The 55148-nt window shown below is 73.1% G+C and carries 51 protein-coding genes, 1 tRNA gene and 1 pseudogene (1 of these 53 running past the window's edge); 29 read left to right on the plus strand and 24 right to left on the minus strand.

Going from position 1 to position 55148, the window contains the following annotated elements:
• Nucleotides 1-393: pseudogene (locus tag BM419_RS21705) on the minus strand (porin family protein); the annotation flags it as partial.
• A 503-nt stretch (nucleotides 394-896) separates the two neighbouring features.
• On the opposite strand from BM419_RS21705, the gene BM419_RS21710 reads away from it, so the two are divergent.
• Together BM419_RS21710 and BM419_RS21715 are read left to right on the plus strand one after the other, a co-directional pair.
• Entirely contained in the window at nucleotides 897-2417 is a 1521-nt protein-coding gene (locus BM419_RS21710) for a glucosamine inositolphosphorylceramide transferase family protein (RefSeq protein ID WP_091927634.1), read from the plus strand.
• 84 nt (nucleotides 2418-2501) lie between these two features.
• A complete protein-coding gene (locus tag BM419_RS21715; RefSeq protein ID WP_020096541.1) occupies nucleotides 2502-2663 on the plus strand; it encodes a YqaE/Pmp3 family membrane protein in 162 nt (53 codons plus the stop codon).
• Between the two features lie 679 nt (nucleotides 2664-3342).
• On the opposite strand, the gene BM419_RS21720 is transcribed toward BM419_RS21715, so the two are convergent.
• On the minus strand, nucleotides 3343-3951 hold the full coding sequence (locus tag BM419_RS21720) for a glutathione S-transferase family protein (RefSeq protein WP_091927635.1): 609 nt from the start codon (nucleotides 3949-3951) through the stop codon (nucleotides 3343-3345).
• Between the two features lie 96 nt (nucleotides 3952-4047).
• On the opposite strand from BM419_RS21720, the gene BM419_RS21725 reads away from it, so the two are divergent.
• Nucleotides 4048-4767, plus strand: coding sequence for a helix-turn-helix transcriptional regulator (locus BM419_RS21725; RefSeq protein WP_091682662.1), 720 nt, complete (start codon nucleotides 4048-4050; stop codon nucleotides 4765-4767).
• A 30-nt stretch (nucleotides 4768-4797) separates the two neighbouring features.
• Here the strand turns inward: BM419_RS21725 and BM419_RS21730 are convergent.
• A tRNA-Arg gene (locus tag BM419_RS21730) sits at nucleotides 4798-4874 on the minus strand.
• A gap of 235 nt (nucleotides 4875-5109) precedes the next feature.
• Here BM419_RS21730 and BM419_RS21735 point away from each other — a divergent pair.
• On the plus strand, nucleotides 5110-7299 hold the full coding sequence (locus BM419_RS21735; protein ID WP_175556346.1) for an FUSC family protein: 2190 nt from the start codon (nucleotides 5110-5112) through the stop codon (nucleotides 7297-7299).
• A gap of 13 nt (nucleotides 7300-7312) precedes the next feature.
• On the opposite strand, the gene BM419_RS21740 is transcribed toward BM419_RS21735, so the two are convergent.
• On the minus strand, nucleotides 7313-7543 hold the full coding sequence (locus tag BM419_RS21740) for a hypothetical protein (protein WP_091927637.1): 231 nt from the start codon (nucleotides 7541-7543) through the stop codon (nucleotides 7313-7315).
• 295 nt (nucleotides 7544-7838) lie between these two features.
• Here BM419_RS21740 and pth point away from each other — a divergent pair, with 295 nt between their 5' ends.
• The 3 genes from pth to BM419_RS21755 all read left to right on the plus strand — a co-directional run bounded on the left by pth (nucleotide 7839) and on the right by BM419_RS21755 (nucleotide 10915).
• Nucleotides 7839-8447: an aminoacyl-tRNA hydrolase gene (pth, locus tag BM419_RS21745; RefSeq protein ID WP_091927682.1), complete on the plus strand. Its 609-nt coding sequence runs from the start codon at nucleotides 7839-7841 to the stop codon at nucleotides 8445-8447.
• 230 nt (nucleotides 8448-8677) lie between these two features.
• On the plus strand, nucleotides 8678-9775 hold the full coding sequence (ychF, locus tag BM419_RS21750) for a redox-regulated ATPase YchF (protein ID WP_091927638.1): 1098 nt from the start codon (nucleotides 8678-8680) through the stop codon (nucleotides 9773-9775).
• A 150-nt stretch (nucleotides 9776-9925) separates the two neighbouring features.
• Nucleotides 9926-10915, plus strand: coding sequence for a MaoC family dehydratase (locus BM419_RS21755; protein WP_091927639.1), 990 nt, complete (start codon nucleotides 9926-9928; stop codon nucleotides 10913-10915).
• 7 nt (nucleotides 10916-10922) lie between these two features.
• Here the strand turns inward: BM419_RS21755 and BM419_RS21760 are convergent, their stop codons facing one another.
• Together BM419_RS21760 and mtnA are read right to left on the minus strand one after the other, a co-directional pair.
• Entirely contained in the window at nucleotides 10923-11618 is a 696-nt protein-coding gene (locus tag BM419_RS21760; protein WP_091682754.1) for a class I SAM-dependent methyltransferase, read from the minus strand.
• 234 nt (nucleotides 11619-11852) lie between these two features.
• Entirely contained in the window at nucleotides 11853-12956 is a 1104-nt protein-coding gene (gene mtnA / locus BM419_RS21765; RefSeq protein WP_091927640.1) for an S-methyl-5-thioribose-1-phosphate isomerase, read from the minus strand.
• A gap of 167 nt (nucleotides 12957-13123) precedes the next feature.
• Between mtnA and BM419_RS21770 the strand changes: the two genes are divergently transcribed.
• The 6 genes from BM419_RS21770 (at nucleotide 13124) to BM419_RS21795 (ending at nucleotide 18694) form a co-directional block, all read left to right on the plus strand.
• Entirely contained in the window at nucleotides 13124-15778 is a 2655-nt protein-coding gene (locus BM419_RS21770; protein ID WP_091927641.1) for a DNA translocase FtsK, read from the plus strand.
• A 482-nt stretch (nucleotides 15779-16260) separates the two neighbouring features.
• On the plus strand, nucleotides 16261-16743 hold the full coding sequence (locus BM419_RS21775; RefSeq protein ID WP_020094268.1) for an Hsp20 family protein: 483 nt from the start codon (nucleotides 16261-16263) through the stop codon (nucleotides 16741-16743).
• 130 nt (nucleotides 16744-16873) lie between these two features.
• Nucleotides 16874-17392 (plus strand): Hsp20/alpha crystallin family protein, encoded by a 519-nt coding sequence (locus BM419_RS21780; protein ID WP_056533551.1) that lies wholly within the window; start codon nucleotides 16874-16876, stop codon nucleotides 17390-17392.
• 131 nt (nucleotides 17393-17523) lie between these two features.
• The gene (locus tag BM419_RS21785; protein WP_020094270.1) at nucleotides 17524-17952 is read left to right on the plus strand and encodes a hypothetical protein; all 429 of its coding nucleotides are present in this window, start codon (nucleotides 17524-17526) and stop codon (nucleotides 17950-17952) included.
• A gap of 16 nt (nucleotides 17953-17968) precedes the next feature.
• Entirely contained in the window at nucleotides 17969-18313 is a 345-nt protein-coding gene (locus BM419_RS21790; RefSeq protein WP_056533547.1) for a hypothetical protein, read from the plus strand.
• A 24-nt stretch (nucleotides 18314-18337) separates the two neighbouring features.
• A complete protein-coding gene (locus BM419_RS21795) occupies nucleotides 18338-18694 on the plus strand; it encodes a hypothetical protein (protein WP_244540825.1) in 357 nt (118 codons plus the stop codon).
• 25 nt (nucleotides 18695-18719) lie between these two features.
• On the opposite strand, the gene BM419_RS21800 is transcribed toward BM419_RS21795, so the two are convergent.
• From BM419_RS21800 to BM419_RS21810, 3 genes are all read right to left on the minus strand, one after another.
• Nucleotides 18720-19760 carry an aldose epimerase family protein gene (locus BM419_RS21800; protein WP_091927642.1) on the minus strand — a complete coding sequence of 347 codons (1041 nt, stop codon included), beginning with the start codon at nucleotides 19758-19760 and terminating at the stop codon, nucleotides 18720-18722.
• A gap of 4 nt (nucleotides 19761-19764) precedes the next feature.
• Entirely contained in the window at nucleotides 19765-21039 is a 1275-nt protein-coding gene (locus tag BM419_RS21805; RefSeq protein WP_091927643.1) for a thermonuclease family protein, read from the minus strand.
• Nucleotides 21040-21272: 233 nt separating this feature from the next.
• Complete coding sequence (locus tag BM419_RS21810) at nucleotides 21273-22118, minus strand: hypothetical protein (protein WP_026605104.1); 846 nt, start codon at nucleotides 22116-22118, stop codon at nucleotides 21273-21275.
• A gap of 302 nt (nucleotides 22119-22420) precedes the next feature.
• On the opposite strand from BM419_RS21810, the gene BM419_RS21815 reads away from it, so the two are divergent.
• The 3 genes from BM419_RS21815 to BM419_RS21825 are packed head-to-tail and all read left to right on the plus strand — an operon-like array spanning nucleotide 22421 to nucleotide 24942.
• Nucleotides 22421-23374 (plus strand): lipid kinase, encoded by a 954-nt coding sequence (locus BM419_RS21815; RefSeq protein ID WP_091927644.1) that lies wholly within the window; start codon nucleotides 22421-22423, stop codon nucleotides 23372-23374.
• A complete protein-coding gene (locus BM419_RS21820; protein ID WP_091927645.1) occupies nucleotides 23371-24141 on the plus strand; it encodes a TerC family protein in 771 nt (256 codons plus the stop codon). Before BM419_RS21815 ends, BM419_RS21820 begins: the two co-directional genes overlap by 4 nt.
• A 15-nt stretch (nucleotides 24142-24156) precedes the next feature.
• Nucleotides 24157-24942, plus strand: a complete 786-nt coding sequence (locus tag BM419_RS21825; RefSeq protein WP_091927646.1) for an ABC transporter substrate-binding protein — start codon at nucleotides 24157-24159, stop codon at nucleotides 24940-24942.
• Between the two features lie 370 nt (nucleotides 24943-25312).
• Here the strand turns inward: BM419_RS21825 and leuS are convergent, their stop codons facing one another.
• A complete protein-coding gene (gene leuS, locus BM419_RS21830; RefSeq protein ID WP_091927647.1) occupies nucleotides 25313-27898 on the minus strand; it encodes a leucine--tRNA ligase in 2586 nt (861 codons plus the stop codon).
• A gap of 268 nt (nucleotides 27899-28166) precedes the next feature.
• Here leuS and BM419_RS21835 point away from each other — a divergent pair, with 268 nt between their 5' ends.
• Nucleotides 28167-28874 (plus strand): YggS family pyridoxal phosphate-dependent enzyme, encoded by a 708-nt coding sequence (locus tag BM419_RS21835; RefSeq protein WP_170855234.1) that lies wholly within the window; start codon nucleotides 28167-28169, stop codon nucleotides 28872-28874.
• A gap of 33 nt (nucleotides 28875-28907) precedes the next feature.
• On the opposite strand, the gene BM419_RS21840 is transcribed toward BM419_RS21835, so the two are convergent.
• Nucleotides 28908-29465, minus strand: coding sequence for a L,D-transpeptidase family protein (locus BM419_RS21840; protein WP_020094281.1), 558 nt, complete (start codon nucleotides 29463-29465; stop codon nucleotides 28908-28910).
• 377 nt (nucleotides 29466-29842) lie between these two features.
• Between BM419_RS21840 and BM419_RS21845 the strand changes: the two genes are divergently transcribed.
• The 9 genes from BM419_RS21845 to holA all read left to right on the plus strand — a co-directional run bounded on the left by BM419_RS21845 (nucleotide 29843) and on the right by holA (nucleotide 39086).
• A complete protein-coding gene (locus BM419_RS21845; RefSeq protein WP_020094282.1) occupies nucleotides 29843-30529 on the plus strand; it encodes a response regulator transcription factor in 687 nt (228 codons plus the stop codon).
• 65 nt (nucleotides 30530-30594) lie between these two features.
• On the plus strand, nucleotides 30595-31086 hold the full coding sequence (locus tag BM419_RS21850; protein WP_091927648.1) for a cyclic nucleotide-binding domain-containing protein: 492 nt from the start codon (nucleotides 30595-30597) through the stop codon (nucleotides 31084-31086).
• Between the two features lie 51 nt (nucleotides 31087-31137).
• Nucleotides 31138-31983: a 2,3,4,5-tetrahydropyridine-2,6-dicarboxylate N-succinyltransferase gene (gene dapD / locus BM419_RS21855; RefSeq protein WP_091927683.1), complete on the plus strand. Its 846-nt coding sequence runs from the start codon at nucleotides 31138-31140 to the stop codon at nucleotides 31981-31983.
• Between the two features lie 26 nt (nucleotides 31984-32009).
• Entirely contained in the window at nucleotides 32010-32864 is an 855-nt protein-coding gene (locus tag BM419_RS21860) for an alpha/beta fold hydrolase (RefSeq protein WP_091927649.1), read from the plus strand.
• 149 nt (nucleotides 32865-33013) lie between these two features.
• Complete coding sequence (locus BM419_RS21865; protein WP_091927650.1) at nucleotides 33014-33901, plus strand: acid phosphatase; 888 nt, start codon at nucleotides 33014-33016, stop codon at nucleotides 33899-33901.
• A 130-nt stretch (nucleotides 33902-34031) separates the two neighbouring features.
• Nucleotides 34032-36260, plus strand: coding sequence for a TonB-dependent siderophore receptor (locus tag BM419_RS21870; protein ID WP_091927651.1), 2229 nt, complete (start codon nucleotides 34032-34034; stop codon nucleotides 36258-36260).
• Between the two features lie 107 nt (nucleotides 36261-36367).
• Nucleotides 36368-37327 (plus strand): AEC family transporter, encoded by a 960-nt coding sequence (locus BM419_RS21875; RefSeq protein ID WP_020094289.1) that lies wholly within the window; start codon nucleotides 36368-36370, stop codon nucleotides 37325-37327.
• 169 nt (nucleotides 37328-37496) lie between these two features.
• On the plus strand, nucleotides 37497-38042 hold the full coding sequence (gene lptE, locus BM419_RS21880; protein WP_056533523.1) for an LPS assembly lipoprotein LptE: 546 nt from the start codon (nucleotides 37497-37499) through the stop codon (nucleotides 38040-38042).
• Nucleotides 38043-38048: 6 nt separating this feature from the next.
• Nucleotides 38049-39086, plus strand: coding sequence for a DNA polymerase III subunit delta (gene holA, locus BM419_RS21885; protein WP_091927652.1), 1038 nt, complete (start codon nucleotides 38049-38051; stop codon nucleotides 39084-39086).
• A gap of 279 nt (nucleotides 39087-39365) precedes the next feature.
• Here holA and BM419_RS21890 read toward each other — a convergent pair whose 3' ends face one another.
• From BM419_RS21890 to mnmG, 4 genes are all read right to left on the minus strand, one after another.
• The gene (locus BM419_RS21890) at nucleotides 39366-40259 is read right to left on the minus strand and encodes a ParB/RepB/Spo0J family partition protein (RefSeq protein WP_026605106.1); all 894 of its coding nucleotides are present in this window, start codon (nucleotides 40257-40259) and stop codon (nucleotides 39366-39368) included.
• Nucleotides 40260-40320: 61 nt separating this feature from the next.
• Nucleotides 40321-41178, minus strand: a complete 858-nt coding sequence (locus BM419_RS21895) for a ParA family protein (protein ID WP_020094293.1) — start codon at nucleotides 41176-41178, stop codon at nucleotides 40321-40323.
• Nucleotides 41175-41810 carry a 16S rRNA (guanine(527)-N(7))-methyltransferase RsmG gene (gene rsmG / locus BM419_RS21900; RefSeq protein WP_091927653.1) on the minus strand — a complete coding sequence of 212 codons (636 nt, stop codon included), beginning with the start codon at nucleotides 41808-41810 and terminating at the stop codon, nucleotides 41175-41177. The genes BM419_RS21895 and rsmG overlap by 4 nt, the downstream gene beginning before the upstream one ends.
• A complete protein-coding gene (mnmG, locus tag BM419_RS21905) occupies nucleotides 41807-43708 on the minus strand; it encodes a tRNA uridine-5-carboxymethylaminomethyl(34) synthesis enzyme MnmG (RefSeq protein ID WP_091927654.1) in 1902 nt (633 codons plus the stop codon). The genes rsmG and mnmG overlap by 4 nt, the downstream gene beginning before the upstream one ends.
• A gap of 406 nt (nucleotides 43709-44114) precedes the next feature.
• On the opposite strand from mnmG, the gene BM419_RS32525 reads away from it, so the two are divergent.
• Nucleotides 44115-44264 (plus strand): hypothetical protein, encoded by a 150-nt coding sequence (locus BM419_RS32525; protein WP_020094296.1) that lies wholly within the window; start codon nucleotides 44115-44117, stop codon nucleotides 44262-44264.
• A 134-nt stretch (nucleotides 44265-44398) separates the two neighbouring features.
• Here the strand turns inward: BM419_RS32525 and BM419_RS21910 are convergent, their stop codons facing one another.
• Entirely contained in the window at nucleotides 44399-44620 is a 222-nt protein-coding gene (locus BM419_RS21910) for a heavy-metal-associated domain-containing protein (RefSeq protein ID WP_026605107.1), read from the minus strand.
• A gap of 68 nt (nucleotides 44621-44688) precedes the next feature.
• Nucleotides 44689-45561, minus strand: a complete 873-nt coding sequence (locus tag BM419_RS21915) for a MipA/OmpV family protein (RefSeq protein WP_244540024.1) — start codon at nucleotides 45559-45561, stop codon at nucleotides 44689-44691.
• Nucleotides 45562-45801: 240 nt separating this feature from the next.
• Here BM419_RS21915 and BM419_RS21920 point away from each other — a divergent pair, with 240 nt between their 5' ends.
• Nucleotides 45802-47343 (plus strand): EAL domain-containing protein, encoded by a 1542-nt coding sequence (locus BM419_RS21920; protein ID WP_091927656.1) that lies wholly within the window; start codon nucleotides 45802-45804, stop codon nucleotides 47341-47343.
• A 40-nt stretch (nucleotides 47344-47383) separates the two neighbouring features.
• On the opposite strand, the gene BM419_RS21925 is transcribed toward BM419_RS21920, so the two are convergent.
• The 5 genes from BM419_RS21925 to bla form a co-directional block, all read right to left on the minus strand.
• The gene (locus tag BM419_RS21925) at nucleotides 47384-48670 is read right to left on the minus strand and encodes an OprO/OprP family phosphate-selective porin (RefSeq protein WP_091927657.1); all 1287 of its coding nucleotides are present in this window, start codon (nucleotides 48668-48670) and stop codon (nucleotides 47384-47386) included.
• Between the two features lie 117 nt (nucleotides 48671-48787).
• Nucleotides 48788-49636 (minus strand): pantoate--beta-alanine ligase, encoded by an 849-nt coding sequence (gene panC / locus BM419_RS21930; RefSeq protein ID WP_091927658.1) that lies wholly within the window; start codon nucleotides 49634-49636, stop codon nucleotides 48788-48790.
• Nucleotides 49637-49732: 96 nt separating this feature from the next.
• Nucleotides 49733-50089: a hypothetical protein gene (locus BM419_RS21935; RefSeq protein ID WP_091682708.1), complete on the minus strand. Its 357-nt coding sequence runs from the start codon at nucleotides 50087-50089 to the stop codon at nucleotides 49733-49735.
• Nucleotides 50090-50167: 78 nt separating this feature from the next.
• Complete coding sequence (locus tag BM419_RS21940) at nucleotides 50168-50677, minus strand: aminoacyl-tRNA deacylase (protein ID WP_091927659.1); 510 nt, start codon at nucleotides 50675-50677, stop codon at nucleotides 50168-50170.
• An 11-nt stretch (nucleotides 50678-50688) separates the two neighbouring features.
• Nucleotides 50689-51591, minus strand: coding sequence for a class A beta-lactamase (bla, locus tag BM419_RS21945; RefSeq protein ID WP_091927660.1), 903 nt, complete (start codon nucleotides 51589-51591; stop codon nucleotides 50689-50691).
• 122 nt (nucleotides 51592-51713) lie between these two features.
• On the opposite strand from bla, the gene mnmE reads away from it, so the two are divergent.
• A complete protein-coding gene (gene mnmE, locus BM419_RS21950) occupies nucleotides 51714-53039 on the plus strand; it encodes a tRNA uridine-5-carboxymethylaminomethyl(34) synthesis GTPase MnmE (RefSeq protein ID WP_091927661.1) in 1326 nt (441 codons plus the stop codon).
• A gap of 50 nt (nucleotides 53040-53089) precedes the next feature.
• Here the strand turns inward: mnmE and BM419_RS21955 are convergent, their stop codons facing one another.
• Both BM419_RS21955 and BM419_RS21960 read right to left on the minus strand, forming a co-directional pair.
• Nucleotides 53090-53569 carry a hypothetical protein gene (locus tag BM419_RS21955; protein ID WP_091927662.1) on the minus strand — a complete coding sequence of 160 codons (480 nt, stop codon included), beginning with the start codon at nucleotides 53567-53569 and terminating at the stop codon, nucleotides 53090-53092.
• Between the two features lie 118 nt (nucleotides 53570-53687).
• Nucleotides 53688-55148, minus strand: partial view of an ABC-F family ATP-binding cassette domain-containing protein gene (locus BM419_RS21960; protein WP_091927663.1) — the 3' portion only. It continues 162 nt past the right edge of the window; only the last 1461 of its 1623 coding nucleotides appear in the window; the start codon falls outside the window, past its right edge; its stop codon occupies nucleotides 53688-53690.

A 55148-nucleotide genomic window follows, 5' to 3' on the forward strand; every position in this document is an offset into this window, starting at 1 on the left:
CGCACCGGAGACGAAGGCGTTGTTCCGGTTACGGCCGAAGTCGAGGTACTGGGCGTCGGCCTCGACACCGATCACGAGGCCGGAGCCGGGGGTGATCTGCCAGTTGTAGCCGATCTGGCCACCGCCGGAGAAGCCGTCCTGGCTGCGGTTGCGGAAGGAGGCGACGGTGCCGGGGGCGGCGTAGGGGAAGGGGACGGCGAAGGTGTTGCCGGTGTTGCGGTCGCTGGCGTCGAAGGCGTAGCCGGCGTTGATACCGAAGTAGGCGCCGGTCCAGGTGAACACCGGGACGGGGGTGAACACCGGCGGCGGGGCGGCGCGGCGCGGCAGGTCGGCGGCCGAGGCGGCGGCGGTGAGGGCCGTGAAGGCGGCCAGCGAGGCCAGGAGCTTGGTCATGTCGGTTCCCCGAATGTGTGATCTGGCGGTGTGGCTACCGATCACCGGGGGAAATGGCTGTAGTTTTGAGGTCACACCGCCTGTCGAAGGCCCGAAATGCCAGAGTAGAGCATCCTTCAAGACGCGACGAAGCGCGGAAATACAGCGCGCATTACGCGGGCGAGCGCGACAACAACGCGGCGGCGTTTTGGTTGCATCGAAATGTCGGGTCGGCACCGGGTGTGACGGGCGCGCCACACCCGGTTCCGGTCGGCCGCCGGACGGCGCGGCGGCGATCCCGATCGCTCCCGCGGGATCCCAACACCGGCCTGGGCGACCCGGCAAGGTGCCGGAACGCCCCCGCCGCCGCGAGACAGGTTTTCATCCCGCGGATCCCGATCGAGGGTCCGATCACCCGCGCGTCCCGGGCCTCGATCCGAAGTTATGACTCCTGTTACCAACGGGAAAATAGATGGACTCGACAGTCGTCGTCGCGACGACCGCGCGAAGGGAACCGGGGCGCCATGCATGTGAGAGTTCGCCTCGACGGCGCGAACCCGCGGCGCTGGCACGTCGCGCTGCTGGACCGGCTGTCCGGCCTGCCGGGCATCGCGGCGGTGAGCGTCGACGCCGCGCCCGGTCCGGACGGGTGGCCGGCACAGGCCGACCTGCTGTTCCGCCTGGAGGCCCTGATCTTCCGGCTGGCGCCGAACGGGTCGCGGCCCGTGCCGCCCGCCGATCTCGCGGCCTGGACCCGTCCCGGGACCCCGGACCTCGTGCTCGACCTGTGCGGCGACGCGACCGCCTCCTGCCCGGTCTGGCGCGTGGCCTACGACGGCGGCCTCGGCGAGACCGGCCTGCTCGCGAGCCTGCTCGCCGGCTGGGTCCCGCATCTCGACCTCCTCGAAGGCGGCACCGTCGTCGCCGCGGGTCGCCTCGGCTCGGACTACCGAGGTTCCATCGCCGTCTCGTTCGAGGATGCCCTGTCGCGCACGGCGACGCTCGTCGCCGCCGCCCTGCGGGCCCGGTCGGACGGCCGCGCCTTCGCGGCGACGCCCGCCGCGGCCGCGGCCGCGCCCGCCCGTCCGGGGCGGATCCTGGCGTCCCGGCCGGCGCGGCTCGTCGCCCGGAGCCTCGTCGGGCGCCTGTACAGGCTGTGCTACCACGCCCCGCACTGGCGCACCGGGTGGCGGACCCTCCGCGGGCCGGACCTCGTCGCGCTGGGCCGCCATCCCGCGGAGGGCTGGCAGGTGCTGCCCGACGACGGGCGGCGCTTCTACGCCGACCCGTTCCCCCTCGCGGTCGACGGGACGACCCACGTCTTCGTGGAGGAGTTTCCGCACGCGACCGGCAAGGCGATCATCTCGGCGGTCCGCTTCGGGCCGGACGGGCCCGAGGGGCCGCCCGTCCCGGTGCTGGAGGAGCCGCACCACCTCTCCTACCCGTTCGTGTTCGCGCGCGCGGGCTCCGTCTGGATGGTGCCGGAGAGTTCCGCGGCCGGCACGGTCGATCTCTACCGGGCGACCCGCTATCCGGGCGGCTGGGTGAAAGAGGCGACGCTCCTCTCCGGCGTGGTCGCGAGCGACGCGACGCTCCTCGAGCACGGCGGCCGCTGGTGGATGTTCGCCACCGTCCGGGACGCGCCCGTCGGCGCCCCGCCCGGATCGGGCTGCCACCACGACGCGCTGTATCTCTGGTCCGCGCCCGACTTCCGGGGGCCGTACGCGCCGCATCCGGCCAATCCCGTGCTGGTCGACCCGTCCTTCGCCCGGCCCGCGGGCCGGATCGTCGCGCGCGACGGGGTCCTGATCCGGCCGGTCCAGGATTGCGCCCACGGTTACGGACGCGCCCTGTCGCTGGCGCGCATCGACCGGCTCGACCCGGAGGGGTTCGCCCAGACCATCCTCGACCGGATCGAGCCCGGCCCGGCCTGGCCCGGCAGCTGCCTCCACACGCTCAACACGGGCGGCGGGATCGAGTGCATCGACGGCTCCGGTCGGGCCTCGCGTCTCAGGGCGTATCTGAACGCGCGGTCCGACGCCTAGGCCGGGCCGCGGCGGAAGCTCGGCCGTCCGGAACCAGCCGCCGCGATCCGTGTTCGCTCACGAACGCGGAGACCCGTTGCCCCCATGATCATGATCCTCATCTGCTTTCTCGCGCCGTGGCTCGCCATGTTCCTGCGCGGAAAGGTGTTTCAGGGCATCCTCTGCATCATCCTCCACCTGACGATCATCGGATGGATCCCGGCGACGATCTGGGCGCTCGTCGTCACCCGCAAGGAAACGGCCTGACCGGGGCGGAGCGGCCGGGATCGGCGGCTCCGATCCCCGCATACGGGAACGGCGGGGCTCTCGCCCCGCCGCTCACGCCGTCCGTTCGGGCAGTCCGTTGCCCGGGCGGCCCCGAGGGCCGCCGCGGCTCAGAAGCCCATCAGCACCCCGGCCGAGCCGGTCACCGTCATCGCGAGGCCGCCCAGGAAGGCGCCGATCATCGCGTAGGAGAAGCCCTTCAGGACCATGTCGTGCACGCCTCTCATCGAGCAGCGGGTCTCGGGCGAGACCCGGGATCACCAACTGCAATGATGATGCCGGATCGGCCGGCCGCGTGCGGTGCGAAGAGTCACGCTGCGCCGCGGAACCGTTCGGCGCGCGTTCAGGCGGCGACGGTCAGCGAAACGGCCGCCGGGCCCGTCTCGCTCACGCGAAATGGGCCGGCAGGCTGAGGGCCTGCGCGTAGGTCACGAGGGCGACCGCGCCGGCGATCAGGGTCGCCACCAAGGCGATGCGGTTGGTCCAGGTCATCGTCGTCTCCATCGGGTTCGCGACTGTGTTCGCGGTGTGATCCCGATGTACGCCCAAGCTTTCGGGCCCGGCGTGTCCCGGAACACCTGCGGTCGCCGGAGCCGCTCGGAATCGCCGCGCGCGGGCCGCTCCCGGCCGCCCGGGAATCGCGAGCGGCGCCCCGTCGGCGCTAGGCGGCTTGCGGCCCCGACGCGCCGTCCTTCGCCGCGGCGCGCAGGGCGGCCGGGCGCGCCCGGCAGCGGTCCAGATAGGCATCGAGGGCCGCGCTCGCCGGGAAGGCCGCGCGGCCGAAACCCAGGGCGCTGCCGATCAGGATGTCGGCGCCGGAGAACCGCGCGCCCATCACGTAGGGGCCGCGCGCCAGGGCGGCTTCCAGGCGGTCGACCACCGCCGCGTGGTTCCGGCGCTTCTGCGGCGATCCCGCGAGCTCACCCGTCAGGCCGGCGAACAGCGCGGGCTCGAACTCGGCGACGTACCAGGCCAGCCACGTCAGGTACGCGCCGCGCTCGGGAGCGCCCACCGCCGGCGCCAGCCCGGCTTCGGGGAACGTCTCCGCCAAGTAGAGCACGATGGCCTGGGACTCGGTGACCAGACCGCCCGCGTGCAGGACGGCCGGGACGCGCTTGTCGGGATGCGGGTTGGCGGCGTCCGGCACGCCCTCGCCCGTCATCGGCCGGAAGATCGAGACCGGCGCGATGGTGTAGGGCACCCCCATCTCCTCCAAGAGCCAGACGATGCGCGAGGAGCGCGATTGCGGGGCGTGGTACAGGGTGATCATGGCGCGGTTCCTGTCGGCACGGCGCGCGGGATGGCCGTGGCGGGAGGACTTGTAGGGACGCCTTGCTGACAGCATTCTGTCAGCAGGAGTCGGTGGATGCGGCGCGCGGACAGGCTGTTTCAGATCATCCAGATCCTGCGCCGCTCGCCGCGCCCGGTGACGGCCGCCGAGATCGCCCGGGAGCTGGAGGTCTCGGTCCGCACGGTCTATCGCGACGTGGCCGACCTCGTCGGCCAGCGCGTGCCGATCCAGGGCGAGGCCGGGCTCGGCTACGTGCTCGGCGAGGCGTTCGACATGCCGCCGCTGATGCTGACGCCCGACGAGATCGAGGCGGCCGTCCTCGGCGCGCAGTGGGTCGCGGGACGGGGCGAGCCGGTCCTCGCCAAGGCGGCGCGCGATCTCATCGCCAAGATCACCGCCGTGGTCCCCGAGCGCCTGCGCCCGCTCATCGCCGATCCGTCGATCGGCACGCCGACGGCGTTCGCGCAGGCCGCGGACGGGATCGACGTCGCTCGCGCGCGGACCTGGATCCGCGAGGGCCGCAAGATCCGCATCCAGTACCGCGACGTCCGCGGCGATCCGAGCCGGCGCGTGATCTGGCCGGTGATCGTCGGGTTCTTCGATCAGGCCCGGATGGTGGCCGGCTGGTGCGAGCTGCGCGGGGCGTTCCGGCACTTCCGCACGGACCGGATCACGGACGCCGAGTTCCTGGAGGAGCGGCACGGCCTCCGGCCCGCCGTCCTGCGGGCGCGCTGGAAGCGGAGCCTGCCGGACCGGCAGGAGGCGGCGAACCCCGCCGCGCCGGCCGCGCCGTAGGGCCGGATGGCAGGGCCACGCGGAATGACCTGGCGACCCCGGTAGGGCTCGAACCTACGACCTGCCGCTTAGAAGGCGGCTGCTCTATCCAGCTGAGCTACGGAGTCGGGGCCAGGCGGCCCCAGAAGCCACGGGCTCGCCCGAGGGTCAAGCGCGCGGGGCGAGGACCGGCGCGGCGTCCCGGATCGGGCCGAGGATGGAGAGACTGCCCCGCGGCGATGCGCCGGACGCACCTTAGCGATCCGGCGCCAGGAGCGGGCCGGGGTTGCGCGCCGCCGCGGATCCGGTCAGGCCGGAGCGCGGTTCATGCCGGGGCGCCGCGCCCCCGTCGGGAGACCGAGCTTGACCGCGCCGAGTCCCACAGCCTCGCCCCCCGGACGTGTCCGGCGCCGCCGCCTCGCCGCCGGCCGGGGCAGCCTGAGCCGGCCGGGCGGCGACCTGCGGCGCCTGCCCACGGGCCTCGACCTCCGGAACGTGCGGCTCGTGGAGGGCGTGCGCGCCGCCTTCGCGTTCGGCGTCGTCATCCTCCTCAACATCTGGATCCAGTGGTCGCCGCTGCTGACCATGGCGCTCGCCGCCAACCTCGCCTGCTTCTGCGACAACGGCGGCCCGATGCGAGCGCGCCTGCGCGTCCTCACCGCCTTCTCGTTCCTCGGCGGCCTGCTCTGGGCCGGCCTCGGCCTGATCCAGCCCCTCGGCCTGCCGGTGGTCGTCCCGGTCGCCTGCGCGCTGATCTTCGCCTGCTCGTACGCGCGCGTCTGGAGCGTGCAGGCCCAGTCGGCCGGCAACGTGCTCGTGGTGGTCCTGTGCATCGCCCTCGACCGGCCGCTCGACGTCGCGCAGGCGGCCGTCACCGCGGCGATGTTCGCGGCCGGCGGTCTCTGGGCGACCTTCCTGGCCCTGGTCATCTGGCGGCTGCACCCGTACCGCCCGGCCCACCGGGCGGTGGCGGAGGTCTGGCACAATCTCGCCCGGCTCTGCGGCGACCTCGAGCGGCTCGTGGCCCTGCCGGAGCCCGACACGGCCGCCTTCGACGGCCACGCGCGGGGCCACCGCCGCGGCGTGCGGGCGAGCATCGAGACCGCGCGGACCATGATCCTCGACCTCGCCCGCTCCCGCGAGCGAGTCTCGGACCGCACCGCCCAGGCCCTGCTGCGCCTGGAGAGCGCCGAGCAGATCTTCGCCGCGCTGATCGCCGTGGGCGAGTTGATCGACAGCCGGCCCGACGCGCGCCGCCGGGCGCTCGCCAAGGTCTTCCTGCGGCGCCTGCGCCCCCTGCTGGTGACCATCGCCCGGGCGATCCGCGACGACGTCAACCTCGACCTCGGCCGCCTGGAGCACTCCATCGCCCGGGTGGCCGACGGCCTGTCGGAGGACCCGACCCTGGCCCGCCTCGCCGACCGGATCGCCGGGCGCGTGCGGCTCGGCGCCAAGCTGTCGACGCCGGAGGGCTACCGGCCCGGCGGCACGATCACGGAGGGCGGCAGCCTCGACCGCTGGACCCGCTACGTCGGGCCGCTGGCGCAGAACTTCACCCTGGCCTCGCCCAACCTGCGGCACGCCCTGCGGGCGAGCGCGGTCGCGGCGCCGGCGCTCGCCGCCACCCTGACCTACGCGGGCGCCTTCACGCACTGGCTGGTGATGACCGTGGTGCTCACCATGCAGCCCTTCTACGCGGCGACGTGGCAGCGGGCCCTGGAGCGGATCGGCGGCACGGTGCTGGGCGGCCTCGTGGGGGCCGGGCTCGCCTACTACGCCACGAGCCCGCTGGCGGAGGCCGGGCTCATCCTCGTGCTCAGCATCGTCGGCTTCGCGGCGCGCCAGATCTCGTACGGGTTCTTCGTCACCTGCCTGACGCCCCTCGTGGTGCTGCTCGTCGAATTGCTGGAGCCCGGCCACAGCTCCTGGGAGATCGTCGCCATGCGGGGCGGCTTCACGGTGCTGGGCGGCGTGATCGCGGTGGCGAGCTGCCTCGTGCTCTGGCCGATCTGGGAGCCCGATCAGGTCCGGCAGGAGCTGCGCCGGGCGCTGAAGGCCCAGGCCGGGCTCGCCGAGGCGGTGCTCCGCGCGCCGCCCGGCGAGGGCCGCGAGGCCGCGATCGCGGCGCAGAGCCGCGAGGCCGGCCTCGCCCTCAACGATCTGGAGGCGGCGCTCTCCCGCGCCCTGCAGCAGCCCCGGGCCGGCAGCCACCCGGAGGTGGAATCCGCCCTGGTGGCCGACGCGACCCTGCGCCGGATCAGCGCCCGGCTGATCGTCCTGCGGCACGCCCCGGAGGCGGCCGCCCCCGAGGCGGAGCCGTGGCGGGCCTGGATCACCGCGACCCTGGCGGCCCTGGGCGCGGACAGGCCCGTGCCCGAGCGGCCGGCGCTGGATCGCGGACAGTCGCTCGTGCGCCTCGTCAGCCAGGTCGATCTTCTGGTGGGAACCCTGCGGCCCGGGGAGATCCGGGCCGCGACGGTTGCGGATGGCGGAGCCCCGGCTTCGAGCAACGGGACCGCGGCGCGGGCCGGTCAGCCCGTCCTGCCGTCCTGACGGACGGCCCCCGTCAGAACCGCGGCAGGGCGTTGGCCGGGCCGCCGGCATGCGGGCCGCTGTAGCGGTAGGCGGCCGGCCGGGCCGGGCCGGCGGCGTCCCGGTACAGGACGGGGGCGTTGCCGACCCAGCCCGAATAGGCCGAGGCCGGGTAGGGCGAGTGCTTCGAGTCCAGGCCCTGCGCGAGGGCGGGCGTGGCGACCGCGGCGACCAGGGCGGCGGCGGCGAGCATGCGAACGATCATGATGATCTCCGAGTGTCTTCGTATGACTTCAGCGGGAAGTCATCCGGTCAACCGTGTCGAGTGAGGAAGATCGTCGTCGCGATGCGCTGGGCGGCGGTCTTGATCGCTCCGGCTTTGCTTGGCCGAATGTGACCTCTCAACGGAGATACTCTGCCCCGGGTTCGACCGCCGCCGTGCGCTGGCGCACGGGGAGACGCGGCGCGGGCCGGAAGGCGCGCGACCGGTCCAGGCACGGCCGGGGATGCGTCCCGCGCCGAAGCGTGGCACAGACCGCGGCCTGAGAGGGATGCAGACCATGCGGCTGATCGTCGGCCTCGGAAACCCGCGCGCGCGCTACGCGGGCAACCGCCACAATATCGGCTTCCTGGCCGTCGACGCGATCGCCCGACAGCACCGGGCGAGCCCGTTCCGCCACCGGTTCCAGGGCGAGGCCGCCGAGGTTGTGCTGGGCACCGAGCGGGCGATCCTCCTGAAGCCCTCGACCTTCATGAACGAGTCCGGCCGCGCGGTCTCGGAGGCGCAGCGCTTCTACAAGATCCCACTCAGCGACGTGATCGTGCTGCACGACGAGCTCGACCTCGCCCCCGCCAAGCTCCGGGTGAAGCTCGGCGGCGGCAATGCCGGCCATAACGGCCTGCGCTCGATCACCGCGCAGTGCGGCAACGATTACCGCCGGGTGCGGCTCGGCATCGGCCATCCCGGCGACAAGGCGCTGGTCCATGCCTACGTGCTCAACGATTTCGGCAAGGCCGAGCTGCCCTGGGTCGAGGATCTCTGCCGGGCGGTGGCCGACCACGCCGCCCTGCTCGCCGCCGGCGAGGACGCGAGCTTCCAGAACAAGGTCCACCTCGCCATGGCCGGCCGCGGCTGGGACGACGTGAAGACGCTGGGCGCCAGAAATTGACACGCCCACACGGGGACGGGATATCGGGGCGGGCGAGAGGGTCCGATGAAGGCGGTGCGCGTCGCGCCCGGCTGTCGGCGGTTCGATTGCCTCCCGGCGGCCGCGGCCCGGCGCGTCGGTGTCGCGCGCGCTCGACCGAGGACGGGGCGCGCGGCGTCGTGTTCGCGGGCCCGATTCTCATCAACCCATTCCGCGCGTCGCCCGACGACGCGCTGCGACGGAACTGACCCATGGGCTTCAAATGCGGCATCGTCGGCCTGCCGAACGTCGGCAAGTCGACCCTCTTCAACGCGCTAACGCAGACGGCGGCCGCCCAGGCGGCGAACTACCCGTTCTGCACCATCGAGCCGAATGTCGGCGAGGTGGCGGTGCCGGATCCGCGGCTGAATGACCTCGCCCGGATCGCCTCCTCAAAGGAGATCATCCCGACGCGGCTGACCTTCGTGGACATCGCCGGCCTCGTGCGCGGCGCCTCCAAGGGCGAGGGTCTGGGCAACCAGTTCCTGGCCAATATCCGCGAGGTCGACGCCATCGCCCACGTGGTCCGCTGCTTCACGGACGGCGACGTCACCCACGTGGAGGGCAAGGTCGATCCGGCCGCCGACATCGAGACCATCGAGACCGAGCTGATGCTCGCCGACCTCGACAGCCTGGAGCGCCGCGCCCAGGCGCTGGAGAAGAAGGCCAAGGGCGCCGACAAGGAGGCCAAGGAGACCCTCGACCTCGTCAACCGCGCCCTGCCGCTGCTGCGCGACGGCAAGCCCGCCCGCCTCGTGGAGCGCAAGCCCGACGAGGAGAAGCTGTTCCAGTCGCTCGGCCTGATGACGGCCAAGCCCGTCCTCTACGTCTGCAACGTCGACGAGGGCGACGCCGACAAGGGCAACGCCTACTCGGACGCGGTCTTCGCCCGCGCCAAGGCGGAGGGTGCCGTGGCGGTGGTGGTCTCGGCCAAGATCGAGAGCGAGATCGCCGTGATGCCGGAGGCCGACCAGGCCGAGTTCCTGGAGGCGGTGGGCCTCGCCGAGCCGGGCCTGAACCGGGTGATCCGCGCCGGCTACGACCTGCTCGGCCTCGTCACCTACTTCACGGTCGGCCCCAAGGAGGCCCGCGCCTGGACGATCACCAAGGGCACCCGAGCGCCGGGCGCGGCCGGGGTGATCCACTCGGATTTCGAGAAGGGCTTCATCCGGGCCGAGACCATCGCGTTCAAGGACTACACGGCGCTCAACGGCGAGTCCGGGGCCCGGGATGCCGGCAAGCTCCGGCTGGAGGGCAAGGAGTACGTGGTGCAGGACGGCGACGTGCTGCACTTCCGCTTCGCCAACTGAGGTCGGCCCCACCCCGTCATCGCGCGCGCAGCGACGCGACCCAGGGCAGCGCGACATCGGTGTGCGCGGCGCCGCCTGGATCGCTTCGCTCCGCTCGCAAAGACGGCGATCCCGATCGCCTGCCCCATTGATCAACGTGACGAGCCCGCCATGCCCGATCCCGCCCTGGAAGACTTCTCCGTCGGCGACGTGATCGTCGGGGAGCCGCTGACGGTGACCCGCGACGCCATCGTGGGCTTCGCGAAGGATTTCGACTTCCAGCCCTTTCACCTCGACGAGGCGGCGGCGGAGACGACCTTCGCGGGCCGGCTGATCGGCTCGGGCTGGCACACGGCGGCCCTGGGCATGCGCCTGCTCCAGCAGGGGCCGTTCCGGGGCGGCTCGTCGCTGGGCGCGCCCGGCATCGACGAGCTGCGGTGGCTCGCGCCGGTCCTGCCGGGGGACGCGCTGACGCTGACCTTCCGGGTCGCGGGCCTGCGCGACTCGGCCTCGAAGCCGGGCCTCGGCTTCCTGACCGCCGAGGTCGCCCTCGCCAACCAGCGCGGCGAGACGGTCCTGACCCAGCGCTTCACCTTCATGCTGGCCCGCCGCGGCACCGATCCCCTGCCCCCGCGGCCCGTGGAGATCGGCGTGCCGGGGCCGGTCACCGAGCCGGAGGATGCCGAGATCCTGCCGTTCCTGCGGGACGCCGAGATCGGCGCCGTGCGGGAGCTGGGCGCCTACCCGTTCAGCGCCGAGGCGATCGTGGCCTTCGCGCGGGCCTACGACCCGCAGGCCTTCCACCTCGACCACGACGCGGCCAAGCGCAGCCATTTCGGCGGCCTCTGCGCCTCCGGCTGGCACACGACCGCCGTCTACATGAACCGGATGCTCACGACCCGCGCCCGGGACGCCGCCTACACGGCCACCCGCGGGCCGGTCCCGGAGGCGGGCCCCTCCCCCGGGTTCAAGAACCTGCGCTGGCTGAAGCCGGTCTACGCGGGCGACACGGTCCGGTTCAGCGCCAAGCTCACCGACAAGCGTGCCTCGGCGTCGCGGCCGGGCTGGGGCTTGGCCTTCGCGCGCAACACCGGGGTGAACCAGCGCGGCGAGGCGGTCTTCGCCTTCGACAGCGCGGTCTTCCACCAGTGGGAGCCGTGAGCGGGCCTCAGGCCGGCGCCTTGCCGAGCACCGCGAGGGACTGACCCAGATACACGCCCGACGGCCACGGCGCCGCCGTGCCGTCGAGAAACGTCACGCTGTCGAAGCCGATATGGTCGGCCCAGGTCTGCCAGACGCTGCGCTCGATGAATGTGTTGAGGTGCGGCACCGTGCTGGTACGCTGCTCGCCGACCGTCTTGGTGAAGACGCCCCAGTGCGAGGCCATGCTGAACTCGAGGAACGAGGCCACGACGCGGCCCCCGGGCCTGAGGGCGCGGTGCATCTCCTCCAGGTAGATGTAGCACTCCGTGTGCAGGAGATGCGTGAACACGCTGAAGGCCGAGACGAGGTCGACGCTGCCGTCGGCGACCGGCAGCGACAGCGCCGTGTTCCGGGCGAAGCGGTAGTCCCTGGGACAGCGGCGCTTCGCGTAGTCCAGCAGGTCCTGAACGACGTCGAGGCCCAGATACGCGACGCTCGCGGTGCGGGCGAGATGCACCGCCAGGCGCCCGGAGCCGCACCCGAAATCGACCACCGACTGGCCGTCCCGGAGCCCGAAATGCTGGAGGATCTCGCACTCGATCGCGCCGATGCGGTCGTAGTCGCCGCCCACCGCCACGCTCATCGCCTCGTCCAGGGGCAAGTCGCGCATCAGTTGGCGGACGTACGCCTCGTAATCCTCGACGAAATGAAATTTCGCCATCGCGGCCACCTCGAAGGTGTCGAGATCGGACTGGGATGATCAGTCCGTCCGCCGTCGAGATGTGTTCTTCCCCACGGCGATCCGGCATCCGTTCTGCCGAACACCGTCGAGCCGCGAAAGCGGCCGCGCGGATACGGGGCGCGAATTGCCCCCGAGGCTGCCTTTTCGGTCACACCGCGTTCGGGAAGACCCGGATACTGCGCCGGGCGGCCGCGGCCGCGGGAAAATCCGCCCTCACGCCGCCCGGCGGCGCTCCGGGTAGAGCCCGTACAGGCCCTCGCGGCTCGCCGCGCAGATGCCGCGCTCGGTGATGATCCCGGTCACGAGGCGCGACGGCGTTACGTCGAAGGCGGGGTTGGCCACCGGGCTGCCGGGGGAGACGACCTCGATCGTGGCGAAGCCGCCGTCGGGCAGCCGGCCGGTCATGTGGGTGACCTCGCGCCCGTCGCGCTCCTCGATCGGGATCTCCTTCACCCCGTCGTCGAGGGTCCAGTCGATGGTCGAGAACGGCAGGGCGGCGTAGAAAGGCACGCCGTTGTCGTGGGCCGCCAGCGCCTTCAGGTAGGTGCCGATCTTGTTGCAGACGTCGCCGCTCGCCGTGGTCCGGTCCGAGCCGACGATGCAGAGATCGACGCCGCCGTGCTGCATGAGGTGGCCGCCGGCATTGTCGGCGATGACCGTGTGCGGCACGCCGTGGCCGTTCAGCTCGAAGGCCGTGAGCGCGGCGCCCTGGCTGCGCGGCCGGGTCTCGTCGACCAGGACGTGGACCGGCACGCCCCGCTCGTGGGCGGCGTAGATCGGCGCGAGCGCCGTGCCCCAGTCCACCGTCGCCAGCCAGCCGGCATTGCAGTGGGTCAGGACCGTGACCGGCCGGTCGCCGCCCCTTGCCGCGTGGAGGTCGGCGATGATCTGGCCGCCGTGGGCGCCGATCGAGCGGCAGCTCGCCACGTCCTCCTCGGCGATGCGGCCGGCCTCCGCGAAGGCGCGGGCGAAGCGCTCGTCCGGCGCGACCTGGCGCAGGTTGGTGGAGACCCGGTCCAGTGCCCAGCGCAGGTTGATCGCTGTCGGCCGCGTCGCCGCGAGGGTCGCCACCGCCCGGTCGATCCCGTCGTGGGACGCGTCGGCGCGCATGGCGAGCGCCAGCCCGTAGGCGGCCGTGACGCCGATCAGCGGCGCGCCCCGCACGATCATCGTGCGGATCGCCACCGCGGCGTCCTCCAGCGTGGCGAGGCGCTTCAGCTCGAACGCGAAGGGCAGGCGGGTCTGGTCGATCACCTGGACGCTGAGGCCGTCCGGGTCCGGGAAGATCGTGCGGTAGGGCTGGCCGTCGATGTTCATGGCCGCTCCTGTGCCACAGCGGGGCGGATTTTGCACCCGTGGGCGCGGACGGCGACAGCCTGGGGATGCGCGGCCGGGCGCCGGTGAGCCTTCCTCAACCTTAGCAGGTCGTTAAGGGGGTCGTGCCTAGCCTCGGGGGTAAGTCCCCGTCCTGCGTCCGGTCCCGCATGCGCTCGCTTCGCCGTCCCGCATCGCCCTACGAGACTTTCGTCGACAGCGTTCGCCCCTTCCTGGGCAAGCGCCTGACGGAGCTCGGCGGCTTCGTGCTGTTCACCGGCGCGGTCGCGCTGACCGTGGCCCTGGCCACGTGGTCGATCGACGACCCGAGCCTCAACCACGCCACCGACCACGCCGCCCACAACGTCCTCGGCCAGCCGGGCGCCGTCGTGGCCGACCTCGCCATGCAGATCCTGGGCCTGGGTTCCCTGGCCTTCGTGCTGCCGCCGGTGCTCTGGGGCATCCGGCTGATGCGGGAGCGCAACCTGCCCGAGGGCGGGCTGCGCATCGCCCTCTGGATCATCGGCTTCTGCGCCGCGAGCGCGGTGGCGAGCGCGCTCCCGCCGACGACCCGCTGGCCCCTGCCCACCGGCCTCGGCGGCGTGGCCGGCGACGGCCTGCTGTCGATGGCGCGGGTGATCGTCGGCGCGGTCTCGTCGGCGGCGGCCCACCTCGTCGGCTTCGGCTACGCCGCCGTGGCGATCCTCAGCCTGACCGGCGCCTGCCGATTCGGCGCCGTCGAGGAGGACAGCCTGCACGACGACCCCTACCCTGTCCGGCGCGCGCCGGCCCGGGGCCGGGATTCGGGCCGCGACGAGCGCGAGGATTCCGACGAGCCGAGCCTCGGCCTCGTGGGTGTCGGCGCCCTGGCGCAGGGGCTGATGGGCTTGCGCGGCGCCGCGGCCGACCGGATCGCCGCGTGGCGCGCCGGCCGGGCCGAGCCGATCGACGGCGCGTCGCCCGCCCTCGCGGCCCGCCGCGCCTTCACGGACGCCGACCTTCCCTGGGCCGAGCACCTTCCCGAGGGCCGGCAGGCCGGCGCGAGCCGGCGCGAGCCCGTCTTCGACGCGTCCGAGGACGCCCCCGCGACGCCGGCCCGCCGCGCCGCGCCGCCGCGGGACGATGCGGAGGACGATTCGGAGGCGTTCGAGGCGCCGCAGCGCCCGGTCCCGCCGCGGGCCGAGCCGAACGCGTCCCGGGTGGCGCCGCCGCCCGCAGCGCCCGTGCCGGCACGGCGCGCGCCCGCGCCGCCCGTCCGTCCCGAGGATTACGCCCTGCCCGCCCTCGACCTGCTGGCGGCCCCCCGCGGCCCGTCCCAGGCGAGCCTGATCTCGGCCGATGCCCTGGAGCAGAACGCCACGCTGCTGGAGGCGACCCTCGGCGATTTCGGCGTGCGCGGCGACATCCTGGCGGTGCGGCCGGGCCCGGTCGTCACCCTCTACGAGCTCGAGCCCGCCCCCGGCACCAAGTCCAGCCGCGTGATCGCGCTCGCCGACGACATCGCCCGGTCGATGTCGGCGGTCTCGGCCCGCGTCGCGGTCGTGCCCGGCCGGAACGCCATCGGCATCGAGCTGCCGAACGCCAAGCGCGAGACGGTCTACCTGCGCGAGCTCCTGGCCTCGACGGACTTCGCCGAGAGCAAGCACAAGCTGGCGCTGTGCTTAGGCAAGAACATCGGCGGCGAGCCGATCATCGCCGACCTCGCGCGCATGCCGCACCTCTTGGTCGCCGGCACGACCGGCTCGGGCAAGTCGGTGGCGATCAACACCATGATCCTGTCGCTGCTCTACCGGCTGAAGCCCGAGGAGTGCCGCCTGATCATGGTCGACCCGAAGATGCTGGAGCTGTCGGTCTACGACGGCATCCCGCACCTGCTCTCCCCGGTCGTCACCGACCCCAAGAAGGCGGTCATCGCCCTCAAGTGGGCCGTGCGCGAGATGGAGGAGCGCTACAAGAAGATGGCCAAGATCGCCGTCCGGAACATCGACGGCTACAACGCCCGCATCAACGAGGCCCCCGACCGCGGCGAGACCATCACCCGCACCGTCCAGACCGGCTTCGACCGCCACACCGGCGAGGCGGTGTACGAGGACGAGGCGATGGATCTGGCGCCGCTGCCGTACATCGTGATCGTGGTCGACGAGATGGCCGACCTGATGATGGTGGCCGGCAAGGACATCGAGGGGGCGATCCAGCGCCTGGCGCAGATGGCGCGCGCGGCGGGCATCCACCTGATCATGGCGACGCAGCGCCCGTCGGTGGACGTGATCACCGGGACGATCAAGGCGAACTTCCCGACCCGGATCAGCTTCCAGGTGACGAGCAAGATCGACAGCCGCACGATCCTGGGCGAGATGGGCGCCGAGCAGCTTCTGGGCCAGGGCGACATGCTGTTCATGGCCGGGGGCGGGCGCACGACGCGGGTGCACGGGCCGTTCTGCTCGGACAGCGAGGTCGAGAGCGTGGTCGCCCACCTCAAGCGCCAGGGCCGCCCCAGCTACCTCGACGCCGTCACCGCCGACGACGAGGAGGGGACGCCCGAGAAGGGCGGCGGCAAGGGCAAGGCCGGCGCCGCGGAGCTCGAACTCGACGGCGCGGTGTTCGATCAGGGCTCCTTCGGCGAGGCCGGCGGCGACCTCTACGACCAGGCCGTGCAGGTCGTGCTGCGCGACCAGAAGGCGTCGACGAGCTACATCCAGCGCCGCCTGCAGATCGGCTACAACCGCGCCGCCTCGCTCATGGAGCGGATGGAGATCGAGGGCATCGTCGGCCCGGCCAACCACGCCGGCAAGCGCGAGATCCTGGTCGAGGAGGCGGTCGGCTGAGAGCGCGGGCCTGCCGCGCTCGCGGCACCCCCTCCCCCGTGCGGCCGACGCGTGTTCGCGGTGCGCCCTGCGACGGAGCACGACGCGCCCCCTCTCCCGAGCGGGAGAGTGTTGGGGGGAGGCATGGGAAGTCTCCGGACAGGGCACGCGTTTGACGCGCGGACGGGGCGCGCCGTCTTCTGAACGGACGCGTCCCTCACCCCCACCCTCTCCCGCACGGGAAAGGGGACCCGCGCTCTCGATCTCAGGGACGGAGAGACCGCGAGCGCGTGCAGCCGGCAGCTCAGCGGGAGAGGCCGCGCGGATCGGATCACCGTATTCGGCCAGCCCCCGCCCAATCCGAAAAATTTCGCGCGGCGCGGAACCGACCCTTCGCCCGCACGTTACGCGCGTGCGAGGCCTGGAAACGGGCTCGCTCTGAGGGCGCCGGACACGGTGTCCGGCACTGCTTGTAGTCACGTTGCTCGTCGGAGGATGTGGTTATGAGGACGTACGACGTTTCGCCCCTGTTCCGGTCGTCCATCGGGTTCGACCGCCTGTTCGAGCTGATCAACCAGGCCGACCGCGTCGAGCCGTCGGCCGCCTGGCCGCCCTACAACATCGAGAAGGTGGCCGAGGACCAGTACCGCATCACCATGGCGGTCGCGGGCTTCACGCCGGACGAGATCGAGCTGACCCAGCAGGACACCACGCTCCTCGTCTCGGGTCAGAAGGCCGCCCAGGAGGGTGAGAAGCACTATCTCTACCGCGGCATCGCGGCCCGCACGTTCCGCCAGACGTTCAATCTGGCCGAGCACGTGAAGGTCGTGGGCGCGTCGCTGGAGAACGGCCTGCTCACCGTCGCGCTGAAGCGCGAGGTGCCGGAGGCGCTGAAGCCCCGCCGCATCGCCATCGGCGGCACGACGGCCGCGTCCGGCCAGGACAACGCCCCGGCGCAGATCGCCCGCGAGGCCAAGGCAGCCTGAATGGCGGCCTGATCCGGTGCCCCGGGCGGCGCGCCCGGGCACCCCTGTCGACACGGATGACATCCCTCACGGGTCCGCGGACCCGCGGGCCCGTTCCCACGACTGCACCGCATTCGATGGAGCGAGGACCATGAGCGTGAGAGATCTGATTCCCTGGAACCGCACCCCCGCCCCGGCGCCGGCCGCCCTGTCGCAGGAGCCGGCCAGCCCCTTCCTGACGCTGCACCGGGAGATGAACCGCCTGTTCGACGACGTGTTCGGCGGGTTCGGCGGGATGCCGAGCCTCGCGGGCCGCGGCTTCGGCTGGCCCCATGTCGAGCTGGCGGAGGCGGACGGCGCGCTCCGCGTCTCCGCCGAGCTTCCCGGCCTCGACGAGAAGGACGTCGAGCTGCTCATCGCGGACGGCGTCCTGACCCTGAAGGGCGAGAAGCGCGCGGAGACCACCGACACGGGCCGCGGCTATTCCGAGCGCAGCTACGGCCGCTTCGAGCGGTCGATCGCCCTGCCCGTGCCGGTGGAGGAGGACAAGGCCGAGGCGACGTTCCGCAACGGCGTCCTCACGGTGACGCTGCCGCGCGCGGCCGAGGCGCCGGAGCGCCGCCGGCGCATCGCCATCAACGGCACCGGCGCGCCGGCCGCCAAGCACTGAGCCGGGCCCTGGGCCGACCCTGGGGGTGACCGCCTGCGCGGTCGCGGACCCGAACGCATGACGCGACGGCCGGCGCGGCCCGATCGGGCGTGCCGGCCGCCCCAGCCTTTGCTCACGATGAGGAGGGTCGCATGCAGCCGATCGATACCAACCCCGTCCATCCCGCGTTCCATCCCGAGATCGGGCGCCTCGGTCCGGTGGCGGCCGCCAGCCTGAGGCCGCAGGCGGTCGAGCCGTTCGAGGCCTTCGTGGCGCCGGGCGACGTCTTCCGTCATCCCCGGGAGGTGCTGCGCTATCCCGGCCTGTCGCGGGCCGAGAAGCGGGCGATCCTGGCCTCCTGGGCCTCCGACGCCCGCGCGGTCGAGTCCTGCCCGACGCTGCGCTGCCTGCCGGGCTGCCGGGCCGAACCCGTGCCGCTGAGCGCGATCCTGGAGGCGCTCCAGGCGCTCGATGAGGGTTCGGCACCGCCCGCAGCCCCGCCGCCCGAGCCCCCCGTCCCCGCGGCGCTCTTCCGGCGCTGGGAGCGCGGTCCGGCCGGACCGGAGCCCCTGCTGAACTGAGCCGGGGAGGCGCGCGATGGCAACCTTCGACCTGCGGGGTGGGCACGGGCTCCTGCCCCGGACACGGCGCGGCCGGCGCGGAGGGCCGGCGCGGACCACCGACGGCACGGTGCTCAGCCGCTGGCTCCTGTCCGTGGCCCTGTGCCTCGCCCTGGCGGCGCCCTGCCCGGCGCCCGCCCTGCCCTGGGTGCTGGCGGCCCTGCTGAGCCTGTCGGGCTTCGCGTGGCTCGGCCGGGCGATCACGCGGGCCGGACCGCCGGCCAACGCCCGGCACCTGACCGCCTGGGACGCGGCCCTGCTGTCCTTCGCGGCGAGCTTCGCCGTCCAATCGGCGGCGCGCCTCGGCCTCTTCGGCGGCTGAGCGCGCCCGTCCAGGGAGGCAACCATGCAAGATGGGACGATCGGAATCGGACACGCCATCCCGCCCGGCCCGGCGGCCGCGCGCCTGCCCGACCTAGAGCGCGCCCTGGTCAACCCGGCCGCGGTGTTCGACACCCCGGCCGCGTTGCGCGATCATCCCCGGCTGCTGCCGAGCTGCAAGCGGGAGATCCTGCGGCGCTGGGCCTGGGACGAGTACCTGAAGGAGGTCGCCGCCGCCGAGGGCATGGCCGAGGGCGAGCCGTCGCGGCTCGCCGCCGTGAAGGCCGCCCTCCTGGCGCTCGGCGAGGCGCGGCGTCCCGATCCCGCCGCCCCGGCCGCCGCGATCCCGGCGCACCGGGCGCTCGATCGCGCGGCGGCCTGAGCGCGCCGCGGCCGTCACACGACCATCACACGACCGAGAACCGGAACTCCGTGGCGGCCGCGAAGGTCTCGCCCGGCCGCAGGACCGCGGAGGGGAAGCCGGGCTGGTTCGGCGCGTCCGGAAAGCCCTGCGTCTCGAAGCAGACGCCGTCGCCCGACCGGTAGATCCGCCCGGACGGGCCGATCAGGCGCCCGTCGAGATTGTTGCCGCTGTAGAGCTGCAGCGCCGGCTGCGTGGTCCAGACGTCGAGCCGCCGCCCGCTGCCGGGATCGACGCAGGTGGCGGCCGGCCGCAGCGTCCCGGCGGCCCCGCGCAGCGCGAAGGTGTGGTCGTAGCCCTTGGCGTAGGTAAGCTGCGTGTCCCCGGCGCGGATCCGCGCCTCCAGGGCCCGCGGCGCGCGGAAATCGAACGGCGTCCCGGCGACCGGCAGCAGCGCGCCGGTGGGGATCTGAGTCGCGTCGGTCGGCGCGAAGGCGTCCGCCTCGACCTGCACGACGTGGCCGAGGACGCTGCCCGCCCCCTCGCCGGCAAGGTTGAAGTAGCTGTGGTTCGTGAGGTTCAGGACCGTGGGCCGGTCGGTCACCGCGGCGTAGTCCACGCGCAGCACGCCCTCCGCGGGCAGGCTGTAGGTGACGCGGACGTCGAGAGTGCCCGGAAACCCCTCCTCCCCGTCCGGCGAGCGGCGGCTCAGGACGAGGCGCGTCGCGTCGCTGGGTTCCGCCCGCCACAGGCGCCGGCCGAAATTCTCCGGGCCGCCGTGGAGGGTGTTGGGGGCCTCGTTCACCGGCAGCCGGTAGTCGTGCCCGTCGAGGCTGAAGCGCCCGCCCGCGATGCGGTTCGCGTAGCGCCCGACGATCGCGCCGAAGCTCGGGCTCACGGTCTCGTAGCCTGCCAGGGTGTCGAGGCCGAGCACGACGTTGGCCGGATGGCCGGCGCGGTCGGGCACCTCGATCGCCGTGACGGCCGCACCGTACTCGATGACGGCGACGCGCAGGCTGCCCCGGCTCAGGGTGTGGCGGCCGACCGGTCGGCCGTCCGCCGTCGTGCCGAACGGTTCGGCCGGCATCCGGCTAGCGCTTCCAGACGCCGAGCCGCTCGCTCCGGGCGTGGTCCTCGGCCGCGACCAGCTCCGGGCTAGCCTCCGGGGCGGCGCGGCCGCCGCCGTTGAACAGCACCACCTCGGAGAGATCGCGCCCGTCCACGAGGCAGTTCATGTTCGCGCTGCCGGGGGCGGGCTGGCAGGTCACCGACCGGTTGCCGATGTACCGGGCCAGCTCCTCCGCCTGGCCGCCCCGCACCCACTCGACGCCGAACAGATGCACGACCTTGCCGCCGACCTTGAGGGTCGCGGTATCGATCACCTGGGCCTGTCCGGTCACGGCGTTCGGCGGCAGCGGCGCGTCGGGCTCGGGATCGCCGCCTGTCTCGGGGGGCGGCGTCACCGTGTCGGGGGCCGAGGCCGGGGGGCCTGCGGGCCGCGCGTTCGGCGTGGCGCCGCTCGGGGCTTCCGCGCGGGGATCCGTGCGGGAAGCGGTCGGGGCGGCGGGGCGCCCGGATTCCGGCGCGGAGCGGTCCAGCACGAGCCCCGCGGCGAGCACCGCCACCAGGGTGCCGGCGACGGCGCCGAGGAGCAGCCGGCGCTGCCGGCGCGCGCCGTCATCGATCCCGCCCCCGCCGAGGCTGAGGCGGTCGCGCACGTGGCCGAGGCCGTCGCGCAGCGTCTCGCCGAACCGTCCGGGACCGCTGTTCCAGGCCGCCGCCGGATCCGCGCCCGCGGCGGGCCCGGCCTCCGCGTCGACGGGCGGGCGGGCGAAGCGTCCGCGCAGGTTCGTCCGCAGGCTGGCGAACCGGCCGGCGGCGGTCTGCGCCAGCACGCGGCCCTGCTCGGAGGAGCGCTCCGCCAGGGAGCGTGCCCGCTCGGACTGGGTCCCGACGAAGCGGGCGGTCGCGGCCTTCATCTCGTAGGCGCCGCTCAGCAGGGACGAGTCCCGGGCCTCCTCGGCGGTCGCCGGGGCCGGTTCGGGCTCGGGCTCCGGCGGCAGGAACAGGGCGGGATGGCGCGCGCGCAGCTCCGCGACGAGGTCCGCCAGGGTCATCGGCTCGGAGGTGCCCTCCCGCCGCCGCGCGGCCCCGTGGCGGTCGAGGACGCGGAGGCCGGTCCCGGACTCGTCCGGGGCGCAGGCGGCTTCGGCCAGGAGCTCCAGGGTCCGGACCGCGACGGGACGCGGACGCGCGCGCGCGATCTCGGCCCGGATCGTCTCGCGCAGGGCGAGGCGGCCGGGACTGTCGAGAACCGGCCGGGCCGGCTCCGTCTCCTGTTGCTCCACCACCGTTGAAGACGTCATTCACCCGATCCCGGCATCACCGACGCGCGGCGCGAAGGAAGCTCGATCGCGCCTCCCGACGAAGGGCGCCCGCGGGCGCCCCACCCGCAGGACCGATCCCGCGACGCGCCCCGCCGCACGCTTCCCTCGCTGGCGCCCTTTTAGCCGCCCTTGCAGGCGTTCTTGTAGGGGCCGCCGCACACCCCGGGCGAGCCCGTGCCCGCCGCGCGGTGGCGGACCGCGACGCGCGGCTCTTACGCCTTGCCGGGCGAGGCGGCCAGGGTTCCGGCCTGGATGCTCCGCCGCAGGACGCGACCGGTCTCGCCGAGGATGTAGGGCCGCGTCCCGGCGAAACCCACCTCCAGGACCAGCTCGGCCTCGCCGCTGGACACGGCGCCCCGGCCCGGATTGGCGGTGCGGAAATCGACGATCGTGCGGATCGTGCAGGTCTCGGTGTCGCAGGCGGCGCGCATCGCCCGCGGCTCGTAGCGCCGCTCGGGCCAGCGCTGGACGAAGCTGCGCTTCTCGGCGACCAGGGCCGCCGTGGTGATCGGCCGCCCGTAGAAACGCACGCGGGTCGCGTAATACTGGGTCGCGGCCCCGACCATGGTGTCGCTCGGACCCGAGACGGTGGCGAGGTAGCTCGTCGTCAGCGCCCGGGCGGCGGCCACGCGCTCCGCCGACGCGCCCGGCGCCGGGGCGGTCGCGGCCGGCGTCTCGGCGAGCCGGTGCGGGTGGCGCGCGGGGTGGTGCAGGTGTTCCCGGACCGGCGGACGCTCCAGGGCGGCCGCCCGCTTCGGTCCCGGCGCCCGCGTGGCCGCCGCCTTCGGCAGGGCGTCCTCGCCCGGCTCGGGTCTGGCGGCCTGCCGGACCGGCTCGGCGGCGCGCACCGGCGCTTTCGCCGCGTCCTTCGTCGATTCCTTCGCCGCCTCCTGCGCCGATTCCTTTCCCGGACCCTGCGCGGAACCCTGCGCCTGCGCGGCGGCCCGGGGCGGCGGGTCGACCCAGGCGCTCTGGGCAGCGGCACCGCCCGCGAGGGCGAACGGCAGGAGCATGCCGAGGGCGAGGGCCTGGGGACGGACGGGACGTGTGGCGGACATCGGTGCCTTCCTGGCGGCCGGGGCGGGCATCATGGAGAACGCGCCCGCGTGGGTCGGGGGTTCCACGAAGGGCTCGGGCGCGCCCACATCCTGCCGAACTCCGCGACGGCGACCAGCCCGGAATTGCGGGGATGATGGGGTTGCGTTCGTGCGTTTGGGTACCAAGTCGGGGACAGACTTGGCCTTTGGCCGGTCCCGGGTTTCCTACCGCGTTCCAGACTGCCCGCTCCCCCGTGCACCGAGGCTCCCTTGGCCCGACCTGAGACCGAGTCGCCCTCCGGCCCGCTTCCCGGGAGCGCGCGATGAGCACCCAGCCGCGCCGGGCCCTGCTGCTCTGCAACGCCAAGGCGCGCAACGGCGCCCTGGATCTCGACGAGGTGCGGGAGATCCTGCGGGCGGGCGGCATCGAGCCGGAGGAGCCGCCGCCGGAAGCCGATTGCCGCGACGTGATCCGCGACCGGGCCGGCGCGGTCGATCTCGTGATCCTGGGCGGCGGCGACGGCACCATGAACTACGCCGCGCCCGCGCTGGTGGCGAGCGGCCTGCCCTTCGCGATCCTGCCGCTCGGCACGGCGAACGACCTCGCACGCTCCCTCAACCTGCCGCTCGACCCCCTGGCGGCGGCCCGCTTCATCCCGACCGCGCAGGCGCGGCCGGTGGATCTCGGCTGGGTCAACGGCCACTACTACTTCAACGTGGCGAGCATCGGCTTCTCGGCGGAGCTCGCGGGCGAGCTGACGTCCGAATCGAAGAAGACCTGGGGCGTCCTCGGCTACGCGGTGGCGGCCGTCCGGGTCTTGCGCCGGGTCCGGCCCTTCACGGTGACGATCGAGCACGACGGCGTGGTGGAGAAGGTCACCACGATCCAGGTCTCGGTCGGCAACGGGCGCCACTACGGCGGCGGCATGACCGTGGAGGAGAGTGCCGCGGTCGACGACGGCAAGCTCGATTTCTACAGCCTGGAGATCAAGCACTGGTGGCGGCTCCTCGCGCTGCTGCCCGCCCTGCGGCGGGGCACGCACGGCCGGGCCGCCGACGTGCGGGCGTTCCACACCCAGGAGATCCGGCTCTCGACCCGCAGGCCTCGGCCGGTGAACACCGACGGCGAGCTGACCACGCACACGCCCGCCCATTTCAAGGTCTTCCCGAAGATCCTGCAGGTCCTGGCGCCCGAACCGGTGCGCGGACCGGCCCCCTTCGACCTGACGGCCCTCGGGAGCCGCCTGTTCCCGACCAGCGAGGCACCGCGCCCGTGACCGATCTGCTCCAGCTCGCCAGTCAGCCCGCCGTCTGGGCTGCCCTCGCCACGCTCGTGGTGATGGAGGCGGTGCTCGGCATCGACAACCTGATCTTCATCTCGATCCTGACCAACAAGCTGCCGCCCGAGCATCAGACGCGGGCGCGGCGCATCGGGATCGGGCTGGCGCTGATCCTGCGGCTGGGGCTGCTCGGCACGGTGGCGTTCATCGTGCACCTGACCGAGCCGGTCTTCTCGGTGCTGGGCCAGAACTTCTCCTGGCGCGACATGATCCTGATCGGCGGCGGCCTGTTCCTGCTCTGGAAGGCGACCAAGGAGATTCACCACACGGTGGATCCGGAGCCCGAGACCCCGGGCGTGACCGGGGGTACGATCGGCTTCGGCGCGGCGATCGGCCAGATCCTGCTCCTCGACCTCGTCTTCTCCATCGACTCGATCATCACCGCGGTCGGCATGACCGAGCACGTGCCGGTGATGATGGTGGCGGTGGTGGTCGCCGTGGTGGTGATGCTGGTCGCCGCCGAGCCGCTCTCGGCCTTCATCGCCCGGAACCCCACCGTGGTGATGCTGGCCCTCGGCTTCCTGATCATGATCGGCATGACGCTGATCGCCGAGGGGTTCGGCGCGCACGTGCCGAAGGGCTACATCTACACCGCGATGGCCTTCTCGGCCGGCGTCGAGGGCCTCAACATGTTGGCCCGCCGGCGCCGCCGTCCCGTCCGGGACGGCGCCCCCGCGTCGACCGGTCCGGCGCGGCGCGCCTGAGAGGGAGCGACCGTCATGCGGATCCGCGCGGCCCTCCTCCTCATGCTCCTCCCCGCCGCCGTCCACGCGGAGACGAAACCGATGGCGCCCGATCCGACGGTCCTGCACGACCTCGCCCCCACCGGCACGCTCCGGGCGGCGATCAACCTCGGCAACCCGGTGCTGGCGCAGGCCGGCGCCGACGGCCCCGCCGGGGTCTCGGTCGACCTCGCGCGGGCGCTGGCGGCCCGGCTCGGCGTGCCGGTGGCGTTCGTGACCTTCCCGGGAGCCGGCGCGGTCTCGGGCTCGGCGGGCTCCGGGACCTGGGACATCTGCTTCCTGGCGATTGACCCGAAGCGGGCCGAGGGGATCGCCTTCACGGAGCCCTACGTGCTGATCGCCGGCAGCTACCTCGTGCCGGCCGCCTCGCCGATCCGGTCCCTGGAGGCGGTGGACCGCGACGGCGTGCGCGTGTCGGTCGGGCGCGGGAGCGCCTACGACCTGTTCTTGAGTCGCGCGCTGCAGCACGCGACCCTGGTGCGGGCGCCGACCTCGGCCGAGGCGGTCACGGCCTTCGCCCGGGACGGGCTCGACGTCGCGGCCGGCGTCCACCAGCCCCTCGCCGCCCACGCGGCGGCCCACCCGGAGGTGCGGCTGCTGCCGGGGCACTTCATGGAGATCCCGCAGGCGATGGGAATGCCGGTCGGGCATCCGGCCGGCGCCGCGTATCTCGCGGATTTCGTCGCGCGGGCGAAGCGGGACGGGCTGGTGCGGCGCGGTCTGGAGGCCAGCGGACAGGATCCGGATCTGGCGGCGCCATGAGTTATCGGCGGCCATCGAACCCGCACACCTCGTCCTGAGGTGCGAGCGGAAGGCGCCTCGAAGGAGCCTCGAAGGAGCCTCGAAGGAGCCCTTTCAGGGCTCGTGCGGCCGACTGGATCCCTCATTCGAGGCCTGCCGGGGCAGGCACCTCACGATCGGATCTACGGACGGACAGAGGATCGAGCGGAACGTCACGATCCGGGGTCCTCTCCATGTCCCGAGGAGGCTCTCGGCCGGCGTCACGCGCTCCGTCATCACGAGCGAAGCGAAGTGACCCAGGGTAGCGCGACCTCGGTGGGCGTCGTGCCGCTGGATCGCTTCGCTCCGCTCGCAAAGACGGTCAGATCGATGCCATCAACCGGACGCCGGATCACATCACCAGGTTCACGATCCGCCCCGGCACCACGATCACCTTCCGCGGCGCCTTGCCCTCCAGCACCTTCTGGACGGCCTCCAGCGCCAGGGTCGCGGCCTCCACGGCCTTGGCGTCGGCGTCCCGCGGCACGGTCACGTCCGCGCGCTTCTTGCCGTTGATCTGGACCGGCAGGGTGATCTCGTCCTCGACCAGGAGCCCCGCCTCGGTCTCGGGCCAGGGCGCCTGGGCGACGAGGCCGCCGCGACCGAGGACGGACCAGCACTCCTCGGCGAGGTGCGGCATCATCGGGGCGATGAGCTGCACCAGGATGCCGGCCGCCTCCTGGGCGGCACCGGCCGAGACCGGCCCGCGCAGGCCGTCCTCCAGGGCGTTGGCCAGAGTGTAGATGTGGGCGACGCAGCGGTTGAAGCGCAGCCGCTCGATATCGTCTTGCACGGAGGCGAGCGCCCGGTGGGCCGCCTTGCGCAGGGTCAGGTCCGCGGCGCCGTCGCCCGCCGCCTGCCCGGCCGCGTTGACCAGGCGCCAGACCTTCTGGACGAACCGGGCCGCGCCCTGCACGCCCTCCTCGGTCCAGATCACGTCGCGCTCGGGCGGCGAGTCGGACAGCATGAACCAGCGCGCCGTGTCGGCCCCGTAGCTCGCGATGATGTCGTCGGGGTCGACCACGTTCTTCTTCGACTTCGACATCTTCTCGATCGGGCCGATCGCGATCGGCGCCTGAGTTTTCACGTGAAACGCGCGGCGCTCACCCTCCTCGGTGGCGAAGCGGATCTCGGCCGGCGGCACCCAGGCGCCGGCCGCGTCCTTGTAGGTCTCGTGGACGACCATGCCCTGCGTGAACAGGCCGGCGAAGGGCTCGGCCACGCCGGCCCAGCCGGTCTCGCGCATCGCCCGCATGAAGAACCGGGCGTAGAGCAGGTGCAGGATCGCGTGCTCGATGCCGCCGATATACTGGTCCACCGCCAGCCAGCGGTCGACCACGGCCCGGTCAGTGGGCGCGTCCGCCAGCCAGGGCGCGGTGAAGCGCGCGTAGTACCAGGACGAGTCGACGAACGTGTCCATCGTGTCGGTCTCGCGCCGGGCCGGCGCGCCGCAATGCGGGCAGGACACGTTGCGCCACGCCGCGTCGCGCTCCAGCGGGTTGCCGGGCTGATCGAACGACACCTCCTCGGGGAGCTTCACCGGCAGGTCGGCCACCGGCACCGGGACCGGGCCGCAGCTGTCGCAGTGGATGATCGGGATCGGGCAGCCCCAGTAGCGCTGCCGGGAGACGCCCCAGTCGCGCAGGCGGAACTGGACCTTGCGCCGGGCGACCCCCTCCCCTTCGAGGCGCCGGGCCACGGCCTCGAAGGCCTCGTCCGTGCGCATCCCGTCGAGGAAGCGCGAGTTGATCATCCGCCCGTCCTCGACATAGGCGGTGTCGGTGATCACGAAGCTCGCCGGATCCTGCCCTTCCGGGCAGACCACGGGCGTGTTGCCGAGCCCGTACTTGTTGGCGAAATCGAGGTCGCGCTGGTCGTGCGCCGGGCAGCCGAACACCGCGCCGGTGCCGTACTCCATGAGCACGAAGTTCGCCACGTAGACCGGCAGCTCCCAGGACGGGTCCAGGGGATGGCGGACGGTCAGGCCGGTGTCGAAGCCGTGCTTCTCGGCGGTGTCGATGGCGGCCTGGGCGGTGCCGGTGCGACGGCACTCCTCGATGAAGGTCTGCAGCTCCGGCCGTCCCTCGGCCAGCGCGGCGGCCAGGGGATGGTCGGCGGCGATCGCCAGGAACTTGGCGCCGAACAGGGTGTCGGGCCGGGTCGTGTAGACGGTCACCGGATCGGCCGCGCCGGCCACCGGCCGGGCCAGGGCGAACTGAACCTCCAGGCCCTCCGAGCGGCCGATCCAGTTCTTCTGCATCAGCCGGACCTTCTCGGGCCAGCGGTCCAGCCCGTCCAGGGCGGTCAGCAGGTCCTCGGCGAAGTCGGTGATCTTGAAGAACCACTGGGTCAGCTCGCGCTGCTCCACCAGCGCGCCGGAGCGCCAGCCGCGGCCGTCGATCACCTGCTCGTTGGCCAGCACCGTGTGGTCCACCGGGTCCCAGTTCACCTTCGCTGTGCGGCGGGTGACGAGGCCCTTGGCCAGGAAGTCCAGGAACATGCGCTGCTGGTGCTTGTAATAGTCGGGATCGCAGGTCGCGATCTCCCGGCTCCAGTCGAGCGACAGGCCCATGGCCTTCAGCTGGTCGCGCATCGACGCGATGTTGGCGTAGGTCCAGTCCCGCGGGTTGACCTTGCGCTCCATGGCGGCGTTCTCGGCCGGCAGGCCGAAGGCGTCCCAGCCCATCGGGTGCAGCACGTTGAAGCCGCGGGCGCGCTTGTAGCGGGCGACCACGTCGCCCATCGCGTAGTTGCGGACGTGGCCCATGTGGATGCGCCCCGACGGGTAGGGGAACATCTCGAGCACGTAGTATTTCGGGCGGCCGTCGGCATTGTCGGTCTCGAACAGCCGCTTCTCGGCCCAGGCCTCCTGCCAGCGCGGCTCGGCATCCTTGGCGTTGTAGCGCTCGACGGGCTGGGGGGCGGTGCTGGCGGTCATGGATCCGGCTGCGTCAGGGGCTCGTCGGTCATTCCGAAGGATGACCACGGCACGGTCGCGCCGCGATAGCATATCTGCGCCGCAGCCGGTCAACGCGGCGCGCGATTCGGGCTTGCGCGGGGCGCGCGAACGCATAGGTCGGCGGGGATCAGGCGCGACGACGACGCGCGCCGAGGCTCATACCACGCAGACCGACGCCCGGCAGCGACAGGACAGGCACGCCATGGACGACGCGACGACCGGCACGAATGCCCCTCCGACCGATGGGATGGGACAGAGGACCGACAAGCTCCCCGTCGGTCAGGCCGATGTCGCGGCCGGGCTCGCCGAGGTGCGCGCCGCCATCGCCCGCGCGGCCGAGGATTCGGAGCGCGACCCGGCCGAAGTGCAACTCGTTGCGGTCTCCAAGACCGTCCCGGCCGAGGGCATCCTGCCGGCGCTGAAGGCCGGCCATCGCGTCTTCGGCGAGAACTACGTCCAGGAATCCACCGCGAAGTGGCCGGCCCTCCGCCACCGCTTCCCGGACGTGGAGCTGCACCTCGTTGGGCCGCTGCAATCCAACAAGGCCCGGGAGGCGGTGGCGCTGTTCGACGTGATCCACTCCCTCGACCGGCTGTCGCTCGCGGCGGCCCTGGCCAAGGAGATCGAGCGGTCCGGCCGGACCCCGAAGCTGCTCATCCAGGTCAACACCGGCGCGGAGCCGCAGAAGGGCGGCGTGCTCCCGGACCAGCTCGCCACCCTCCTCTCGGAGTGCCGGGAGACCCACGGGCTGGCGATCCAGGGCCTGATGTGCATCCCGCCCGCGGACGACCCGCCCTCCGCCCATTTCGCCCTGCTGGCCCGGCTCGCCCACGAGCACAACCTGCCGATCCTCTCCATGGGCATGAGCGCGGACTTCCCGGCGGCGATCCAGCTCGGCGCCACCCATGTCCGGGTCGGGACCGCGATCTTCGGGGCCCGGACCCGGAAGGCCTGACGCTGGGCCCGGGCCTCAACCTGGGCCCGGGCCTCAGCCGATCCGCAGGTGCGTCCGCGGCCCGAGGCGCCCGAGCAGGCGCAGGAGATCGGCCCGGGCCAGGGCGACGCAGCCCTCCGTGGGGCGGTAGCCGTCCCGGGCGATGTGCAGGAAGATCGCCGAGCCCCGCCCCTTCCGGATCGGGGCGCGGTTGTAGTCGAGGTCGATCACCACGTCGTAGAGCCCGTCGCCGCGCCACATCGATTCGGCGCTGACCCCCGGGGCCGGCAGGCGGATCGGCCGGTTGTAGCGGCGGTCCCGGCTCTCGTCGCACCAGCCGTCGTCGGGGCGGGTCGCCCGCAGGGGCAGCAGCGTGCGCGGCCGGACCGCGAGGTGGTCGGGCCGGTACGCGCCGCCGCGCAGGCGGAAGCGCCCGCGCGGCGAGCCGCCGTCGCCCTCGCGCTTGTCGCCGACGATCCCGCCCGCCCCGAGGGCGCAGGGAATCACCGCCGGGCCGACGAGGAGCTGCCCGCGCCGCCGGTCCCCGACGAGGGCGCGGACGCGGATCTCCCCCAGGGTCAGGCGGATGGGTCCCCTGCTCGGCCGCCGCATCTCCGTCCTCCCGAATCCGCCCGGTCCCGGGGCCTTATGCCCGGGATCGGTACTTCGAACCGGTGAAAAATTGCGCACAAGGCAACTTCCGGCCACAAAGGATGCTCTATCTCTCGGTTGAACCCGGGCCGCCGAGCCGGGATTCGGGAGCGCGCCAGCCCCCCGCCGCGCCGCGGGGACCGCCGCCGTGATCCCGGAGCGGCGCGCCCCCGATCCCGCAGCCCGTTCGCCGGGGCGCTTGTCACGGCGGCGAAAGGATGCGGAAACACAAGCCTGGGTAGGGTCGTCGCGCGATCCTGCCGAGATCTGACATCATCGCATGCTGCACCCGGCAGGCGGCCCTCGCCCCTCCCGCAGCACGCATTGGGGCCCGGACGATGCCGAATGTCTACCGCCTGCTGATCTGCGACGACGACGCGGTCCTGCGCGATACCCTAACCGAGCAGCTCGATCTCTGCGACGAGTTCACGGTCTTCACCGAGGCCAACGCCACCGACGCGATCCGGCGGGTCGCCGCGGAGCGGATCGACCTCGCCGTCATGGATGTCGGCCTGCCCGACCTCGACGGGCGCGAGGCCGTGCGCCGGATGCGCGCCGCCGGCTTCCGCGGCCCGGTGATCATGCTGACCGCCCAGGATTCCGAGGCGGACCACGTCGAGGGGCTGGAGGCCGGCGCCAACGACTATGTCACCAAGCCGTTCAAGTTCGGCATCCTGCTGGCCCGGATCCGCGCCCACCTGCGCAGCCACGAGGCCTCCGAGGACGCGGTCTTCCAGATCGGCCCGTACACGTTCCGCCCGGGCGCCAAGCTCCTCGTCGGCGAGCGCGGCTCCAAGCTGAAGCTCACCGAGAAGGAGACCGCGATCCTGCGCTTCCTCTACCGGGCGGGCCGGGCCGTGGTGAACCGCGACACCCTGCTGGCCGAGGTCTGGGGCTACAACGCCCAGGTGACCACGCACACGCTGGAGACGCATATCTACCGGCTGCGCCAGAAGATCGAGCCGAACCCCGCCACCGCCGCGATCCTCGTGACCGAGGGCGGCGGATACAAGTTGCTGCCCTGACGAATTGAAGCTTTACGTGTAGGCGATCCGGCGGGTTCGCGTATGCGCAGGGTGGTGAGGCGTTCTTGGGGCTCGACGACGATATCGCGATCCTCGCGGCCGCGCCGCTGTTCGGCTTCCTCGACCGGGACGCCCTGCGCCTGCTGACCTTCGCGGCCGAGCGGCGCGACCTCGCGGACGGCGACCTGCTCTTCGCCCGCGGCGATCCGGCCGATGGCGGCTTCGTGGTGATGGCGGGCACGATCCGCCTGGAGCCCCGGGTTCCAGCGGCCGAGCCGGTGCGGGCCGGGCGCTCGGCCCTGATCGGCCAGCTCGCCCTGTTCGTGCGCGGGACGCGCCCGACCGAGGCCCGGGCCGAGGGGAGCGCCGCGGTGATGCGGATCACCCCGATGCTGATGCGCCGCGTGCTGGAGGAGTTCCCCGCCGCCGCGCGGGCGGTCCACGACACTCTGGCGGACGACCTCGCCGGGCTGGTGACCGATCTCGATCAGGTCCGCGAACTGCTCGAGGTCATCGACGGCATCTCCTCAGGTGACAGCTCCGGTGACCGCTTGTAAGCACGGGCTCCCGCCGCAAGAGTTCTGACCCGTTCCATGTCCCAGGCCGGCCTGCCCCACTCCGATCTCGCCCAGACCATCGAAGCCGCCTGGGACGACCGCGCCAACGTGTCGACCGCCACCAAGGGCGCGGTGCGCGAGGCGGTCGAGGCGGCCCTGGAGCTGCTCGATTCGGGTAAGGCCCGCGTCGCCGAGAAGTCGGGCAACCACGACTGGGTGGTGAACCAGTGGCTGAAGAAGGCGGTGCTGCTCTCCTTCCGCCTCAACGACATGGCGACGATCGAGGGCGGCCCCGGCGGCGCGCCCTGGTGGGACAAGGTCGCGTCGAAATTCGCCGGCTGGGGCGAGGCCGAGTTCCGCGCCGCGGGCCTGCGCGCCGTGCCGGGCTGCTTCGTGCGCCGGGGCTCCTACATCGCTCCCGGCGCCGTGCTGATGCCGAGCTTCGTCAATCTCGGCGCCCATGTCGGCGAGGGCACGATGGTCGACACCTGGGTGACGATCGGCTCCTGCGCGCAGGTCGGGAAGAACTGCCACATCTCGGGCGGCGCCGGTATCGCCGGCGTCCTGGAGCCGCTCCAGGCCAACCCGGTGATCATCGAGGACGACTGCTTCATCGGCGCCCGCGCCGAGGTGGCGGAGGGCGTCATCGTCGGCCAGGGCAGCGTCCTGTCCATGGGCGTCTATATCGGCGCCTCCACCAAGATCGTCGACCGGACCACCGGCGAGGTCATGTACGGCCGGGTGCCGCCCTACTCGGTGGTCGTCTCGGGCACGATGCCCGGCAAGGCGCTGCCGGACGGCACGCCGGGCCCGGGCCTCTACTGCGCGGTGATCGTCAAGCGCGTCGATGCCGGCACGCGGTCCAAGACCGCCATCAACGAGCTGCTGCGCACCTGATTCATCCGGGACCTGGCGGGAGCGCGATGGAGACGTCCGAGCTGACCCTGACGGTGGCGGGCCGGACGGTGCCGACCCCCTGCGACCGGATCGGGGCGGGGCCGGACGCGCTCCTGCTCCCGGCCCTGTCGACCATCTCGGCGCGGGCCGAGATGCGCGGCCTCGCCGGTCGCCTCGGGACGGAGTACCGCTGCCTCGTCCCCGACTGGCCGGGCTTCGGCGCCCGGCCGCGGGCGCGGGTCCCCCTCGCCCCGGCGACCTTCCACGCCTTCCTGGACGCCCTGCTGGTGGCCGCGCCCGGCCCCTACGCCCTCGGCGTCGCGGCCGGCCACGCCGCCGGTTACCTCGTGGCGGCGGCGCGGCGCCACCCGGGGGCCTTCGGGCGGCTGGTCCTGGTGGCCCCGACTTGGCGGGGACCGCTGCCCACCGCGATGCCGGGGCGGGCGCACTGGTTCCCGCGCATCCGCCGGGCCGTGGAGGCCCCGCTCCTCGGCGAGGCGCTCTACCGGATCAACATCAGCCCGCCGATCATCGGCCGGATGATGCGCGCCCACGTCTACGCCGACGCGGCCCGGGTCACCCCGGCGGTGATCCGCGACAAGCACGCCATCACCCGCCAGCGCAACGGCCGCTTCGGCACCGCCGCCTTCGTCACCGGCGGCCTCGACCCGGTGGGCAGCCGCGACGCCTTCCTGGCCCTGTTCGGCGACGGCCTGCCGCCGACCCTGGTGCTGCGCCCCGCGGGCGCCCCGCGGCGCTCGGGCGCCGAGATGGACGCCCTCGTCGCCGGCGGCCGCGTGACCGGCGCCGCGATCCCCGGCGCCCTGAGCCCGCACGAGGAGCATCCGGACGCCGTGGCCGCCGCGATCCGGGCGGCGTGAGCGCGGCGCGTGTGACAAGCGGCCCGGATCGCCGCCGCCCCGCCCTGGACAGGCGTGTGTGCCTGTGCAGGGACTGAACGGGCCGGCTGAGCCGTTCCTCCGGCAGCGGGCGCGCCCCGCAGATTCCATCCGAGAGAGTCCCGGATCCGATGCTGCGCACGCCGTCCCTGCCCCTCTTCGCCCCGGCCGCCCTCGCCCTCCTCCTGGCCGTCGCGGCCCGGGCCGAGGATTCCCCCCGCCCAGCCCCCTCGGCCCCCCCGGCAACACCGGCGGCCCCGTCCCTCGGTGCCGACACGCTGAAGCCCGGCAAGCCGGCCGTGAAGCCCTATCTGGCCGACGCGGCGGTGCCGGACGCCGTCCAGTTCCTGCCCTCCCCGCCGGCCCACGACGCGCCCCTCGACAAGGCCGACCGGGCGGCCTTCAACAGCACCCGCGCCCTCAAGGGGTCGCCGCGCTGGGAGCTGGCCGCCAACGACGTGTCCGAGGGCGCCGCCGCCGTCCTGGAGAACTTCGCCTGCGTGCTCGGCACCCGGATCGATCAGGCGCGGGTGCCGGCGGTGATCAACCTCCTGGAGCGCGCCCGTCTCGATCTCGCCCGGGCGACGCGGGGACCCAAGGTCCATTACCGGCGCCTCCGCCCGTTCGTCGGCAACGAGGCGCCGATCTGCGTGCAGCGCAGTCAGGCCCTGGCCGACAGCTTCAGCTACCCGTCGGGCCACGCCACGCAGGGCTGGGCCTACGCGCTGATCCTCGCGTCCCTGGTGCCCGAGAAGGCGACCCCGATCGTGGCCCGCGGCCGGGCCTACGGCGAGAGCCGGATCGTCTGCGGCGTGCACTGGCTCAGCGACGTGGCCGCGGGACGCCTGACCGGCACCGCGGTCTTCGCCGCCCTGATGGGCGACGCGACCTTCCGCGCCGATCTCGACAAGGCCCGCGCTGAGCTTCGCGGCGCCCTCGCCAGCCCTGGGACGGTTCCTGATCAGGCCGCCTGCACTCGGGAGGCGACCGCCCTGCGGGAGCCCCCGCTCGAGTTCTAGGCGCGAACGATTGTAGATTTGAACGCTTCTAAGTGTGTGATTTACAACACGTTTTCGGCTTGATCGAGCGGCCGTGATCGATGGTACGGGAGCCCCGGGCGCCGTGTAGAGGCGCGTTCGTGGGTCCCCGATGTCGTTTCGTTCCGCTCCGTCCGGTCTGCTCCTCGCCACCACCGCGCTGACCACCGTCGCCCTCGTTCCGGTGGCCGCCCAGGGCGCCGCCGTCCAGCTCGACGAGATCTCCGTGGAGGCCGCCCGCCCGGCCGCCGCGGCCCCGACGGGCGTCGGCGGCGGCGGCGGCAATGTCAGCCGCGGCGACGGCGGCGGCGCGGCCACCAGCGGCGGCGGCGGCGGCCCCTCCGGCGTCACCGGCTACGTGGCGCGCGTGAGCCCCGCGGCGACCAAAACCAACACGCCCCTGCTCGAGACCCCGCAATCGGTCTCCGTGGTCACCCGCGAGCAGCTCAACGACCGCAACGTGCAGGATCTGGCCCAGGCGATCGCCTACACGCCGGGCGTGTCGAGCAGCGTGTTCGGCTTCGATCCCCGCTACGATGCCTTCTACATCCGCGGCTTCAGCGCGACCTACAACGGCATCTTCCGCGACGGCCTGCGCCTCAATGCCGTCGGCCTGACGATCCCGCGCAGCGAGCCCTACGGGCTGGACGCGGTCACCATCCTGAGGGGTCCGGCCTCGGGCCTCTACGGTCTCGGCTCGCCCGGCGGCATCGTCGACTCGACCTCGAAGCGCCCGGTCTTCGTACCCTTCGGAGAGGTGCAGTTTCAGGCCGGCAACTACGACCGCTTCCAGGGCAATTTCGACATCGGCGGCCCGGTGGCGGGCACGGACGGGACGATGGCCTACCGCGTGACCGGCGTGAAGCGCCAGTCCAACACCTACCTGCCCGGCGGAGACGACGACCGCACCTTCATCGCCCCGTCCTTCACGTGGCGCCCGGATTCCGACACCAGCTTCACCTTCCTCAGCGAGTATTTCGAGTCGCGCCTGCCGGGAACGTCCTTCTTCTACAACGACCCGGGCTTCCGGGTGACCAATTTCTACTCCGGAGATCCGGCGTTCAACCAGTACAAGCAGCAGCAATATCGCGTCGGATACGCTTTCGAGCACAGGTTCTCGCCGGATCTGATCTTCCGTCAGAACTTTCGCTACTACGACGTCCGCGCGGATTACGATTACACGTCGATCACGGGGCTGAACCCGGCCCGGACCCTGGGCGCGCGGACGGCCGGCGCCTACCTGGACACGCTGGGCCAGATCTCCCTCGACAACCAGCTCGAGGGCCGCTTCACCACCGGTCCGATCCAGCACACCCTGATCGGCGGGGTCGATTACGCCCATTACGACTACACGCGCGCCTTCGGTTTCGGGGCCGCGCCGGACCTCAACCTCCTGACCCTGAACTACGGGCAGCAGGTCATCGCCCGGCCGCGCTACACGAATTTCCAGAGCCAGGCGCAGGATCAGATCGGCGCCTACCTGCAGGATCAGGCCAAGCTCGGGCGCTTCGTGCTGACCCTCACCGGCCGGCACGACTGGGTCTTCCAGAACACGAGCGACCGGACGGCCGACACGGTCGCCGACCAGACCGATCGGGCCTTCTCGGGCCGCATCGGCCTGAATTACCTGCTCACCGACTTCCTGGTGCCCTACGCCAGCTACGCCACGACCTTCACGCCGCAGGTCGGCGTCGACGTGAACGGGAACCCGTTCAAGGCCGCGACCGGCGACCAGATCGAGGCCGGCGTGAAGGCGGCCATCCCGAACACCAACATCACGACGTCGTTCTCAGGGTTCGACATCGTGCAATCGTCGCTCCTGCGGCAGGATCCCAACAACATCGCCAATCAGGTCGCGACCGGGTCGGTCGAGTCGAAAGGGTTCGAGGCCGAGCTGACGGCGAACTTCGCGCCGGGAACCAACCTGACGCTGTCCTACACCCACCTCAACCTTCGCTATCTGCGCCAGACCTCCCTGGTCACCGGGCGGCCGATCGACGGCAACGCCCTCTCGGGGATCCCGGGCGACAGCTTCACCGCCTTCGGGACCTATCAGTTCGCGCCCGGCTCGCCGCTGGCCGGCCTGCAATTGGGCGGCGGCATCCGCTACGCCGGGACGAGCTTCGCCGACGACGAGAACACCGTCCGCAACCCGACCGTGACCCTGTTCGACGCGCTGGTCGCCTACGATTTCGCGGCCCTCGACCCGAAGTACAGGGGCTTCCGCGCGCAGATCAACGCGTCCAACATCTTCGACCGCAGCTACACGACCTGCCAGGCCGGGTTCTGCTACCGCGGCGCGCCCGCGACGGTCATCGGCAGCCTGATCTACCGCTGGTAATGTCCGGGAGCGGGGGCCGCGGCATGGCAGGTCCCCGCCCCCGGCACTGGAGCCGGGATCGGAAACCGTCCTAAGGCCGGAGCATCGTCCTCCGACCCGGACCCGCCATGCTCTCGACCCTGCTGGTCGTGCTGCCGATCTTCGCGCTGATCTTCGCCGGCTGGCTGGCCCGGCGCGTCGGCGTGCTCGGGGCCGCCGCCACCACCGAACTCAACCGGTTCGTGGTCTTCCTGGCCCTGCCGGCGCTGCTGTTCGACGTGACCGCGCACGCCCACTGGAGCACCATCTGGAAGCCCGGCTTCATCGGCGCCTTCGGACTCAGCAGCCTCGCGATCTTCGCCCTCGCCGTGCTGATCCGCGGCGGGGCGGGGCGGCCGCTGGCCGACGCCGCGGTCGACGGGCTCAACGCCGGCTACGCCAATACCGGCTTCATGGGCTTCCCGCTGGCGCTCGTCGCCTTCGGGCCGGAGGCGCTCGCGCCCACCACGGTGGCGGCGATCCTCACGGTCTGCGGCGTCTTCGCGGTGGCGATCGTGCTCATCGAGACCGGGCTGCGGCGCGAGGCGGCCGCGTCGGGGAGGGGCGGCGGCGCGCGCCGGCCCGTGTGGTGGACGGTCAGCCGCTCGCTGGTGCGCAACCCGCTGCTGGTGGCACCGGCGCTGGGCGCGCTGGTGCCGAGCGCCGGCCTCGCCGTGCCGGACGCGGTGGCCACGTTCCTGAAGCTCCTCGGCGGCGCGGCGGCGCCCTGCGCCCTGGTGGCGCTCGGCCTGTTCCTGGCCCAGCCCCGCCAGACCGGAGGCGGGCAGGGGCGCACCGCCGCGCTGCTCGTCGGCCTCAAGTTGGTGCTCCACCCGCTCCTGGCCTACGGCCTCGGCCGCTACCTGTTCGACCTGCCCCCGCTCCTGCTGCACACCGCGGTGCTCATGGCCGCCCTCCCCACCGGCACCGGGCCGTTCATGCTGGCGGAGTTCTACCGGCGCGAGGCCGACCTGACCGCCACCGTGGTGCTGGTCTCGACCGTGCTGGCCGTCGTCACGGTCTCGGCCTACCTCGCGGCGATCGCCTAGGCGACGCGGCAGGGCCTCGGCTCTCCGGACGGCCGCGGCCTCACATTCGGAAACCGGGCGACCACGCTCCTGCCGCAGAGGAATCGTAACGTTTGCCCCGTAGCGTCGTGGCGCGGAACGCCGTGTCCGCGCTAGAACGATCCGACAGGCAGGGGCGGAACGACGGCGGATGGTGGGTTCGGGAGTTTCCATCGCGGGGCGGATCGCCCGCCTCGCCTGCGCGACCGGTCTGGCGCTGAGCCTCTCGGCCTGCTTCCGGCCGCTCTACGGGCCGACCGCCTCGGGGGAATCCGTCCAAGCCCTGCTCGCCTCGGTCCAGGTCGACGACGTCGCGATGGCCCAGGGCCAGGAGCGCCTCGGCCACTACCTGCGCAGCGAGCTGGTCTTCGACCTCGACGGGTCCGGCCACCCGGCGACCAAGCGCTACCGGCTGAAGCTCTCGGGCTCCGAGATCGTGCAGACCCCGATCGTCTCCTCCACCACCGGCCGCGCCGAGGCCGGCACCCTGGTGGCCAACATCAAGTACAGCCTGGAGGATATGGGCGGCACCAAGGTCTACACCGAGGGCGTCGCCACCTCGACCGCGACCTACGACCGCTCGGTGCAGCGCTTCGCCAGCCAGCGGGCGGCGCGGGACGCCGAGATCCGGCTGGCCAGCGTGCTGTCCGACCAGATCAAGAGCCGCCTCGCCGCCGTCCTCTCGACGAAGCCGTAACCCGACGTGACGGCGGTCAAGGCCGGCGAGATCGAGGGGCTGATCCGGCGCGGGCCCGATCCGCGCATCCCCGTCATCCTGGTCTTCGGGCCGGATACCGGTCTGGTGACCGAGCGGGCCCGGAAGCTCGCGGAGGATTTCGTCGACGACCCGGCCGACCCGTTCGCGCTGGTGCGGATCGACGGCGACGCCCTCGCCTCCGATCCGGGCCGGCTGTGCGACGAGGCCGGGACGATGGGCCTGTTCGGCGGCCGCCGGTCGATCTGGGTCCGGCCCGGCACCCGCAACTACGCGCCTGCCGTCGAGGCGGTGCTCGGCGCGACCGTCGCCGACGCCCGCATCGTGGTGGAGGCCGGCGACCTCGCCAAGAACAACCCGCTCCGCACCCTCTGCGAGCGCTCGCCGAAGGCGCTCGCGATCCCCTGCTACGCCGACGACGAGCGGACCCTCTCGGACTTGATCGAGCGCACCCTCCAGGAGCGCGGCCTGCGCATCGACCGCGCCGCCCGGGAGGTCCTGGCCCGCAGCCTCGGCGGCGACCGCCGGGCGAGCCTGATGGAGATCGAGAAGCTCGCCCTCTACGCCGCGGGGGAGGGGGACCGGACCGTGACCCTCGAGCACGTGGAGGCCGTGACCAGCGACGTCGCGGCGAGCGTGCTCAACACCCTGATCGACGCCGCCTTCGACGGCCGCCGCGACGCGGTGGAGCGCGACTACCGCCGCTTCCGGCACGAGGGCCTCGACCCAGGCGTGGTGCTGGGCTCGGCGCTGCGGCACGCCCTGACGCTGCTCACCACCCGCCTCGACAATCCCGACAAGACGCCCGCCACGATGGTGGCGACGTGGCGGGGCCTGCATTTCAAGCGCAGGGCCAGCATCGAGGGCCAGCTCGGCGCGTGGCCGCCCGGGACCCTCCGGCAGGCCGTGGCGGCCCTGCAGGAGGCCGTCCTCGCCTGCCGGCGGGCCGAGCCCGACCTGGCCCACGCGCTGGCCTCGGCGGCCCTCCTGCGGGTCGCCGAGGCGGGTGCGCGGCGGCGCCGCTGAGGCCGCGCCGTCGGCGGCGCGGATTGCCTTTCCCACACCGGAGAGGGGGTACCGCGCGACGGTCTCGGCCGGAGAGGCCCGCATGCGAGAGGGCTGCGACACGACCCGACGCGGACACTGACGCGCGATGTCGGTGCTCCATCGCCCGGCCCGGACCGCCTGACCTGAGCGCGACACCACGCCCTCTACCACCGCGCGCCGCAGCCTGCTGACCGGGCCCGCGCCGGCCCCGCGCCGGGCTCGCTCAGCCCGGGCCCCCGGGCTGGCCGGGATGGTTCCTCAGGCGTCCGAGACCTTGAACCGGTTGAGCAGGGCCTGCAACTCGTCCTGGGTCTCGTAGCGGATGCGGATCTCGCCCGAATCGGCGTCCTTGGGCTTGTAGGAGACCGGGACGCCGAGGGCCCGGTGGATCCGCAGTTCCAGGTCGCGCACCGTCGCGGGACGCTCGGCCGAGAGGCGCGGGCGCCCGGGGCGGGGCGTCTCGGCCGGGGCGGCCTCCGCGGAGGCGATCGCCTCCACGTCCCGGACCGATAGGCTCTCGGCCACGACGCGCCGCGCCGTCGCCTCCGGATCGCGCACGGCCAGCAGCGCGCGCGCGTGGCCGGCAGTCAACTCGCCCGCGGTGACCCGCTCCTGCACGGACAGCGGCAGGTTGAGCAGCCGGAGCGTGTTGGCGAGATGGCTGCGGCTCTTGCCGAGGATCTCGGCCAGCTCCTTCTGGGTGTACGAGAAATCCTTCATCAGGCGCTCGTAGCCGGACGCCTCCTCGATCGCGTTGAGGTCGGTGCGCTGGACGTTCTCCAGGATGGCGAATTCCAGGGAGCCGCGGTCGTCGATCTCGACCACCACCACCGGCACCTCGTCGAGGCCGGCGCGCTGGGCGGCCCGCCAGCGCCGCTCGCCGGCCACGATCTCGAAGGTGCCGGGCACGTCGCCGATCGGGCGGACCACGATCGGCTGGATGATGCCCCGCTGGCCGATCGAGGCCGCCAGCTCGGACAGCTCCGTCTCGGCGAAGCTCCGGCGCGGGTTGCGCGGGTTGGCGCGCAGGAACTCGATCGGAACCCGGCGCTGCTCCTCGGCCTTGGCCGAGGCCTTGCCGGCCTCGTTGAAGTCACCGATCAGCGCCGCGAGCCCGCGCCCCAGTCGAGGCTTCGCCCCCTCCTCCGCCATGATCGCCACCCGTGTCACGCTCCACACTCGCCCCTCGAACCGGGAGGGGGACTCAAACCCGTCAGGCCGCGGCCGGAACCCGGCCCTCGCGCTGGATCACCTCCGAGGCGAGGCGCAGGTAGGCCTGACTGCCGGCGCATTTCAGGTCGTACAGCAGCGCCGGCTTCCCGTGCGAGGGCGCCTCGGAGATCCGGACGTTGCGGGGGATCACGGTCTCGTAGACCTTGTCGCCCATGAAGCCGCGCACGTCCGCCACGACCTGGGCGGAGAGGTTGTTGCGCGGGTCGAACATCGTCAGCACGATGCCCTGGATCGTCAGCTTCGGGTTCAGGGCGCCGCGGACCTGCTCGACGGTGCGCAGCAGCTGGCTGAGGCCCTCCAGGGCGAAGAACTCGCACTGCAGCGGCACCAGCACCGCGTCGGCGGCCGCCAGCGCGTTGATGGTCAGCAGGTTGAGCGAGGGCGGGCAGTCGATCAGCACGTAGCTGATCCGGCTGAGGCTCGGCGCCTGGGTCAGGCTCTTCAGCACGCCGCGCAGCCGGTGCGCCCGGTCGGGGAGGGTGGCCAGCTCCAGCTCCAGGCCGAGGAGGTCCATGGTCGAGGGCGCCAGCGACAGCCGCGGCACGGCGGTGGGGACCACCGCCTGCGCCAGCGAGGCCTCGCCGGCCATGACCTCGTAGGTCGAGACCCGGCGCTTGGCGCGGTCGATCCCGAGACCCGTTGAGGCGTTCCCCTGCGGGTCGAGATCGACGACCAGCACGTCCTCGCCGATCGCCGCCAGGGCGGTGCCGAGGTTGATCGCCGTCGTGGTCTTGCCGACGCCGCCCTTCTGATTGGCGAGCGCCAGAACGCGCAGAGGGCGTCGCATGGATGAATCCATGGACCTGTCGGCGGGGTCGCCGAGGATCGCTTCGCTCATCGGTGGCTCGGGGCGGCGAGGGCAGTGACGCGCACGATCCGGGCTTCGGAATCGGTCCGGCTCGGCACGAGGTCGTTAACGACTCTCCACTGCGCGCCGGCCTGGGTCAATTCGGCTTGTACGTCCCGCCCCTTCGGAAACAGGCCGGTGGTGCCCGTTTTCAACAGAGGCTCCGTCCAGGCGAGGAGCTGCGCCATCGGGGCGAGGGCGCGGGCGCAGACGACGTCGGTCCCGACATACTCGCCGATCACCGCCTCGATCCGGGCGTTGCGCACCCGGGCCGGCGCCCCGGTGAGCCGGGCGGTCTCGGTGAGGAACGCGCACTTGCGCGCGTTGCTCTCGACGAGGTCGACCCGGACGCCGCGCTCCTGGCCGGCAATGGCCAGGATCAGGCCCGGGATGCCCGCGCCGGAGCCGAGATCGAGCCACGTGCGGGCCTCCGGCGCGAGGTCGAGGAGTTGCAGCGCGTCGTCGATGTGGCGGCTCCAGACCTCCGCCAGCGTCGCGGGGCCGACGAGGTTCTTGATCGGCTGCCAGCGCCGCAGCTGCGCCACGTAGAGGTCGAGCCGCTCCGCTGTTTCACGTGAAACACCGGCCGCCGCCAGGATACGGGCGCGATCCGGATCGCTCATGCCGGGAGCCGGTCCGCGGGGGCCGACGCAGCGCGGGCCCCGCGCCGCGCGTGGGCGGCCAGCAGGGTGAGGGCGGCCGGCGTCACGCCCTCGATCCGCGCCGCCTGTCCGAGGGTCCCGGGGCGCACCGTCTCGAGCTTCACCCGCATCTCGTTCGAGAGGCCGCTGATCGCCGCGTAGTCCAGCCCCGCCGGCAGGCGCACGGCCTCGTCCCGGCGGAAGGCCGCGATGTCGGCGTCCTGCCGGTCGAGATAGACCGCGTAGGTCGCGTCGGTCTTCATCCGGTCGGCGATCCGCGGGGCGACCTCGGCGAGGTCCGGCCACACCGCCGCCAGGTCGGACCAGCCGATCTCTGGGTAGGCGAGGAGCTGGAAGCCGGTGCGGCGGATGCCGTCGCGGTTCAGGACGATCCCGTGGGCCGCGGCCTGGCTCGGCGTCAGGCTCACCGCGTCGAGGCGGGCGCGCGCCGCGTCGAGCGCCGCCTGCCCGGCCGCGAAATGGGCCGCCCTGTGTCCTCCGACGCAGCCCAGCGCGATCCCGCGCGGCGTCAGCCGGGCGTCGGCGTTGTCGACCCGCAGGGACAGCCGGTACTCCGAGCGCGAGGTGAACATCCGGTAGGGCTCGCTGACTCCCTGGGTCACGAGGTCGTCGATCATCACGCCGAGATACGACTCGGCCCGGTCGAAGCCCGCGATGCCGAGGCCGCCCGCGTGCCGGGCGGCGTTGAGGCCGGCCACCAGCCCCTGGCCGGCGGCCTCCTCGTAGCCCGTCGTGCCGTTGATCTGGCCGGCCAGGAACAGGCCCGGCAGGCTCTTCACCTGGAGGCCGACGTCGAGTTCCCGGGGGTCCACGTAATCGTACTCGATGGCGTAGCCCGGCCGCAGGATCGCGGCCCGCTCCAGCCCGGGGATCAGGCGGACGAGGTCGTGCTGCACCTCTTCGGGCAGTGCCGTGGAGATGCCGTTCGGGTAGATCGTCGGGTCGTCGAGACCTTCGGGCTCCAGGAAGATCTGGTGCCCCTCCCGGTCGCCGAAGCGCACGACCTTGTCCTCGATCGACGGGCAGTAGCGCGGGCCCCGGCTGGCGATGCCGCCGGAATACATCGGCGAGCGGTGCAGGTTGGCGCGGATCAGGTCGTGGACGGCCCGGCTCGTCCGCGTGATGCCGCAGCGGATCTGCGGCGTCGTGATCCGCTCGGTCAGCGTCGAGAACGGCACCGGCTCGGCGTCGGCCTCCTGCATCTCCAGGCCGGACCAGTCGATGGTCCGCCCGTCGAGGCGCGGGGGCGTGCCGGTCTTCAGGCGCCCGAGGCGGAGGCCGAGCCGGTCGAGGGTCCGCGCCAGACCGACCGCCGGCGCCTCGCCGACGCGGCCCGCCGGGATCTGCCGCTCGCCGATATGGATCAGGCCGCGCAGGAAGGTGCCGGTGGTCAGCACCACCGCGCCGCAGGCGAGGGTCCGGCCGTCGGCCAGGACGAGTCCGCGGAGGCGGCCCTCGGCGTCGAAGGCCAGGTCCTCGCAGGCGCCGGCGATGACCGTCAGCCCCTCGGTCCCGGCCACGGCCGCCTGCATGGCGGCCGCGTAGAGCTTGCGGTCGGCCTGGGTCCGGGGGCCGCGCACCGCCGGACCCTTGCGGCGATTGAGCAGGCGGAACTGGATGCCGGCCGCGTCGGCGACCCGGCCCATCAGCCCGTCCAGGGCATCGACCTCGCGGACGAGGTGGCCCTTGCCGAGGCCGCCGATCGCCGGGTTGCAGGACATCGCCCCGATCGTCGCCGGATCGTGGGTGACCAGCGCGGTGCGCGCGCCGCAGCGCGCCGCGGCGGCGGCGGCCTCGACGCCGGCATGGCCGCCGCCGACGACCGCGACGTCGAACCGGGCGGAGGAGGGGGTGAACATCGGGTACCGAGCAGCCTTTCGCGGACATCCCGCCGCGGGTGCGAGGAGCGCCCCGGGCCGTGCACGGCGGGTGGGCGCGGGACCGGCGGATCTGCCGGGAGGTCTAAGCGCGCGAAGGCGGGCGGGTCAACGCGTCCCGCCCGCCGCAACGACGCCCCCTTCGCCGGCGCCAGCGGCTCCTCTGAATGCGGTATTCAGAACGCCCGCCGCGCGAAGATCTGTCGTTCCCGCGCCCATTGCTGTCGCGGATCCCGCGAGGACTTGGGCGTCGCGCCTTGTCAGCCGCTGCGGACCGTGCAAATCTTGCGCCGTGACGCGATCCTGTGCGGACAACGCCGTCCGGCAGGCCCACGAGAGGGACCGTTTTCGCCGCGCCGCGGAGCGACGCGCGAGGAGGAGACTCGAGATGTCGTCGCTGACAATCGGCCTGGGCGCCGCCTGTTGCGCGGCCGGCGCCGCCGCCCATTTCCTCGACCGCACCCGGCGCAAGGAAGGCCTGTTCGGCCTCGCGGGCTTCGCCCTGCTCCTGACCGGCATGTTCCTGAGCCGCTCCTGAGGGGGGCCCGGAAGCGCATCGTCTCGGGCCAGGCTTCCCGGCCGAGCGTCGCGCCGGCCGGGAGGACCGCACCGTGCGCGCGGACGGCCGCACGGTGCCTCCCGCGGCCCGCGAACGCGGGACGCCGAGCCGGCTCAGCCGGTCATGGCCGTCGCGGTGTAGCCGGCCTTGGTCAGGGCCTCGGCGATGGTCAGCGCCTGCGCGTCGGTGCGGATCGCCACGCGCGCGGCGTCCCGGTCGACCTGCACGTCGGCCGCGGGATCGATTCGTTTCACCGTGCGGGTCACCGCGGCGGCGCAGCCGTCGCAGGTCATGCCCTCGACCCGCATCAGCAGGTCGGCGCGCGTCTCGTCCATCGGGGCCTCCATAACCGCTTCCTCGGGATGTCGGAGCCCGGCGGGGCCGGCACAAGCCGGGTGTCGGCTCAGAACAGCGCCGGCATGCGGAAGGCGTAATCGATGCGCAGGCCGAACTGATACTGGTTGGGGTTGCCGAACGGGCGCCGCACCAGCGGGCTGTCGCCGGAGGCGCCCAGGATCCGGGTGTAGCCGGCATAGGCCGTGTAGGCCCAGGTCTCGCTCTGCGTGTAGGTCACGCCGCCGAGCACGCCGGCCGAGTAGAAGCTGCGCGGATCGTAGGGGGTGACGCGCCCGTTCAGCGCCGCCTCGATCGGCGAGACGCCGAAGTACTTCCGGGCGTAGCTGGCATCGCCGACATTGAGGCGCGGCCCGATGGAGAACAGGAACTTCTCCGCCGGGATCAGGTAGTCGGCCGCCACCGAGCCGACCGTTCCGTGGTGCCCGTAGACGCCCTGGCGCAGCTCGACGCGGGTCCGGATGAACGAGACCGGGTAGAACTCCGCGAACACGCCGGGCTCCACGGCGAAGCGGGCGTCGCGGAAACCGTACAGGTGGCGCCGGTCGTCGCCGTAGTAGCGCCCCGGCACGAAGCGCGCGGTCGGGCCGATGCGGAACGACTCGGTGTCGAAGAGCGAGAAGCTGAACCCGTCATCCGGCGTCGAGAAGCGGCGCGGCTCGCCGACCCGGCGGATGTCGATCGACGGGTAGCCGACGGCCGTGTAGTCGCTCGCGCCCGGATAGCGCGGCACGGCCTGGATCGAGCCGCTCAGCGTGACGATCCAAGTGTTGGGATCGACCATCGCGAAGGTCGGCGTGGTGCGCGGAAGATCCGCGCCGAGATCCGCGGCCCGCGGCGCCGTCGTGCCGAGGGTCGCGAGGAGCGCGCCGGCGCCGAGAACGGCGCGAAATCGGGGAGTACGCGGGGGGGCGGGCGTCATGGCCACGCTTTATGATCCTTTTTCATCCCGTCCGCATTCGCAAGCCGCGCAACCCTCCCCGGATCGCCTCGCAATCGGGTCCGCCGTGATGAATCCGCAACGTTCCAGCGGGCGCGGGCGTCACACCGCCCGGAATTAACAGGCGGCGGCGCCCCATCGCGGTCCCCGAGCCTTGCCGGGCGGGGTGCGGGCGGCCAATGATCCTGCGATTCGGTTCGCGCCCGGTGGGGATCGCTCGGGATGTCCCCCGGCGACCGGCGCGCGTTCCTGGCAGGTGTTCAGACGATGGTCCCGGTCCTCGGCCGGTACGCGGGGCTGCTGACGGTCGGCCTTCTCGGGCTCGTCGTTCTCGGGCCGCTCGCGGTGTTCCTGCCGCTCTGGAGTGCCCTGACGCTCGGCGCCGCGGCCGCCCTGGCGGGCGGTCTCGCCCTGACCCGTATCGCCACCCTCAAGGCGCGCTGCGAGAAGCTGTCCGGCGAGGTCGATCTGCTGTCCCGGCGCCTGCTCAAGGTCGAGACGGCGGCCGCGACCGCGGCGGCCCAGCCGCGGCCCGAGACCGCCGAGGCCGCCCTGCGCGCCCAGATCGAGGAACTGACCGTCGAGTTCGGGCTCCTCAGCGGGATCGTCCGCGACCTCACCACGGTCGTGAGCGCCCAGGATGCCGAGATCGCGGGCCTCAAGGCGAGGCCGGAGATCGCGCCCGAGATCAGGCCCGTTATCGGGCCCGCGATCGCACCCGCCGAGGCGCCCCGGCCCCTGCCCGCGGTGCCCGGCGCAGCCCTTCCGGATGCCGCAGCGGCCCCGTCGCCGCAGCCAGCGCCGGTACCGCCTCCGCAGGTTCAGGCCGCCTCGCTCGAGCAAGTCCCGCCCCGGTCTCAGCTCGCCCCGGCCCCGTCCGTCCCGGCGCGGCCGATTCCGCCGCGGCCGATCCCGCCCCGCCCCGCGATCCCCCCCGCGGACGAGGGCGCGATCGTCGCGGCCTTCGAGGGGGACGGTCTGGAGATCCATCTGCAGCCGGTGGTCACCCTGCCGCAACGCAAGGTGGTGGCCTACGAGGCGCTGGCCCGGCTGCGGATCGGCGGCCCCGGCGCGCCGCCGGCCGAGCCCGAGGTTTTCCTGCCGGTGCTGGAGCGCTACGGGCGCACCACCGAGCTCGACCGCCGCATGCTGCAGCGGGCCACGATCGTGGCGCGCCACCTCGCCCGGCGCGGCAGCGAGACCCTGCTGACCTACGGGCTGTCGCCGCTGTCGCTGTTCGAGCCCGGCCTCCTGCGCGAGCTGGCCCGCACGGCCGCCGACGATCCGGCCCTGGCCGGCCTGACCATCGCGTTGCCGCAGGAGAGCTGGCGCCGTCTCGATGCCGGCCAGCGGGGCCTGCTCGCGCCCCTGCAGGGTCGGATCGGGTTCAGCCTCGACCGCCCGGACGACCTCCGCTTCGACGCGGCCGAACTCGCGGCTCTCGGCATCGGGCAGGTCAAGGTGCCGGCGGAGATGCTGCTCCGGCCCGGCGCGGGCCGCGGCAGCCTGTCGGACATCGCCCTGGAGGACACCGCGCCGGCCCTGGCCCGGGCCGGGATCCGCGTCGTCGCCACGGGCGTCGCCGACGAGGCCGACGTCCCGGACCTGATCGACCTCGACGTGCCGTTCGCGCAGGGGACGGCCTTCGCGGCCCCGCGCCCGGTGCGCGCGGAGGTCCTGGCGACCCCGCCCGCCGAGGAGCCGACGCCCCCGCCGGAGCCGGAGCGGCGCCCGTTCCGGTCGGTGCTGCGCAGGGCCATGTGAGGGGCCGCGCCCGGGCACGCTGCGGGCCCGGCGAGCCCGGTCACCAGTAGATCTGCAGGCGCGCGATCACCGTGTCGACCGTGAACGGGCGGGTACCCAGCGTCTCGGCCTGGGCCACCCCCGGCTGCACGCGCCCGTGCACGACGTTCCCGATCAACCGGAGGTTGGGCTCGGGATACCAGCTCAGACCGAGGGTCACGTCCTGCTCCATGCCCCCGCGGAAGCCCCGGGCGTCCAGGTCGACGGCGCTGTAGCGCACCGCAAGCTCGAACACCCCGATCCCGCCCCGGGAGAGCCGCTGCGCCTCCGGAACCGTCACGCCCCGGAAGGTCGCGTAAGTGGTGCCGCTCTGCGGCGTCAGCGCGTAGGCGCGGCCCTCGCCGTTGAGCACCAGGGCCGCCTCGACGTAGCCGCCCTGGAAATCGAGCGCGGTGCCGGGCTGGCCGGGACCGCGGAACGGCTGCAACGCGGCCCGGATGTACTCGGCCTGCAGCAGGAACGGGCCGCGGCGATAGGCCAGCTCGGCGCCGAGGCGCGACACGCTGGCGGCGTCGGGGAGGTCGCCCGTATCCACCAGGGGGCGCTCGAACAGGAAGGCGCCGGCGGGGCTGGAGAAGCTGAAGGCCCCGTCCGACCGGGACCGGCTGCGGAAGACCCCGGCGAGACCGAGATGCAGGGTCTCGTCCCCTTCCATGATCGGCGCGACGGTGGCGCGGGCCGCCACCGCGACACCGTCCCCGTCGATGCCGCTGCTGGCGGCGTTGCCGAAGACGCCGACCACCGCGGTCCAGGCGGCCCCGTGGTGCCCGGCCGCGAAGCCGAACCGGCGCTCCGGCACGAGGGCGTTGGCCACCGAGCGCTCGGCGAACAGCGTGTCGTTGTTGCTCTGCAGCCATTCCAGGCTGAAGGGCTCCTTCATGTTGCCGAGCGTCAGGATCGTGTCCGGCAGCCCCTTCCAGGCGACCAGCGCGTCGTTGATCGGCAGCATCGGGTCGGCGAAATCGTACTGAAAGGCGATCACCCAGTCGCGGCCGATCGTGAGCGTCGGCTCGATCCAGGCCCGGCGCACGGCGACGTTGTCGGGGAAGGCCTCGGGCAGGTCCGGCCGGCTGAAACCCGCCGCGCCACCGTCGATGTGCAGCCGCCCGCCGATCCGGAGCTTCACGTCGGGCTCGGGGAAGGTGAGCGTCAACCCCTTCGCGTCGTAGCGCAGGCGCTCGCCGTAGGGGCCGGCCATCCCCTCGAACGCGTCCTCGCCGGCGCCGGCGGGGCCCGCCAGGGCGAGGGACACGGCCAGGATGGCCGGTGCGGTGCGCGTTCCGATCACGCGACCAGCAGAGAGCAGGTCGGCCGGGCGGCGCCAATCACCTGGCGCAGTTAAAGCCGGAAATCCGCGCGTCGTGGCCCGGCGGCCACGACCGTCGGCGGTCGGACCGGCACCGGCCTAGACGGCGCGATTGTCGATCAGCCGGGTCCGGCCCAGGAAGGCCGCGGCGATGACGCGGGCCGGGCCGTCGACCCGCTCCACCGGCGCCAGGGTCCGGGCGTCGCAGACCGCGAGGTACTGGACGCGGAACCCCGCCGCCTCCAGCGCCGCCCGCCCGGCGGCGATCCGGCCGGCCACCGGGGTGCCGTTGCGGGAGGCGGAGGCGATCTCGGCCAGGACGGCCTGGAGCTTCGGGGCGACGGCGCGCTCCTCGGCCGAGAGGTAGCGGTTGCGCGACGACAGCGCGAGGCCGTCGGGCTCGCGCACGGTCGGCACGCCGCGGATCTCCACCGCGAGGTCGAGATCCGCCGCCACCTGCTGGAGCACGCGGAGCTGCTGGAAGTCCTTCTCGCCGAACAGGGCGACGTCCGGCCGGACCTGGTTGAGGAGCTTGGTCACCACCGTGGCGACGCCGGCGAAATGGCCGGGCCGGAACGGCCCGCACAGCCCCTCGGTCAGGCCCGCGACCTCGATCCGGGTGGCGAAGCCCGGCGGGTACATGGTCTCGGCGCCGGGCGTCCAGGCGGCGTCCGCGCCGGCCCCCGCCAGCAGGGCCAGATCCGCGTCGAGGTCGCGGGGGTAGCGGGCGAAATCCTCGTTCGGGCCGAACTGGGTGGGATTGACGAAGATGCTGGCGACGGTCCGGCGGCCGATCCGCCGCGCCTCGGCCACGAGGGCGAGGTGCCCTTCGTGCAGGGCGCCCATGGTCGGGATCAGGACGACGCGCTCGCCCGCCGCGCGCCACGCGGCCACGCATCCGCGCAGGGCTGCGAGGTCGCGGAAGGACTGGAAGGTCGACTCGGACACGGCACGGGCTCCGGGGGAGGGCAGGGCCGGTCTAGAGCATGATGGGGAGCGGTGGAATCCGGCAGTCGACGCCGGATCCCGTCGTCGCGATCGGCGTCAGGGGCAGTAGGGCAGGAGGGAGCGCCCGAAGGGGTCGTCCACGCCCAGCGGCGGCGTGAAGCCGTAATAGCTCGGATGCCCCAGGCCGTACTCGGAGCCGACGTAGCTCGGATCGTCCGGGGCGTTGGTCGGCACGGGCACCCGCCGGGGCGTGCAGCCCACCGGCACGCGACGGGACCGGACCGCGTAGACCGGCCGACGGTCGAGTCCGTCGTTGCGCGGGAAGAAGCGGGGGCTGCCGCCCACGCCCGCCTCGGCGCCGTAGCGAAGGTCGAGATCGGCCGCCCGGCCCGGTGCCGCGAGCAGCAGGACGAGTCCGAGCGCCGTCACCGCCCTGCGCGCCGTCTCCCGCATGCCGCCCCTGCGCCGCCTTCGTCTCTCTCGGAAGGCGACACCGTGCGACGGCAGGGTAAACGAGTGATTACCGCGGGATCACGTCAGCGACACGACGAGGGCGTCCAGGACGGCGGCGAGATCGCCCTCGGTCAGCCGGATCTGCAAGCCGCGGCCGCCGCCATTGACGTGGATCTCGGCCGCCGGCTCGGTCAGGGATCCGGCGTCGATCGCGGTCGGGAAGGACCGCTTCTGTCCGAGCGGGCTGATCCCGCCGACATGGTAGCCGGTCAGCCGCTCGGCATCGGCCGGCTTGAGCATGGACGCGGCCTTGCCCGAGAAGGCGGCGGCGACCCGCTTCATCGACACCTCCCTGTCGGAGGCCACGAGCAGGCAGACGGTCCGTCCGTCCACCGACGCCATCAGGGTCTTCAGCACGCGTCCCGGGTCCACCCCGAGCGCCTCCGCGGCCTGCAGGCCGATGCGCGGCGCGTCCGGATCGTACGCGTAGACGTGGAGGCTGTACCGGATGCCGGCCTTGTCGAGGGCGAGCGTCGCGCGGGTCGTCTTAGAAAATGTCTTGTTGGGTGTCTTGGCGGCTGTCTTCATGGTTCGTCCGGTCAGGTCGAATGGGCGCGCGCGGCGATGAGGCGGCCGATCTCCGCGTGGGCCGCCGCGCAGGTGTCGGGGGAGGCGGTCGATTCCGTGACGTAGACCGCCGCGAGGATCGGCGCGCGCCCCGGCGGCCGGAGGATCGCCACGTCGTTGACGGTGCCGTTGTCGCCGCTCCCGGTCTTGTCGCCCGCGATCCAGTCGGGCGGCAGGCCGGCCCGCAGGCGCTTCCGGCCGGTCTCGCAGGCGACCATCCAGGCCTCCAGCCGGGCGCGCGAGTCCGGCGACAGGACGGTTCCGAGGAGGACGCGGCCCAGGGTCGCCCGCATGGCGTCCGGCGTGGTCGTGTCGCGCGGGTCGCCGGGCAGTGCGGTGTTGAGGGTCGGCTCGGTCCGGTCGAGGCGGGTGACGGGATCGCCGGTGGTCCGTAGCCACGCGGTCAGCGCCTCGGGCCCGCCGAGATCCGCCAAGAGCAGGTTGGCGGCCGTGTTGTCGCTCCAGATCAGCGTGGCCGCGCACAGGTCCGCGACGCTCATCCGCCCAGTCCCGGCGCCGGCCTCCAGCGCCTTCCGGGTCACGGGCGCGTAGCTCAGGAGGTCCCCGGCCCCGTAGCTGACGACCCGGTCGAGGGTCTCGCGGCCGGCATCGACCCGCGCCAGGACCGCCGCCACCGCCAGCGCCTTGAAGGTGCTGCACATCGGGAAGCGCGCGTCGGCGCGGTAGGCGGCGAGGACGCGGTCCGCCGAGGCGGCCGCGATCCCGAGGCGGCCGCCGAGCCGGCGCTCGATGGCGGCCCAGTCCGGCTCGGCCTCCGCGGCGCGCGCGGACAGGACCGGGGACGCGGGGAGGGCGGCGGCGAGGGGCGCGGCGAGCAGGCCGAGGCCGACGGCGCGGCGGGTCCAGACGATCATGGCGCATCCCCGTTCGAGTTCGCGACGGCGCAAGCGGGTGCGGCGCGTCGGCGCCGGGATGGTATAGGGCGGCCGCGATTGTTTCACGTGAAACTCCGCCCCTCGCGCGGCCCTGTGGGACCATGATCGATACCGACACGCTCTTCGCGCCGGCCAGCGGCTTCGGCCGGGCCGCCGTCGCGGTGATCCGCATCAGCGGCCCGGCCGCGCGCGACGCGCTCGTCGCCCTGGGCGGACGCCTGCCGCCGCCCCGCCGGCTGTCGCTGCGGAGCCTCCGGGATCCCGACGACGGCACAGAGCTCGACCGGGCGCTGGTGGCGTGGTTTCCCGGGCCCGACACCTACAGCGGCGAGGATATGGGCGAGCTGCACCTGCACGGCGGCCCGGCCGTGCGGATGCGTGTCCTGGCCACCCTCGCCCGCCTCCCGGGCTGCCGGGCCGCCGAGCCCGGGGCCTTCACGCGGCGGGCCGTCCTCAACGGGCGGATGGACCTCGCCGAGGCGGAGGCCGTCGCCGACCTGATCGACGCGGAGACCGAGGGCCAGCGCCGGCAGGCCCTGCGCCAGCTCGACGGCGCCCTCAGCTGGCAGGTGGCCGCGTGGCGCGCGGAGGCGATCGACTGCCTCGCCGCCGCGGAGGCCGCGCTGGACTTCGCCGACGAGGGGGACGTGGACGATGCCGGGCTCGACGCGGCGCTGCTCGACCGCGCCGCCCGCCTGCGCGACGCGATCGCCGCGGCGCTGCGCGACGGCCAGCGCGGCGAGCGCCTGCGTGATGGGTTCATGGTGGTGCTGGCGGGGGCTCCCAACAGCGGGAAATCGACCCTGCTGAACGCGCTGAGCCGACGGGACGTGGCCATCGTGTCGGACAGCCCGGGGACGACCCGCGACGCCATCGAGGTGCGGCTCGACCTCGGCGGCCTGCCGGTCCTGCTGGTCGACACGGCCGGGCTCCGCGAGACCGCGGAGCCGATCGAGGCGGCGGGCATCGTGCGGACGCGGGCGCGGATCGACACGGCCGATCTGGTGGTCGCCCTTGTGCCCCCCGGCGGCGACGTCCCGGATCTCGGGCCGGCGCGCTGTCCGGTCCTGACCGTCCGGACCAAAGCCGATCTTTTTGCCGGCTCAGAACAAGCCGAGAATCCGGCCGACGTGGCGGTCTCGGCCCATACTGGCGCCGGCATGGGCGCCCTGCTCGATGCCATCCAGGCCGCGGCCGAGGACGGTCTCGGCACCGGCGACGCGCTGATCACCCGCGCCCGGCACAGGGCCGCGCTGGAGGCCTGCATCGGCCATCTGGATCGCGTCTCAGGGAGTGCCGGCGGTCTCCCGGAGCTGACCGCAGAGGATCTGCGGCTCGCGGTGCGGGCGCTCGGCGCGGTCGCGGGCCATGTCGGGGTGGAGGACGTCCTCGACCGGCTGTTCAGCGGGTTCTGCATCGGGAAATAGATTTAAAGCCGGCAACCAATCGGGCTGGAATCGGGCCCGACGCGGCTTCGCTACTGGGGGATCCGCAGGATCCGCGGCCGCCAGATCCCGAGCGCCACGTTCGCGGTCGCGACCGCCAGCAGGACCCAGAGGGTGCCGCGCTCGCCGGTCAGCGAGACGGCCAGCACCGCGGGGTCGACGAGGCCCGCCAGCGCGCGGGCACTCTGCTCCGCCTCCTGCTTCATCGGGCCCTGGACGTAGACCAGCCCGCCCTCGAACATCAGGACGCCGGTGGCGAGCTTCACCCACGCCCATCCGGCGTTGAGGAAGGCGCGGTTCAGCGCCATCGCCAGCAGGCCCGACATCAGCGTCACCGCCAGGGCGGGCAGGAGGATCCAGGTGGCGACGGCGCCCATCGCGCCCCGCATCGCCGCGTAGCCCGTCAGGGCGGACGGCGCGGGCGACAGGCTCAGCATGACGACCAGGGACGCCATGGCCCCCAGCAGCCCCGCGGACCCCATCGTGTGGAGGAATTTCAGTAGGCGTCGCACGGCGTCTCACCCGGGCCGTTTCGGCGCAGCCTAGCGCGGGGCGCCAGGGGGCGATAGCGGCGCGCCGGTCGCAGGGCTCCCGGCCGGAACGCTGCGCCCGCGAGGACGGAGCGGACCGTCAGCTCCGGAGGCCCGGCGCCTCCTGGCCGGTGCGGGCCACGTACTCGGTGTAGCCGCCGCCGTATTGGTGGATGCCCTCCGGCGTGACCTCAAGGACGCGGTTCGAGAGGGCGGCCAGGAAGTGCCGGTCGTGGGACACGAACAGCATCGTCCCCTCGTAATTGGCGAGCGCCTCGATCAGCATCTCCTTGGTGCCCATGTCGAGGTGGTTGGTCGGCTCGTCGAGCACCAGGAAGTTCGGCGGGTCGTAGAGCATCAGCGCCATGACCAGCCGGGCCTTCTCGCCGCCCGAGAGCACCCGGCAGCGCTTCTCGACGTCGTCGCCCGAGAAGCCGAAGCAGCCGGCCAGCGCCCGCAGCGACCCCTGGCCGGCCTGCGGGAAGGAATCCTCCAGGGTCTGGAACACCGTGCGGTCGCCGTCGAGCAGGTCCATGGCGTGCTGGGCGAAGTAGCCGAGCTTGACGCTGCCGCCGACCGTGACCGAGCCGTCGTCGGGCGCGGTGGTGCCGGTGACGAGCTTGAGCAGCGTCGACTTGCCGGCGCCGTTGATGCCCATCACGCACCAGCGCTCCTTGCGCCGCACCGAGAAGTCGAGTCCCTCGTAGATCGTGCGGCTGCCGTAGCGCTTGTTCACGCCCTTGAGCATCACGACGTCGTCGCCCGAGCGCGGCGCCGGCTGGAACTCGAAGGCCACCGATTGCCGCCGCCGGGGCGGCTCGACGCGCTCGATCTTGTCGAGCTTCTTCACCCGGCTCTGCACCTGGGCGGCGTGGGAGGCCCGGGCCTTGAACCGCTCGATGAAGGCGATCTCCTTGGCGAGCATGGCCTGCTGGCGCTCGTACTGCGCCTGGGCCTGCGCCTCGTTGAGCTTCCGCTGGCCCTCGTAGAAGGCGTAGTCGCCCGAGTAGGTGGTGAGCGCGCCGGCGTCGATCTCGATGACCTTGGTGACGATGCGGTTCATGAACTCGCGGTCGTGCGAGGTCATCAGCAGGGCGCCGTCGTAGGCCTTCAGGAACGATTCGAGCCAGATCAGGCTCTCGATGTCGAGGTGGTTGGACGGCTCGTCGAGGAGCATCACGTCCGGGCGCATCAGCAGGATCCGCGCGAGCGCGACGCGCATCTTCCAGCCGCCCGAGAGGGCGCCGACGTCGCCGTCCATCATCTCCTGGCTGAAGCTCAGCCCGTCGAGCACCTCGCGGGCCCGGCCCTCCAGCGCGTAGCCGTCGAGCTCCTCGAACCGGGCCTGGACCTCGCCGTAGCGCTCGATCAGGGCGTCCATCTCGTCGGCGCGGTCCGGGTCGGCGAGCGCCGCGCCGAGCTCGGCGAGCTCGGCCGCGACCGCGCTCACGGGGCCGGCGCCGTCCATCACCTCGGTGACGACGCTGCGGCCGGACATCTCGCCGACATCCTGGCTGAAGTAGCCGATGGTGATGCCCCTGTCGGCGGCGACCTGCCCCTC

The sequence above is a fragment of the Methylobacterium sp. yr668 genome, from assembly GCF_900116245.1.
In the GTDB taxonomy this organism is placed as follows: Bacteria; Pseudomonadota; Alphaproteobacteria; order Rhizobiales; family Beijerinckiaceae; genus Methylobacterium.

Excerpts from the sequence above, each read along its gene's own strand:
- BM419_RS21720 (WP_091927635.1), bottom strand. The coding sequence starts at position 3,951 with ATGATCACCCTGTACCACGCCCCGCAATCGCGCTCCTCGCGCATCGTC.
- BM419_RS21800 (WP_091927642.1), bottom strand. The coding sequence starts at position 19,760 with ATGCCGGCCGAACCGTTCGGCACGACGGCGGACGGCCGACCGGTCGGC.
- mtnA (WP_091927640.1), bottom strand. The coding sequence starts at position 12,956 with ATGAACATCGACGGCCAGCCCTACCGCACGATCTTCCCGGACCCGGAC.
- BM419_RS21790 (WP_056533547.1), top strand. The coding sequence starts at position 17,969 with ATGGCAACCTTCGACCTGCGGGGTGGGCACGGGCTCCTGCCCCGGACA.
- bla (WP_091927660.1), bottom strand. The coding sequence starts at position 51,591 with ATGATCGTCTGGACCCGCCGCGCCGTCGGCCTCGGCCTGCTCGCCGCG.
- BM419_RS21825 (WP_091927646.1), top strand. The coding sequence starts at position 24,157 with ATGCGGATCCGCGCGGCCCTCCTCCTCATGCTCCTCCCCGCCGCCGTC.
- BM419_RS21775 (WP_020094268.1), top strand. The coding sequence starts at position 16,261 with ATGAGGACGTACGACGTTTCGCCCCTGTTCCGGTCGTCCATCGGGTTC.
- BM419_RS21710 (WP_091927634.1), top strand. The coding sequence starts at position 897 with ATGCATGTGAGAGTTCGCCTCGACGGCGCGAACCCGCGGCGCTGGCAC.
- mnmE (WP_091927661.1), top strand. The coding sequence starts at position 51,714 with ATGATCGATACCGACACGCTCTTCGCGCCGGCCAGCGGCTTCGGCCGG.
- BM419_RS21835 (WP_170855234.1), top strand. The coding sequence starts at position 28,167 with ATGGGACAGAGGACCGACAAGCTCCCCGTCGGTCAGGCCGATGTCGCG.
- BM419_RS21805 (WP_091927643.1), bottom strand. The coding sequence starts at position 21,039 with ATGACGTCTTCAACGGTGGTGGAGCAACAGGAGACGGAGCCGGCCCGG.
- BM419_RS21935 (WP_091682708.1), bottom strand. The coding sequence starts at position 50,089 with ATGCGGGAGACGGCGCGCAGGGCGGTGACGGCGCTCGGACTCGTCCTG.
- BM419_RS21845 (WP_020094282.1), top strand. The coding sequence starts at position 29,843 with ATGCCGAATGTCTACCGCCTGCTGATCTGCGACGACGACGCGGTCCTG.
- BM419_RS21870 (WP_091927651.1), top strand. The coding sequence starts at position 34,032 with ATGTCGTTTCGTTCCGCTCCGTCCGGTCTGCTCCTCGCCACCACCGCG.
- BM419_RS32525 (WP_020094296.1), top strand. The coding sequence starts at position 44,115 with ATGTCGTCGCTGACAATCGGCCTGGGCGCCGCCTGTTGCGCGGCCGGC.
- BM419_RS21890 (WP_026605106.1), bottom strand. The coding sequence starts at position 40,259 with ATGGCGGAGGAGGGGGCGAAGCCTCGACTGGGGCGCGGGCTCGCGGCG.
- mnmG (WP_091927654.1), bottom strand. The coding sequence starts at position 43,708 with ATGTTCACCCCCTCCTCCGCCCGGTTCGACGTCGCGGTCGTCGGCGGC.
- BM419_RS21780 (WP_056533551.1), top strand. The coding sequence starts at position 16,874 with ATGAGCGTGAGAGATCTGATTCCCTGGAACCGCACCCCCGCCCCGGCG.
- pth (WP_091927682.1), top strand. The coding sequence starts at position 7,839 with ATGCGGCTGATCGTCGGCCTCGGAAACCCGCGCGCGCGCTACGCGGGC.
- BM419_RS21910 (WP_026605107.1), bottom strand. The coding sequence starts at position 44,620 with ATGGACGAGACGCGCGCCGACCTGCTGATGCGGGTCGAGGGCATGACC.
- BM419_RS21915 (WP_244540024.1), bottom strand. The coding sequence starts at position 45,561 with ATGACGCCCGCCCCCCCGCGTACTCCCCGATTTCGCGCCGTTCTCGGC.
- BM419_RS21740 (WP_091927637.1), bottom strand. The coding sequence starts at position 7,543 with ATGATCGTTCGCATGCTCGCCGCCGCCGCCCTGGTCGCCGCGGTCGCC.
- BM419_RS21875 (WP_020094289.1), top strand. The coding sequence starts at position 36,368 with ATGCTCTCGACCCTGCTGGTCGTGCTGCCGATCTTCGCGCTGATCTTC.
- BM419_RS21785 (WP_020094270.1), top strand. The coding sequence starts at position 17,524 with ATGCAGCCGATCGATACCAACCCCGTCCATCCCGCGTTCCATCCCGAG.
- BM419_RS21920 (WP_091927656.1), top strand. The coding sequence starts at position 45,802 with ATGTCCCCCGGCGACCGGCGCGCGTTCCTGGCAGGTGTTCAGACGATG.
- BM419_RS21840 (WP_020094281.1), bottom strand. The coding sequence starts at position 29,465 with ATGCGGCGGCCGAGCAGGGGACCCATCCGCCTGACCCTGGGGGAGATC.
- BM419_RS21715 (WP_020096541.1), top strand. The coding sequence starts at position 2,502 with ATGATCATGATCCTCATCTGCTTTCTCGCGCCGTGGCTCGCCATGTTC.
- BM419_RS21795 (WP_244540825.1), top strand. The coding sequence starts at position 18,338 with ATGCAAGATGGGACGATCGGAATCGGACACGCCATCCCGCCCGGCCCG.
- BM419_RS21725 (WP_091682662.1), top strand. The coding sequence starts at position 4,048 with ATGCGGCGCGCGGACAGGCTGTTTCAGATCATCCAGATCCTGCGCCGC.
- leuS (WP_091927647.1), bottom strand. The coding sequence starts at position 27,898 with ATGACCGCCAGCACCGCCCCCCAGCCCGTCGAGCGCTACAACGCCAAG.
- rsmG (WP_091927653.1), bottom strand. The coding sequence starts at position 41,810 with ATGAGCGATCCGGATCGCGCCCGTATCCTGGCGGCGGCCGGTGTTTCA.
- ychF (WP_091927638.1), top strand. The coding sequence starts at position 8,678 with ATGGGCTTCAAATGCGGCATCGTCGGCCTGCCGAACGTCGGCAAGTCG.
- BM419_RS21860 (WP_091927649.1), top strand. The coding sequence starts at position 32,010 with ATGGAGACGTCCGAGCTGACCCTGACGGTGGCGGGCCGGACGGTGCCG.
- BM419_RS21810 (WP_026605104.1), bottom strand. The coding sequence starts at position 22,118 with ATGTCCGCCACACGTCCCGTCCGTCCCCAGGCCCTCGCCCTCGGCATG.
- BM419_RS21755 (WP_091927639.1), top strand. The coding sequence starts at position 9,926 with ATGCCCGATCCCGCCCTGGAAGACTTCTCCGTCGGCGACGTGATCGTC.
- lptE (WP_056533523.1), top strand. The coding sequence starts at position 37,497 with ATGGTGGGTTCGGGAGTTTCCATCGCGGGGCGGATCGCCCGCCTCGCC.
- BM419_RS21865 (WP_091927650.1), top strand. The coding sequence starts at position 33,014 with ATGCTGCGCACGCCGTCCCTGCCCCTCTTCGCCCCGGCCGCCCTCGCC.
- BM419_RS21760 (WP_091682754.1), bottom strand. The coding sequence starts at position 11,618 with ATGGCGAAATTTCATTTCGTCGAGGATTACGAGGCGTACGTCCGCCAA.
- BM419_RS21940 (WP_091927659.1), bottom strand. The coding sequence starts at position 50,677 with ATGAAGACAGCCGCCAAGACACCCAACAAGACATTTTCTAAGACGACC.
- BM419_RS21815 (WP_091927644.1), top strand. The coding sequence starts at position 22,421 with ATGAGCACCCAGCCGCGCCGGGCCCTGCTGCTCTGCAACGCCAAGGCG.
- BM419_RS21895 (WP_020094293.1), bottom strand. The coding sequence starts at position 41,178 with ATGAGCGAAGCGATCCTCGGCGACCCCGCCGACAGGTCCATGGATTCA.
- BM419_RS21770 (WP_091927641.1), top strand. The coding sequence starts at position 13,124 with ATGCGCTCGCTTCGCCGTCCCGCATCGCCCTACGAGACTTTCGTCGAC.